Annotated in this window: 67 protein-coding genes (2 of these 67 only partly in view); 46 read left to right on the top strand and 21 right to left on the bottom strand. The window is 43.5% G+C overall.

Annotated elements, in window-relative coordinates; genetic code table 11:
• From nrfD to R7P35_RS13990, 13 genes are all read left to right on the top strand, one after another.
• Nucleotides 1–572 carry the 3' portion of a cytochrome c nitrite reductase subunit NrfD gene (gene nrfD, locus R7P35_RS14050; protein WP_203345913.1) on the top strand. The gene continues 400 nt to the left of window position 1, outside the view, so the window shows 572 of its 972 coding nt (coding positions 401–972); the start codon falls outside the window, past its left edge; the stop codon is at nt 570–572.
• Nucleotides 573–581: 9 nt separating this feature from the next.
• Complete coding sequence (locus R7P35_RS14045) at nt 582–2489, top strand: heme lyase CcmF/NrfE family subunit (RefSeq protein WP_172563563.1); 1908 nt, start codon at nt 582–584, stop codon at nt 2487–2489.
• Nucleotides 2467–3000, top strand: a complete 534-nt coding sequence (locus R7P35_RS14040) for a DsbE family thiol:disulfide interchange protein (protein ID WP_172563564.1) — start codon at nt 2467–2469, stop codon at nt 2998–3000. Before R7P35_RS14045 ends, R7P35_RS14040 begins: the two co-directional genes overlap by 23 nt.
• Nucleotides 2987–3397, top strand: coding sequence for a heme lyase NrfEFG subunit NrfF (nrfF, locus tag R7P35_RS14035; protein WP_025767282.1), 411 nt, complete (start codon nt 2987–2989; stop codon nt 3395–3397). The genes R7P35_RS14040 and nrfF overlap by 14 nt, the downstream gene beginning before the upstream one ends.
• Before the next feature lie 146 nt (nt 3398–3543).
• Nucleotides 3544–3720, top strand: coding sequence for a hypothetical protein (locus R7P35_RS14030; protein WP_020480909.1), 177 nt, complete (start codon nt 3544–3546; stop codon nt 3718–3720).
• Between the two features lie 271 nt (nt 3721–3991).
• Nucleotides 3992–4588 carry a GTP cyclohydrolase II gene (locus tag R7P35_RS14025; RefSeq protein WP_025767283.1) on the top strand — a complete coding sequence of 199 codons (597 nt, stop codon included), beginning with the start codon at nt 3992–3994 and terminating at the stop codon, nt 4586–4588.
• A 174-nt stretch (nt 4589–4762) separates the two neighbouring features.
• Nucleotides 4763–6025: an imelysin family protein gene (locus tag R7P35_RS14020; protein ID WP_172563565.1), complete on the top strand. Its 1263-nt coding sequence runs from the start codon at nt 4763–4765 to the stop codon at nt 6023–6025.
• A gap of 92 nt (nt 6026–6117) precedes the next feature.
• On the top strand, nt 6118–7500 hold the full coding sequence (locus R7P35_RS14015) for a di-heme oxidoredictase family protein (RefSeq protein WP_213904848.1): 1383 nt from the start codon (nt 6118–6120) through the stop codon (nt 7498–7500).
• Between the two features lie 10 nt (nt 7501–7510).
• Nucleotides 7511–8548 carry an imelysin family protein gene (locus R7P35_RS14010; RefSeq protein ID WP_054574736.1) on the top strand — a complete coding sequence of 346 codons (1038 nt, stop codon included), beginning with the start codon at nt 7511–7513 and terminating at the stop codon, nt 8546–8548.
• On the top strand, nt 8529–9611 hold the full coding sequence (locus tag R7P35_RS14005) for a DUF1513 domain-containing protein (RefSeq protein ID WP_017820460.1): 1083 nt from the start codon (nt 8529–8531) through the stop codon (nt 9609–9611). The genes R7P35_RS14010 and R7P35_RS14005 overlap by 20 nt, the downstream gene beginning before the upstream one ends.
• A 153-nt stretch (nt 9612–9764) precedes the next feature.
• Nucleotides 9765–11306: a L,D-transpeptidase family protein gene (locus tag R7P35_RS14000; protein ID WP_005376852.1), complete on the top strand. Its 1542-nt coding sequence runs from the start codon at nt 9765–9767 to the stop codon at nt 11304–11306.
• Nucleotides 11307–11472: 166 nt separating this feature from the next.
• On the top strand, nt 11473–12021 hold the full coding sequence (locus tag R7P35_RS13995; protein WP_031778936.1) for a DUF882 domain-containing protein: 549 nt from the start codon (nt 11473–11475) through the stop codon (nt 12019–12021).
• Between the two features lie 129 nt (nt 12022–12150).
• A complete protein-coding gene (locus R7P35_RS13990) occupies nt 12151–12807 on the top strand; it encodes an MBL fold metallo-hydrolase (protein ID WP_005386824.1) in 657 nt (218 codons plus the stop codon).
• Between the two features lie 18 nt (nt 12808–12825).
• Here R7P35_RS13990 and R7P35_RS13985 read toward each other — a convergent pair whose 3' ends face one another.
• The gene (locus tag R7P35_RS13985; RefSeq protein WP_005386825.1) at nt 12826–13491 is read right to left on the bottom strand and encodes a DUF2982 domain-containing protein; all 666 of its coding nucleotides are present in this window, start codon (nt 13489–13491) and stop codon (nt 12826–12828) included.
• A gap of 273 nt (nt 13492–13764) precedes the next feature.
• Here R7P35_RS13985 and R7P35_RS13980 point away from each other — a divergent pair, with 273 nt between their 5' ends.
• The 6 genes from R7P35_RS13980 (at nt 13765) to R7P35_RS13955 (ending at nt 19766) form a co-directional block, all read left to right on the top strand.
• Nucleotides 13765–14169 carry a hypothetical protein gene (locus tag R7P35_RS13980; protein WP_005376863.1) on the top strand — a complete coding sequence of 135 codons (405 nt, stop codon included), beginning with the start codon at nt 13765–13767 and terminating at the stop codon, nt 14167–14169.
• Between the two features lie 413 nt (nt 14170–14582).
• The gene (locus R7P35_RS13975) at nt 14583–15674 is read left to right on the top strand and encodes a TRAP transporter substrate-binding protein (protein WP_017636112.1); all 1092 of its coding nucleotides are present in this window, start codon (nt 14583–14585) and stop codon (nt 15672–15674) included.
• A 115-nt stretch (nt 15675–15789) separates the two neighbouring features.
• Nucleotides 15790–16329, top strand: a complete 540-nt coding sequence (locus R7P35_RS13970; RefSeq protein WP_053306570.1) for a TRAP transporter small permease subunit — start codon at nt 15790–15792, stop codon at nt 16327–16329.
• A 12-nt stretch (nt 16330–16341) separates the two neighbouring features.
• On the top strand, nt 16342–17628 hold the full coding sequence (locus R7P35_RS13965; protein ID WP_005376871.1) for a TRAP transporter large permease: 1287 nt from the start codon (nt 16342–16344) through the stop codon (nt 17626–17628).
• A gap of 151 nt (nt 17629–17779) precedes the next feature.
• A complete protein-coding gene (locus R7P35_RS13960; RefSeq protein WP_053306569.1) occupies nt 17780–19135 on the top strand; it encodes a cache domain-containing protein in 1356 nt (451 codons plus the stop codon).
• Complete coding sequence (locus R7P35_RS13955) at nt 19128–19766, top strand: response regulator (RefSeq protein ID WP_005376875.1); 639 nt, start codon at nt 19128–19130, stop codon at nt 19764–19766. The genes R7P35_RS13960 and R7P35_RS13955 overlap by 8 nt, the downstream gene beginning before the upstream one ends.
• A gap of 40 nt (nt 19767–19806) precedes the next feature.
• On the opposite strand, the gene R7P35_RS13950 is transcribed toward R7P35_RS13955, so the two are convergent.
• Nucleotides 19807–20283, bottom strand: coding sequence for a MarR family winged helix-turn-helix transcriptional regulator (locus R7P35_RS13950; protein ID WP_005376877.1), 477 nt, complete (start codon nt 20281–20283; stop codon nt 19807–19809).
• Nucleotides 20284–20670: 387 nt separating this feature from the next.
• On the opposite strand from R7P35_RS13950, the gene R7P35_RS13945 reads away from it, so the two are divergent.
• Together R7P35_RS13945 and R7P35_RS13940 are read left to right on the top strand one after the other, a co-directional pair.
• Nucleotides 20671–22242, top strand: a complete 1572-nt coding sequence (locus R7P35_RS13945; protein WP_005376879.1) for a BCCT family transporter — start codon at nt 20671–20673, stop codon at nt 22240–22242.
• Between the two features lie 231 nt (nt 22243–22473).
• A complete protein-coding gene (locus R7P35_RS13940; RefSeq protein ID WP_005376880.1) occupies nt 22474–24357 on the top strand; it encodes a methyl-accepting chemotaxis protein in 1884 nt (627 codons plus the stop codon).
• 72 nt (nt 24358–24429) lie between these two features.
• On the opposite strand, the gene R7P35_RS13935 is transcribed toward R7P35_RS13940, so the two are convergent.
• Entirely contained in the window at nt 24430–25149 is a 720-nt protein-coding gene (locus tag R7P35_RS13935) for a 3'-5' exonuclease (protein WP_005376881.1), read from the bottom strand.
• 8 nt (nt 25150–25157) lie between these two features.
• On the bottom strand, nt 25158–27047 hold the full coding sequence (locus R7P35_RS13930) for a DUF294 nucleotidyltransferase-like domain-containing protein (RefSeq protein ID WP_053306567.1): 1890 nt from the start codon (nt 27045–27047) through the stop codon (nt 25158–25160).
• Between the two features lie 314 nt (nt 27048–27361).
• Here R7P35_RS13930 and R7P35_RS13925 point away from each other — a divergent pair, with 314 nt between their 5' ends.
• Nucleotides 27362–28003: an outer membrane beta-barrel protein gene (locus R7P35_RS13925; protein WP_053306566.1), complete on the top strand. Its 642-nt coding sequence runs from the start codon at nt 27362–27364 to the stop codon at nt 28001–28003.
• Nucleotides 28004–28095: 92 nt separating this feature from the next.
• On the opposite strand, the gene R7P35_RS13920 is transcribed toward R7P35_RS13925, so the two are convergent.
• The 3 genes from R7P35_RS13920 to R7P35_RS13910 all read right to left on the bottom strand — a co-directional run bounded on the left by R7P35_RS13920 (nt 28096) and on the right by R7P35_RS13910 (nt 30394).
• Nucleotides 28096–29286: an amino acid aminotransferase gene (locus tag R7P35_RS13920; protein WP_017636105.1), complete on the bottom strand. Its 1191-nt coding sequence runs from the start codon at nt 29284–29286 to the stop codon at nt 28096–28098.
• A gap of 332 nt (nt 29287–29618) precedes the next feature.
• Nucleotides 29619–29918, bottom strand: a complete 300-nt coding sequence (locus tag R7P35_RS13915) for a hypothetical protein (RefSeq protein WP_005376885.1) — start codon at nt 29916–29918, stop codon at nt 29619–29621.
• 245 nt (nt 29919–30163) lie between these two features.
• A complete protein-coding gene (locus tag R7P35_RS13910; protein WP_053306565.1) occupies nt 30164–30394 on the bottom strand; it encodes a hypothetical protein in 231 nt (76 codons plus the stop codon).
• A 258-nt stretch (nt 30395–30652) separates the two neighbouring features.
• On the opposite strand from R7P35_RS13910, the gene R7P35_RS13905 reads away from it, so the two are divergent.
• On the top strand, nt 30653–32044 hold the full coding sequence (locus R7P35_RS13905) for a PLP-dependent aminotransferase family protein (RefSeq protein WP_042522779.1): 1392 nt from the start codon (nt 30653–30655) through the stop codon (nt 32042–32044).
• 98 nt (nt 32045–32142) lie between these two features.
• The gene (locus tag R7P35_RS13900) at nt 32143–32367 is read left to right on the top strand and encodes a hypothetical protein (RefSeq protein ID WP_033905633.1); all 225 of its coding nucleotides are present in this window, start codon (nt 32143–32145) and stop codon (nt 32365–32367) included.
• Nucleotides 32368–32458: 91 nt separating this feature from the next.
• Here the strand turns inward: R7P35_RS13900 and asnS are convergent, their stop codons facing one another.
• Both asnS and R7P35_RS13890 read right to left on the bottom strand, forming a co-directional pair.
• Entirely contained in the window at nt 32459–33859 is a 1401-nt protein-coding gene (gene asnS, locus R7P35_RS13895) for an asparagine--tRNA ligase (RefSeq protein ID WP_017636101.1), read from the bottom strand.
• 189 nt (nt 33860–34048) lie between these two features.
• Nucleotides 34049–35674, bottom strand: coding sequence for a methyl-accepting chemotaxis protein (locus R7P35_RS13890; protein WP_042522778.1), 1626 nt, complete (start codon nt 35672–35674; stop codon nt 34049–34051).
• Between the two features lie 490 nt (nt 35675–36164).
• Between R7P35_RS13890 and R7P35_RS13885 the strand changes: the two genes are divergently transcribed.
• Nucleotides 36165–37325 (top strand): tyrosine-type recombinase/integrase, encoded by a 1161-nt coding sequence (locus R7P35_RS13885; RefSeq protein WP_033908285.1) that lies wholly within the window; start codon nt 36165–36167, stop codon nt 37323–37325.
• Between the two features lie 394 nt (nt 37326–37719).
• Entirely contained in the window at nt 37720–37932 is a 213-nt protein-coding gene (locus tag R7P35_RS13880; RefSeq protein WP_021822123.1) for a cold-shock protein, read from the top strand.
• Nucleotides 37933–38355: 423 nt separating this feature from the next.
• Here R7P35_RS13880 and R7P35_RS13875 read toward each other — a convergent pair whose 3' ends face one another.
• The 6 genes from R7P35_RS13875 to R7P35_RS13850 all read right to left on the bottom strand — a co-directional run bounded on the left by R7P35_RS13875 (nt 38356) and on the right by R7P35_RS13850 (nt 42582).
• Nucleotides 38356–38565 carry a hypothetical protein gene (locus tag R7P35_RS13875; protein ID WP_025630572.1) on the bottom strand — a complete coding sequence of 70 codons (210 nt, stop codon included), beginning with the start codon at nt 38563–38565 and terminating at the stop codon, nt 38356–38358.
• The gene (locus R7P35_RS13870) at nt 38550–39176 is read right to left on the bottom strand and encodes an MT-A70 family methyltransferase (RefSeq protein ID WP_258651747.1); all 627 of its coding nucleotides are present in this window, start codon (nt 39174–39176) and stop codon (nt 38550–38552) included. The genes R7P35_RS13875 and R7P35_RS13870 overlap by 16 nt, the downstream gene beginning before the upstream one ends.
• Complete coding sequence (locus tag R7P35_RS13865) at nt 39173–40297, bottom strand: hypothetical protein (protein ID WP_029809449.1); 1125 nt, start codon at nt 40295–40297, stop codon at nt 39173–39175. Before R7P35_RS13865 ends, R7P35_RS13870 begins: the two co-directional genes overlap by 4 nt.
• 65 nt (nt 40298–40362) lie before the next feature.
• Nucleotides 40363–41187 (bottom strand): DUF2303 family protein, encoded by an 825-nt coding sequence (locus R7P35_RS13860; protein ID WP_031791841.1) that lies wholly within the window; start codon nt 41185–41187, stop codon nt 40363–40365.
• A gap of 13 nt (nt 41188–41200) precedes the next feature.
• Complete coding sequence (locus R7P35_RS13855; RefSeq protein WP_226420879.1) at nt 41201–41629, bottom strand: hypothetical protein; 429 nt, start codon at nt 41627–41629, stop codon at nt 41201–41203.
• A gap of 323 nt (nt 41630–41952) precedes the next feature.
• Nucleotides 41953–42582 carry a helix-turn-helix transcriptional regulator gene (locus tag R7P35_RS13850; RefSeq protein ID WP_318092246.1) on the bottom strand — a complete coding sequence of 210 codons (630 nt, stop codon included), beginning with the start codon at nt 42580–42582 and terminating at the stop codon, nt 41953–41955.
• 297 nt (nt 42583–42879) lie between these two features.
• Here R7P35_RS13850 and R7P35_RS13845 point away from each other — a divergent pair, with 297 nt between their 5' ends.
• The 17 genes from R7P35_RS13845 to R7P35_RS13765 all read left to right on the top strand — a co-directional run bounded on the left by R7P35_RS13845 (nt 42880) and on the right by R7P35_RS13765 (nt 50342).
• Complete coding sequence (locus tag R7P35_RS13845; RefSeq protein WP_020840932.1) at nt 42880–43194, top strand: hypothetical protein; 315 nt, start codon at nt 42880–42882, stop codon at nt 43192–43194.
• Nucleotides 43195–43268: 74 nt separating this feature from the next.
• Entirely contained in the window at nt 43269–44228 is a 960-nt protein-coding gene (locus R7P35_RS13840) for a hypothetical protein (RefSeq protein WP_021453565.1), read from the top strand.
• On the top strand, nt 44185–44658 hold the full coding sequence (locus R7P35_RS13835) for a hypothetical protein (protein WP_169601442.1): 474 nt from the start codon (nt 44185–44187) through the stop codon (nt 44656–44658). Before R7P35_RS13840 ends, R7P35_RS13835 begins: the two co-directional genes overlap by 44 nt.
• Nucleotides 44655–45020, top strand: coding sequence for a hypothetical protein (locus R7P35_RS13830; protein WP_021454725.1), 366 nt, complete (start codon nt 44655–44657; stop codon nt 45018–45020). The genes R7P35_RS13835 and R7P35_RS13830 overlap by 4 nt, the downstream gene beginning before the upstream one ends.
• A 62-nt stretch (nt 45021–45082) precedes the next feature.
• Complete coding sequence (locus tag R7P35_RS13825) at nt 45083–45484, top strand: hypothetical protein (RefSeq protein WP_065969368.1); 402 nt, start codon at nt 45083–45085, stop codon at nt 45482–45484.
• A complete protein-coding gene (locus R7P35_RS13820; protein ID WP_020840927.1) occupies nt 45481–45786 on the top strand; it encodes a DUF4406 domain-containing protein in 306 nt (101 codons plus the stop codon). The genes R7P35_RS13825 and R7P35_RS13820 overlap by 4 nt, the downstream gene beginning before the upstream one ends.
• A gap of 7 nt (nt 45787–45793) precedes the next feature.
• The gene (locus tag R7P35_RS13815; RefSeq protein WP_021454738.1) at nt 45794–45943 is read left to right on the top strand and encodes a hypothetical protein; all 150 of its coding nucleotides are present in this window, start codon (nt 45794–45796) and stop codon (nt 45941–45943) included.
• Between the two features lie 2 nt (nt 45944–45945).
• The gene (locus tag R7P35_RS13810) at nt 45946–46137 is read left to right on the top strand and encodes a hypothetical protein (RefSeq protein WP_020840925.1); all 192 of its coding nucleotides are present in this window, start codon (nt 45946–45948) and stop codon (nt 46135–46137) included.
• A 43-nt stretch (nt 46138–46180) separates the two neighbouring features.
• Complete coding sequence (locus R7P35_RS13805) at nt 46181–46990, top strand: Bro-N domain-containing protein (protein ID WP_020840924.1); 810 nt, start codon at nt 46181–46183, stop codon at nt 46988–46990.
• A 13-nt stretch (nt 46991–47003) separates the two neighbouring features.
• Nucleotides 47004–47276, top strand: coding sequence for a hypothetical protein (locus R7P35_RS13800; RefSeq protein ID WP_020840923.1), 273 nt, complete (start codon nt 47004–47006; stop codon nt 47274–47276).
• Nucleotides 47277–47353: 77 nt separating this feature from the next.
• Entirely contained in the window at nt 47354–47812 is a 459-nt protein-coding gene (locus R7P35_RS13795) for a Ref family recombination enhancement nuclease (RefSeq protein WP_020840922.1), read from the top strand.
• Nucleotides 47813–47881: 69 nt separating this feature from the next.
• Nucleotides 47882–48178, top strand: a complete 297-nt coding sequence (locus R7P35_RS13790) for a hypothetical protein (protein ID WP_020840921.1) — start codon at nt 47882–47884, stop codon at nt 48176–48178.
• A 242-nt stretch (nt 48179–48420) separates the two neighbouring features.
• Entirely contained in the window at nt 48421–48849 is a 429-nt protein-coding gene (locus tag R7P35_RS13785; RefSeq protein WP_065969360.1) for a hypothetical protein, read from the top strand.
• 104 nt (nt 48850–48953) lie between these two features.
• Nucleotides 48954–49346, top strand: coding sequence for a hypothetical protein (locus R7P35_RS13780; RefSeq protein WP_020840918.1), 393 nt, complete (start codon nt 48954–48956; stop codon nt 49344–49346).
• Between the two features lie 10 nt (nt 49347–49356).
• Nucleotides 49357–49857, top strand: a complete 501-nt coding sequence (locus R7P35_RS13775) for a hypothetical protein (protein ID WP_025630641.1) — start codon at nt 49357–49359, stop codon at nt 49855–49857.
• Nucleotides 49844–50128, top strand: coding sequence for a hypothetical protein (locus tag R7P35_RS13770; protein ID WP_020840916.1), 285 nt, complete (start codon nt 49844–49846; stop codon nt 50126–50128). The genes R7P35_RS13775 and R7P35_RS13770 overlap by 14 nt, the downstream gene beginning before the upstream one ends.
• Before the next feature lie 4 nt (nt 50129–50132).
• The gene (locus R7P35_RS13765) at nt 50133–50342 is read left to right on the top strand and encodes a hypothetical protein (RefSeq protein WP_025562239.1); all 210 of its coding nucleotides are present in this window, start codon (nt 50133–50135) and stop codon (nt 50340–50342) included.
• A gap of 364 nt (nt 50343–50706) precedes the next feature.
• Here the strand turns inward: R7P35_RS13765 and R7P35_RS13760 are convergent, their stop codons facing one another.
• From R7P35_RS13760 to R7P35_RS13735, 6 genes are all read right to left on the bottom strand, one after another.
• Nucleotides 50707–51120: a hypothetical protein gene (locus R7P35_RS13760; RefSeq protein WP_139046877.1), complete on the bottom strand. Its 414-nt coding sequence runs from the start codon at nt 51118–51120 to the stop codon at nt 50707–50709.
• Between the two features lie 134 nt (nt 51121–51254).
• Nucleotides 51255–51890 carry an MltR family transcriptional regulator gene (locus R7P35_RS13755; protein WP_065969358.1) on the bottom strand — a complete coding sequence of 212 codons (636 nt, stop codon included), beginning with the start codon at nt 51888–51890 and terminating at the stop codon, nt 51255–51257.
• 159 nt (nt 51891–52049) lie between these two features.
• Nucleotides 52050–52529, bottom strand: coding sequence for a hypothetical protein (locus tag R7P35_RS13750; protein WP_025562236.1), 480 nt, complete (start codon nt 52527–52529; stop codon nt 52050–52052).
• 134 nt (nt 52530–52663) lie between these two features.
• A complete protein-coding gene (locus R7P35_RS13745) occupies nt 52664–53239 on the bottom strand; it encodes a hypothetical protein (protein WP_065969355.1) in 576 nt (191 codons plus the stop codon).
• Nucleotides 53240–53388: 149 nt separating this feature from the next.
• A complete protein-coding gene (locus R7P35_RS13740; protein WP_065969353.1) occupies nt 53389–54135 on the bottom strand; it encodes a hypothetical protein in 747 nt (248 codons plus the stop codon).
• Between the two features lie 134 nt (nt 54136–54269).
• Nucleotides 54270–54590: a YbjQ family protein gene (locus tag R7P35_RS13735; RefSeq protein ID WP_025562235.1), complete on the bottom strand. Its 321-nt coding sequence runs from the start codon at nt 54588–54590 to the stop codon at nt 54270–54272.
• A gap of 443 nt (nt 54591–55033) precedes the next feature.
• Between R7P35_RS13735 and R7P35_RS13730 the strand changes: the two genes are divergently transcribed.
• The 3 genes from R7P35_RS13730 to R7P35_RS13720 form a co-directional block, all read left to right on the top strand.
• Entirely contained in the window at nt 55034–55276 is a 243-nt protein-coding gene (locus R7P35_RS13730) for a type II toxin-antitoxin system Phd/YefM family antitoxin (RefSeq protein WP_020840902.1), read from the top strand.
• A 12-nt stretch (nt 55277–55288) separates the two neighbouring features.
• Nucleotides 55289–55624 (top strand): type II toxin-antitoxin system RelE/ParE family toxin, encoded by a 336-nt coding sequence (locus R7P35_RS13725; protein WP_029796471.1) that lies wholly within the window; start codon nt 55289–55291, stop codon nt 55622–55624.
• A 185-nt stretch (nt 55625–55809) separates the two neighbouring features.
• Nucleotides 55810–56215, top strand: the 5' portion of a protein-coding gene (locus R7P35_RS13720; protein ID WP_020840900.1) for a hypothetical protein. It continues 176 nt past the right edge of the window; 406 of the gene's 582 nt are visible here — the first part of the coding sequence; the start codon lies at nt 55810–55812; its stop codon lies beyond the right edge, outside the window.

Genomic DNA, 56215 nt, shown 5'->3' with positions numbered 1-56215 from the left:
TGGATTTTGCCGATGGCATTTTGATTAAGGCGGGGAAAGCCAACAACGCCATTGAATTGTTCTTGGGCTTCTTAGCCATCGTACTTGCAGCGTACACTGGCTTTCTATTGTCTGCGTTGAAGACTTATCCAATGCTAAACAATCCAGTACTGCCAATCTTGTTCCTGTTCTCTAGTTTGTCCTCGGGCGCAGCGGCATGCTTGATGTTCGGCATCTTGGTGTTTAAAGAGTCGACCAGCAGCCCAAGTGTATCTTGGGTGCACGGATTTGAACGCCCAGTAGTGTTGTTTGAGTTGTTTGTCTTAGTGACCTTCTTTACTGGATTGATCTTCAGCGGTGGTCAGAACGAAGTCGCGGCTTGGAATGCAATTTCGAGTGGATTCTGGGCTCAATGGTTCTGGGTTGGGGTAGTGTTCATCGGCATGATTACGCCTTTGACTCTCAATTGGTTGACGCCTTCTGAAGTGCGCCACAAAGGCAGTTACGTTTTTGTGGTCACGACGTTGAGCTTGGTTGGCGTACTTATGCTGCGTACTTTCATTCTCTATGCCGGTCAAATGACCGTAGTGTAAGGGGGATAAATGGAAGCTGAGCTAGGGTTCTTCTTACTGATATTGGTGGCTGTAACATCGACTTGTGCATCGTTGCTGCATTGGCTACGTCGTGCTATGAGTAAGAAGGCGACATTGCCGCATCAAGTCGCGATGTCCCACATCATTAGCTTAGCTTCCTTCATTTGTTTAGCACTTCTGATCGTCTGCTTCGTGCAAGACAACTTCGCGTTGGAATATGTTGTTACGCATTCCAACAGTCAACTTCCCGTAGCATTCAAGATTGCTGCCGCTTGGGGCGGGCACCAAGGCTCCATGTTGTTTTGGGTCGTCACCTTGAGTTTATGGGCGTCGTTTATTGCATTTAAGTCACCGCTCAACGCCCAATATACTTGTGACTGTTTAGGAATCATGAACCTTCTTATTGCGACATTTGCTTGGTTCACGTTAATGACCTCTAACCCGTTCGAGTATGCCCAAGTATTGGCGTCGGAAGGACGAGATCTAAACCCAATGTTGCAAGATGTTGGGCTTATCATTCATCCACCATTGCTTTATCTCGGTTATGTCGGTTACGCAGCAATATTAGCTTTTGCATTAGCAGCGCTATTGGGTAAACAACCGATGAGCGATTGGTATGTGGTTGCTCGAAGCGCAGCGTTTTTTGCATGGGGAACGCTCACGTTGGGTATCTTGGTGGGATCATGGTGGGCGTACAATGAGCTAGGGTGGGGCGGCTGGTGGTTTTGGGACCCTGTGGAGAACGCTTCTCTACTCCCTTGGCTTACTGGTACTGCTTTGTTGCACAGCGGTGTTGTCGCAACACGTAACAGAGGCGCAATTTGGAGCACCTATGCACTGGCGTTTGCTACGTTCAGCCTAAGCACTTTAGGGACATTCGTGGTGCGCTCTGGCGTGCTGACTTCAGTGCACGCTTTTGCGGTGGACCCAACTAAAGGTTTGGTGCTGATTGGTGTATTGAGCTTGCTTGTCATTATCACTTTTGGCGTACTGATTTTGCGAGGAGAACAACTCCCTCGTTTCAAACTTCAATCTCTAGCGAGCCAAGCTTACACTGCTTATATCGCCAAAGGGCTGCTGGTTATTGCGACTGCCATCGTTTTTCTTGGCACTTTTTATCCGATGGTTTATCAACTGCTCGGCTTAGGGAACATTTCGGTTGGCGCACCTTACTTTAATAGTCTGACCTTTCCATTAAGCATACTGGCTCTGATTGCCTTAGCATTCATGCCAGTGCTGAAATGGACAAAAGGCGCAGTTCCGAGTGGAAGCACTGATATCGCGATTAGTATTGCGTTATCTATAGTCTCTGGGATCGGGTTTATGTTCTCAGTGAACGTACTGCATTTCGAAGTATTGCTAACCATAATATTGGCTACTTGGGTGATTGTGGCGCATCTCGTTATGCTGTTTCGTTGTTCCAATAAGCGCAAACTCATGCCAATCGTGATGGCACATATCGGTTTTGCGCTGGCGGTGAGTGGAGCTGTATTCAACAGTCACTACTCATATGAACACAATTTACGTGTCGAACCCGGCAGTTCTCAACAAAGGGCGGGGATCACTATCGATTATCATGGTATCGAATGGCTGGTGGGGCCAAACTACACCGCGGAACAAGGACAGATCACCTTGCACTTGGAAGATGGCCGCATGCTCAATTTCAACCCGCAAAAGCGTCATTACCCTGTGCGAGTGATGAATATGACCGAGCCTGCGATTCGTTCACTATGGCATGGCGATTATTACGTGACATTGGGTGACAAAGTCGATACTCATGCTTATGCGATTAAAGTTCAGTACCGCGCAGGTATTTGGTGGATATGGTCTGGCGGGCTACTAGCTGTGTTTGGTGCGCTATTAACCGGCCTAAAGAAAAGGAGAGAGGCTATCAATGCGATCGAGAAATACGCTTAAACTCGCAGGTCTGTTTGTGGCTGTTGCCGTGTTTGCTGTAGTAACTGCGGTGGCTTTGTCTGAGCGACCACATGTTGAATTGTCCCCACAACGAAATTTAGAGACACCTAATTTTCGCTCTACTTCTCTGATCTCTGATGACATGGTTTCTGAGCAGTTGTTCAAAAGCGACGGATATAAATTATTGAATGTTTGGGCATCTTGGTGCGGAGTATGCAAACGAGAGCATGAAGAGTTATTGCAGTTAGCAGAACTCGGTGTGCCTATTATTGGGCTGAATTATAGAGATCAAAAACAAGCCGCTCGTGAATATTTGAGCTCTAAACGAAATCCATATATTGAAGTAATTAGTGACCCTAATGGAAAGCTTGCTGTGGAGCTAGGTGTTATCGGAACGCCGGAAACTTACTTGATTGATCAAAATGGTCGTATATTGATCAAATATCGTGGGGAGCTAACGGCAGATAAATGGAACGATATATTTTCAGGATACTTGAATGTTTCGATTTAATAATCTTCTCCTCACTTTAATCCTATTTATACTATTTTCTCCTTTCACGAGAAGTGCGGATATAGAACAGAATGTTGATCTGTTTGAATTTCATTCTGTTGAAGTGCAACAGCGTGCAACCTCGTTAGCCAAGACCTTACGCTGCCCGCAGTGTCAAAACCAAAACCTTGTCGAGTCTAATGCACAAGCGGCTAAAGACCTGAGGTTGAAAGTGTATACGATGGCCAATGAAGGCAGCTCAGATCAAGAAATAAAGGACTATCTAGTTGCTCGTTATGGGAATATTGTTCTGTATCAACCACCATTAAATTATTCCACGGCGCTGTTGTGGATCTTTCCTGTGCTATTTTTGATCTTTTTTGTCTTATATTCGATCCGAATGGTGAAGCGTAATTAATGTGACCGTTATTCCACTATTAAAAATAAATTGTGCACTTAACAAGCAGAATGTTATCATTTTTCCGAATTTATGAAGTTTCCAGTATAAAGAAAATAAAAATTTTGAGCTGGATAAGTAATAAAAGAACGAAATAGGTGCACGCAGTGGATTCAGTTATATTACAACTTAAAAAAGACTTCTATTCGCAGATTCGTGCATTGCAATCACCGAACCTGCCTCAAGTTACTTCAACGCTCGCCGTGTTGACCGACGAGGAAATCCAAGAACTCGAAGCAGTTTGGATTGAACTCGCCGTTTGGAAGCGCAGTCAGACCCATTAAAAGATAGACCAAACGACCTTCTTGAAACCCCAGACAAAATTTGTCTGGGGTTTTTTATTGTAGTTTTTTTAAATTGTTATAATATAACAATTGTTCAGTTGGAGAGTGGTTCTCTTTTGCTGTCTTGAGTGGATAACTGCCCTCAATTGTGATCTCTATATTGCAAAATGCGGTATCAGTCCCCATAGTTGAAGAGCAACGAGTAAATCCCATGAATGCAATAACGAAAACGCATCAAGCGCATCAAGCAATAAATCGAGTGAGTATAGATATGGCGGAAGTACGTGCCAGAGTAGATTTTAAAGTCGGGGCAAAAAGTAACATTGATGCCGAAATTCTGTCTTTCCATGGTCTGAAGACAGACAAAGAGCATGTTGCTATTATCTTTAAACAAGCGGACCAAACTCAGGACATGCCTTTAGTTCGTATGCACTCTGAGTGTTTGACAGGCGATGTGTTCCACTCTTCACGCTGTGACTGTGGTGAGCAACTAGAAGAGACGATCAATCGCATGGGCGAGTCCGGTGGTATCATCCTGTATCTCCGTCAGGAAGGTCGTGGTATTGGTTTGTACAATAAGATCGATGCATACCGCTTACAAAGCCAGGGCATGAACACGTACGAAGCTAACAACCATTTGGGCTTTGATGATGACCTGCGTGATTTCACAGAAGCAGCACAAATGCTAGAAGCTTTAGGCGTGAATAAGATCCGCCTCGTGACGAACAACCCTAAGAAAATTCGTGAGTTATCTGAGTACGGAATTGAAATTGGCGAGGTTGTCAATACCTCTGCACATATCAAAGATGGCAACGAAAATTATCTGAAGGCAAAAGTCTCTCACGGAAAACATGACCTAAAGGTTTAATCCTAAAGATAAAACTGACAATAAAGCCTGTGAAAAACCTCATTTTTATGAGGTTTTTTTGTATCTGGAGTTGCAAATAAATTGTAAATTTGTATTATCTCGAGACTAAAGTGCAAATAAGAATAATTAGCACTACCAATACGATAATTGAAAAGCTCAACAAGGATGCTTCAGATGAATGCAAAAAAAGTTTTAGTCCAATCTATTGCTGCATCACTCCTCATTGCCTGTGGTTCTACCGTTGCTGCCACAGTAACTAAACAACAAGTAGTCGAACATTACGCGGACGTTGCCCATGCTGTGTTTGCTGATTCAGTAACAACAGCGAAGGCGCTTGACGTAAAAATCGACGAATTTCTAAAATCACCATCAGCGAAAAAGCTTGAAGAAGTAAAACAAGCTTGGCTAGATTCTCGCGTGCCTTACCAACAGTCTGAAGTTTTCCGTTTTGGTAACGCGATTGTTGATGATTGGGAAGGTCAGCTGAACGCATGGCCACTTGATGAAGGTCTGATTGACTACGTAGCAGCTGATTACCAATACGAATTGGGTAACGAAGGTGCGGCTGCCAACATCATCGCGAACACTAGCCTACAGATCGGTGCTTCTAAACTGGACGTTTCAAAAATTACGCCAGAATTACTAGCAGATTTAAACGAAGTAGGTGGTTCTGAGGCAAACGTTGCATCAGGTTACCACGCGATTGAATTCTTACTTTGGGGTCAAGACCTAAACGGTACTAACGCGGGTGCAGGTCAACGCGCTTACACTGATTTCGTTGTGGGTTCTGAGTGTACGAATGGCCATTGTGACCGTCGTGGTGAGTACCTAAAAGCGGCCGCTGATCTACTGGTTCAAGACCTTGAGTGGATGGAAAAGCAGTGGTCTGCTGAAGTGAAAGGCAACTACCGTGAAGAGCTACTAAACGAATCTGCTGACAATGGTCTACGCAAGATGCTATTCGGCATGGGCTCTCTTTCTCTAGGTGAGCTAGCGGGTGAGCGCATGAAGGTGGCACTAGAAGCGAACTCAACTGAAGACGAGCACGATTGTTTCTCAGACAACACGCACAACTCTCACTACTACAATGAGCAAGGCATCTACAACGTTTACACAGGCACATACAAAGGTGTAAACGGCAAAGAGCTATCTGGTCCAAGTATCGCTGACCTTGTTGCTCAAAAAGATAAGAAAGCCGCGACCGACATTCAAAAGCAGTTTGATACAACACGTAGCCAAGTTGGTGAGCTAGTGACTTCTGCAGAGAAGAACAACCAGCACTTTGACCAACTTATTGCAGCGGGTAACGCACAAGGCAACGCGCTAGTAAACGACACCATCATGTCGTTGGTAGCACAAACCGGTGCGATTGAGCGCGCGGCAAGCATTGTCGGCATCGACAGCCTAAGCCCTGATACTGCTGACCACGAGTTTTAATAAGAAAACCATAATAAATAAGGGCTCTTTGTGAGCCCTTTTGACGTTTGAGCTCGTTGTTATCACCCTTGTTGTCTATGTAGAGCAATGATATGAAGCCATACCTAATTTCTGCGCTAGCCGCGATCCTTTCTTCTTCTGCCATGGCTTATGATGTTAAGTCTGGTGGCAAAACCAGTGTTAAAAAAGACGGCGCGAATGCCTATTCTCTTCCTGCTGCTAACTTGCCAATGAGCAAACGCCTCGATTTTAGCGTTGGTAACAGCTTTTTCCGCAACCCTTGGGTACAAGCGCCAGCGTCAACAGACGCTCGTGATGGCTTAGGCCCGCTTTTTAACACCAATGGTTGTCAGAATTGTCACATCAAAGACGGTCGTGGTCATCCGCCAGAGAAAGATGATTTACATGCCGTGTCTATGTTAGTGCGCTTAAGCATTCCTGCGATGACGCCAGAACAAAAGAAAGCTTACATCAAAGATGGCGGCATACCTGAGCCGACTTATGGTGACCAGCTTCAAGATTTCGCCCTGCAAGATCAAACGCCAGAAGGCAAAATCGAAATCACTTACACCGATGTCCCAGTGAAATTTAAAGACGGTACGACGGTGACACTAAGAAAACCTCATTTGAACATTACCGAACTGGGTTACGGCGATATGCACCCAGATACCGAGTTCTCAGCACGCGTGGCACCGCCAATGATCGGCCTTGGTTTGTTAGAGAGTATTCCCGACGAAACGCTACTTGCTTGGGCTGATGAACAAGATGCCGACAAAGACGGTATCTCAGGCAAAGTAAATAAGGTGTGGGATATTGAGAAGGACGACTTCTCGATTGGTCGCTTTGGCTGGAAAGCAGGACAACCGACGCTAATGCAGCAAAATGCAGCAGCATTTAATGGTGATGTGGGTCTTACGAGCCATTTATTCCCAAATGAAAACTGTACCTCGAAACAAAGCATTTGTGACGACATGCCAAATGGCGGCAAACCTGAAGTGAGTGAAAATATTCTCGACTTCGTAGAGTTTTACAGCCAACACTTAGCCGTACCTATTCGCCGTAACGTCAATGATCCTAACGTGAAACTTGGTCAGCAAATCTTTGCTGCGTCTGGCTGTGAAAGCTGCCACAAGACCAGTGTTAAAACGGCGAAACGACCAGAGTTACCAGCGCTTTCTGAGCAGCTTATCCACCCATACACAGACATGCTTTTGCATGACATGGGTAAAGGCTTAGCCGATAACCGTCCGGAATACTTAGCAAACGGCCGTGAATGGCGAACGGCACCGCTATGGGGCATTGGTTATACCGAAGAAGTAAACGGACATACTTACTTTCTACATGATGGCCGCGCTCGTAACCTGATGGAAGCGGTGCTGTGGCACGGCGGCGAAGCGGAGACAGCGAAACAAAACGTCTTAGCACTGAACAAAAAAGAACGTGACGCATTGATTGCGTTTCTGAATTCTCTATAAGGAGGCAACCATGAAAAAAACACTATTAGTGAGTGCGATTGCCGCAACGTTAAGTTTGGTTGGTTGCCAATCGACTGTCGGTTCGAGCTCAACCAAGCCTGAGAGTACAAGTCATATTTCTCAAAGCGTGTACGAGGTTGAGTTTCAATCAGCTCAGACGTTTTTAGCGCAAACCACAGAACTTGAACAACGCTTCGCAGATTACTGCGCATCAGAGTCGAAAGATGATGCACAAGTAAAACAGCAATGGCATCAAACTATGCTTGCGTGGATGGCATTACAAGGTCAAGAACGTGGCCCTGCTACGGCGTTGGAGCAAAGCTGGAATGTTCAGTTTTGGCCAGATAAAAAGAACACCACTGGTCGTAAAATGTCTGTACTGACGAAATCTGATCAAGCTTGGAGTGCAGAAGATATCTCCACCCAAAGTGTCACCGTGCAAGGTTTAGGTGCATTGGAATGGCTGCTTTACGATAAAGCGTCGACCTTATCTAGCAACAGCAATACCTGTGCGACAGGCGTTTCGATTGCAGAAAACCTCGATAACAAAGCGCAGATCATTGCGGATTCTTGGGCAGAGAACCCTTGGAAATCGCTAGAGATGACGGAATGGGAGTCTGAGTACATTTCACTGCTCTCGAATCAGCTTGAATACAGCATGAAGAAGTTGAGCCGACCGCTAGCGAAGATTGGCAAGCCTCGCCCGTATTTCTCAGAATCGTGGCGTTCAGAGACCTCGCTTTCAAACTTAAAAGCCAACCTTCAAGGGATGGAAGCGTTGTACTTTGCTAACGGGAATGGTCTAGATGCGCTACTAAGAGAGCAAGGCCATGAAGATCTCGCAGACCGTGTTGTTCATCAGTTTGAAATGGCGTTAGAAACTTGGCCAGAAGATAAGAGCTTGTTTGCTGCACTACAAACAAAAGAAGGCTATCGCATGGTGCTCGCTCAGTACAATAAGCTAGAGCAATTGAAGTACCTGATTCACGAAGAAGTGGCGATCGAGCTTGGCGTGGTTATAGGATTTAATGCAACCGATGGTGACTGATCAAACCCGCCGAAACTTACTGAAAGCCGCTCTATTCGGGGCGGCTACACCTATGATGCCATTTGGTTGTGCTTCAACAAGCTCACGTGAGCCTGCGTTGATCGGCTGCTCTATCATTGGCCGAGATAAATATGCAGCGGTGGTAGCGGATGAGCATGGTATGCCGCTATCTTCATTGCCGATTCCTGAGCGTGGTCACGGTGTAGCAACCAACCAACAAGGCCACGCCGTAGTTTTTGGTCGTCGACCAGGTACTTTCTTCATGGTATTTGATTATCGCTCAGGGCAGATGATCAAACTGCAACTAGCAAAGCCAAATCGCCATTTCTATGGGCATGGCGTTTACTCCCATGACGGCACATTGCTATTTGCCACAGAAGGGGAGAGGGGGACAAGTCGCGGGATCATTGGTGTTTATGATGTGCAGAAGCAATATCAAAAAATCGATGAGTTAACAGGTTTTGGCCTTGGCCCGCATGAAGTGATCATGATGCCTGACGGCGCACTAGCGATTGGCGTCGGTGGCGTACACACCAACGGCCGTGAACCACTGAACCTTGAAACGATGAAACCGAGCTTAAGTTATCTTTCACAAGATGGTGCGTTGCTGGATCAGGTTTCTTTACCGGATCACAAGTTGAGTATTCGCCACTTAGCCCATGATGGTGCGGAAACCGTGCTTTGTGGGCAGCAATATCGTGGTGAGCCGGATGAGTATCCAGCCTTGATCGCCATGCACACGCGTGGTGGTGAAATGCAAGATCTTCAAGCTGAGCCTGAAGAGTGGGCGCGTTTCAATCACTACGTTGCGAGTATTGCAGCAACCGATGAATGGATCTTAGCCACTTCGCCTCCGGGCAGTTGTTATGGTATATGGTCTAAATCTACGGGCAAATTGGTCGAGCTAAGTGCGTTACCAGATGCCTCCGGTGTTGTGGTCTATGGCGATGAGTTCCGAGTCAGCTCTGGGGCGGGAAAAGTGGTAGAGCAAAGGCCTGAAGAGTCAAAAAGTACCTTCGCAAGCGGAGTGCAATGGGACAACCATTGGTCGAGAATTATCTAGAAAGATCATTGAGTAATTACTTATAGAGAGTTTTGTTGTCGTTTTCGGCATCAGATTCTTAATTTTAAACCTGCAAGCTGTGAGATATTTGCCATACTTTTTATTATGGCAAGTAGCGCAAGGATCATTTCAGTGTTTGCTAGGGTTTTAATCATGACGGCACTTCTGGTGCCGTTTTGCAGCTTTTCCACCGTCGTTTCTCTCGAAGCTTCAGCGCAAGTCGAGCAAGAGGGAGCGGTACAAAAGCTGTCTGTAGAAAAAATGATCCATTATCCAGAGGTGATTGATCAACTGTATCAAAGCACCAATTACCGTTTGAACTGGGAAAATGAAAGTGATATTGAGCAGTTTCTTTTTCAAGTAAACCTGGTTGCACTTGCGGATGTCACCGATGAATTCGAAAATCAACTTCACCGGATAAACCAAGTAAGGTGGCAGGGAGATAATCTCGACTTCGATTTAGTGATGACAGATTCACTCTTGATGTACCTTAGTTATCTTGAGCAACTCCCCGAAGAAGGGATTAATTGGCTATTTACAGACAAAGCCCATGTTACGTTACCCGCTCCTAGCATCGATACTTTATCGGTTCTGAGTAATGAGATTACGGTTGGCAAACTTGGTCAGTTTTTGGCAAGTCTCCGGTCTCCATTACAAACAGATGATGCTTTCTACTCCGCCTATTCTTCGCTATCGGAACATTCTCAGTACCAATATCCTGCCTATCAACAAACTGGGCTAGCACGTGTTGGCGATATATTAGAAAACAGACCCCTATTGATTGAGCGAATGGAGATCGTAGGCGTAGATGTTTCTTACTTGGATTTAGTCACTGAAGAATATGACGAACAATTAGAGCTTGCGATAAAAGAGTTCCAGCGTATTCATGGTTTGAAAGAAGATGGCGTTATCGGCCCGAATACCATTCGGTGGATCAACTTTTCTCCTCAAGAGCGATTGCATCTGCTGGCGTTGAATTCTGAGCGTTCAAGAATTTGGTCGAAAGAAAGGGATAATGTTGTCTTTGTTAACGTGCCTGGATACGAAGTCACGTATTGGCATGATGGTCAACCCTTGTTTGAGTCTAAAGTTGTGGTAGGGAGAGCATCAAGAAAAACACCCATCATGTCGGTGGCATTGGATTCAGTTATTCTCAACCCAACTTGGAACGTGCCTTGGACTATCATGGTTAAAGACATTATTCCTAAAGTAAAACGTAATCCGATGTATTTGATTAACCATAACATTCAAATCATTCGGTCTTGGACTTCGAACGAAATTATTGACCCTACAACCATCAATTGGGCAACGGTGAATCCGAGAACATTTCCTTATCGTATGCGACAGGCGTCGGGCTTACAAAATGCACTGGGATTGTACAAGTTCAATATGCCTAACCCACAAGCTATTTATTTGCATGACACGCCAAGTAAGAACTTGTTTGAACAGGACAGACGCGCATTCAGCTCAGGATGTGTTCGTGTAGAACATGCAGACCAGTTAGCAGAACTTCTGTTCAAAACTCAGGGGCTGGAAGAACGTTTAGCGAAAAAGCGAGAAAGTTCTCGTCGGTCTAACACGTCAGTTCCTTTGGGAGAGCGCATTCAAGTACACATCATTTATCAAACAGCATGGTTGGAAGAGGGAACGCTTTACTACCGTGATGATATCTATAAGTACGATCACCGCAGTTGAAATCTTTAAGGAAAATTTACAAAACGAAGAATTCTCTTTTCGTTCAATAATTAATCAATAATTACTGCATCTGAAAATCAAGATGGAGCATTTTATGCATTTGACGTGACAAATGTGTTTGGTTAATGTCCACGACTTGTCTAGTTGTTGAGCACTGTATTTTGAAATGGTAAGTCGTAACTTTTCCCGCCGAGATTTCCTTAAAATGACCGCTGGTGGTGTGGTGTTGGCGTCTGCCCTGCCATCATTTTCTTGGGCTTCACTCCCTGACGAGCCACGTGCGCTGGCGATGAACAACCTTAATACTGGAGAGATCCTCGAAACATGCTATTTCGATGGAAAACGATACATTAATGATGAACTGCAAAGGCTGAATGAGTTTTGTCGAGACCATCGACGAAATGAGGTTCATCCCATGGATAGACGCTTGTTCGATCAAATAAGTCAAATTCAAAAGTTAATTGGTACAGAAGCAGAGGTGATCGTCATTTCAGGTTACCGTTCTCCTGCCACTAACGCCTCGCTGCGCAACGGGTCTTCTCGTGTAGCGAAAAAGAGCATGCACATGGAAGGAAAGGCCATTGATTTCCGTTTAGACGGCGTGAAGCTTTCAACGGTTCGTGATGCTGCATTAAGCCTAAAAGCCGGTGGCGTGGGTTATTATCCAGGCAGTAACTTTGTTCATATCGATACGGGTGCTGTTCGTTCCTGGTAGTGCCAGTTGAGACAAGGTTTCTAGTCTCAGAACGTCGTCGATTACCCACAGTTCAAAGCTTGAAGTCGCTAGGCCTTAGTGTCATAGTTGCGGCAGTTTTCACGCAAATTTATTCGGTATAGGTTATCTATGGCTCTGAAATACCAAGTTGTTCCAGTAACATCTTTCTCTCAAAACTGTTCTATTGTCTGGTGTGACGAAACCATGAAAGGCATTGTGGTTGACCCAGGCGGCGATGAAAAGCAGCTCGCTATGCTTATCAAAGAGCTGGGTGTTGACGTGGTAAACCTAGTGCTAACACACGGTCACTTGGACCACGTAGGTGGCACGGAGCCGCTGTCTGCACTGCTTGGCGGTACAGAGATTGTTGGTCCTCACAAGGCAGATAACTTCTGGTTGCAAGGTTTGGAAGGTCAGAGCCAAATGTTTGGTTTCCCACTGACAGAAGCGTTTGAACCGCACCAATGGCTAAGTGAGGGTGACACTGTCACTTTCGGTAATCAAGTGCTGAACGTATTCCACACACCTGGTCATACACCTGGTCACGTTGTGCTTTACAGTGAAGAAGCGCGTTTAGCGTTTGTGGGTGACGTTTTGTTTAACGGTAGCATTGGTCGAACTGACTTCCCACAAGGTGATTTCAATACGTTGATTAGTTCTATCAAAGAGAAATTGTGGCCTTTAGGCAGTGATGTCACGTTTGTCCCTGGTCACGGCCCTCAATCGACTTTCGGTCATGAGCGTAAAACTAACCCGTTCGTTGCTGACGAGATGCCGCTTTACTAAAAGTGCGTGTACTAAGCATTATTCTGGCTCGGCGGCAGCTAAGTATCGCCGAGTCAGTCCCACAAAATCCTCAGCCTCACGATCTAGATCACTTGCTGATATAAATAGATCGTAGCCATAAAAGCCTCTCTGATACTTCATCCGGTTGGCGAGCATCGCTAACAAACCTTTGTACTCAATCCCATCTCTGTTTATATACGGTTTAGGGTCAAGCACTATATCCTCAAACTTATCTTCACACTGATTTTGTTTCGCGCCTAAGTAAAGCAGTGCTCGCTGGCTGAGGAGAATTTCTGTCGCTATACGAGGGCAGATTGAATTTAAGTAGGGTGAGTAGTGTTTTAGACGAATACCGATCCAAGGTAGCGGTTGGTGCCACCCTTCCTGTTGGTAGCTACAAATACCGATTGACTCAATATTTCGCCATCGGACGACCCAACCTCCTTTAAAAAGGTGTTGCTGAAAGTGAGAAGCTGTCAGCGTAAAAGTGACTTGGCTTTTCTTAATCATCAAGATGGCGAAACCAACGATTGCAGACATCAAAATGACCGACAACATGGCTTGCTTCCATCCCGGAGAAATGGCAACCAAAAACAAAGTGATGAGTGCAACGAGCAACAAAAGTATTCTGTTGATAGGGGAGTCGGGTTTGAAATGTGAATTTGTTAGGTGCAGCGTTTCCATGCTTATAACCTCATCGAATACTTGTCCAAAAATAAGTGGGTAGCTTTATGTGCATTGATTTGCATTTAAAATAAAACAAACCTCTGTTTTTATACCCAGTATTCAATAAATCCGTTCATAAAATATCTGATTAAATAGTAGACGTTCTATGCTTTGAGCGCATTTTTCATCGCGTTTCGCCGCTAAAACCTACAAATTGCTTGTGAATTTTGGTATAAAACGCGCTTCAAATTTTCATCCCTGCTGAGATGCAGTGAACTGGAGAAATATTCAATGAGACTTGCTCATAAGCGTAAAGTGCAGATGAAACTGCAAAAACGCATTAAAGCGACAGTAGCAAACTTAGCTGCAGCACCTAAAGCAGTGAAGCCTGTTGCGGAAAAAGCAGTAGCACCTTCTGTTGCTGAAAAAGCTGTTGCGGAGAAAGTAGTAGCTGATAAAAAAGTAGCTGCAGTGAAAACAGTTGATGTTGCCCTTACTCCTAAGCAACAACAAGTATTAGACATCGTTATGGCGAATGCTGAAGGTATTAACCCTAAAGGCATCGGTCTAGCTGCAGGTCAAGAAGATACTAAAGCGGCATCATGGGCTACTGGCGCACTAAAGAAGCTTCTTGAAGAAAACCTAGTTCAAAAAGAGCAGTTAGCAGGTAACAAAGTTATCTACAAAGCAGTTTAATTACCGCTACCGTTCTAGATTGAATACCTCGGCCGATGCCGAGGTATTTTTTATCTTGGTATTGGAAATAATGCATTAAGTACTGACTTTAACACTGCCAATAAGTGGTTTGTCACATTTTCTTAAATACTATGTAAATTTTTTGGCAGAAAAATACGTACGTATTGTCTTTTATTTTTATTTATAGATAAAAATATAATTTATTGATTTTGCTATTAACAGTCTTTTGTCATGACGGTTGTCCTACGTACTTGTACGTAATACCTTAGGCTAATGCCTTATTGATGAATTACTCGCTTCCGTGTTCATGCCCATTTCGCATTAGACAACATTGTTACATCTTTTATACCGAATACAGCCAATCCTAATGAAATGGATGACAACAATAACCTTGGTGATAAAGGACGTGAACGATGAGTCTAATCCAAAAATCTTTAAAACGAGTGCTCAAAACAACCGCTGTCGCTGCCGCGATGGCACTCGCAGCGACTTCTGTAAACGCTGCTGAAAAAGTCTATCGTTTAAAGCTTGCTGAAACTTGGGGGCCTAATTTCCCAATTTTTGGTGATACCACAAAAAACATGGCCAAAATGGCGGAAGAGATGTCCAACGGACGTTTGCAAATCCGCATTGATTCCGCAAACAAGCATAAAGCGCCTTTTGGGGTGTTTGATATGGTTAAGTCGGGTCAGTATGACATGGGTCACTCAGCGTCTTATTACTGGAAGGGTAAGGTTCCAAACACACTTTACTTCACTTCTATGCCCTTCGGTATGTTGCCAACTGAGCAGTATGCATGGTTTTACTACGGCGGTGGTATGGAGCTGATGGAAAAAGTGTACTCTCCACATAACTTGATGTCTTTCCCTGGCGGTAATACCGATACTCAGATGGGCGGGTGGTTCCAAAAAGAGATCAAGTCCGTCGAGGACTTACAGGGTTTGAAAATGCGTATCCCAGGGTTTGCTGGTGAGATTTTGGCTGAGTTAGGTGCCAAGCCAACGAATATCGCCCCTGGTGAGCTATATACTTCTCTAGAGCGTCGCACAATTGATGCCTTGGAATGGGTTGGTCCATCGCTGGATCTACGTATGGGCTTCCACAAAATCGCGCCTTACTACTACACAGGTTGGCATGAGCCAGCGACTGAGCTTCAGTTCCTCGTTAACAAGCGTACCTGGAATCGTCTACCTGATGACCTAAAAGCGATTTTGCAAGTAGCCATGAAAACGGCCGCTTACGATATGTACACGCAATCGAAACACGAAAGTGGCAAAAACTGGGCATCTATTAAGTCTGAATACCCAAATGTTGAAGTAAAAGATTTCCCACCTGAAGTAGTAGCTGCGTTGCGAGAAGCAAACGATCGTTTGTTGAAAGAACATGCAGAAAAAGATGCTTTGGCGAAAGAGATTCAAGAGTCGCAAGCGAACTATATGAATCAAGTTCGACCATGGTCAGATATTTCGCACCGAGCGTACTTAAACAGTCAAGCTCAACAATAACGTTATGAAGCAGGCGATGCCGAGAGGTTTAGCCTGCTATCGAAGCCCAAGAAAACTTCATAATGAATGCTCCGCACCATAGCGGAGCGCATCTAAACGTTCCACGGAGTTCGGAATGAGAAGTCTTATTTATATTGAGCGATTATTTAACCGCTTTAGCGATTTCCTCGGATGGTTATCCAGCATCCTGTTTATTTTGTTGTTAGCAAACGTTGTGTACGACGTTGTCATGCGTTACGTGTTTAATGATGTGTCTATCGCATTCCAAGAAATGGAATGGCATCTATTCTCTGCCGTGTTCTTGCTTGGTGTGCCTTACGCAATTAAGTCCGGTGGCCATGTTCGCGTCGACATTTTTTATGAACGCTTATCTTACAAAGCACAATCCATCATCGACATCATAGGCACACTATTTTTCTTATTCCCTTTTTGCCTACTGGTAGCTTGGTTTGGTGTTGATTTCGCTAAGGAAAGTTACGCGTTAGGCGAGACGTCTGGTGACCCAGGTGGCTTACCATATCGTTGGATTATCAAAGCGATGATTCCGCTGTCATTTTTCTTTATGGCGGTGAGTGGTATTGGATTGTTACTTCATTCAATCAACAAAATTGTCAACCCTCATCTCATCTATGCCGGTAATAACGGTAAGTCGTAAAAGGAAGTCATTATGATCGGTATAGTGATGTTTTTTGTTGCGCTCTTTGCGCTTCTATTGGGATTTCCCGTTGCCTTTACTTTTGGTGGTATCGCGCTGATTTTTGGTGTTTGGGCTGAAGGCATCGAGATGTTTGCTTTTATGCCATATCGAATTCAGTCCATTATGGAAAATACGGTGCTAATGGCCGTACCGCTGTTCGTTTTTATGGGGCTAGTGCTACAGAAAACGAAGCTTGCTGAACAGCTACTAGAATCAATGGGGCGTTTGTTCGGTGGCGTTCGCGGTGGTATCGCTATTTCTACCGTGTTAGTTGGCGCATTGCTTGCGGCTTCAACGGGTGTGGTAGGCGCATCAGTTGTTGCGATGGGCTTAATATCTCTTCCTGTGATGCTCAAGTACAATTACGACAAAGGTTTAGCGTGTGGGACTATTTGTGCGTCTGGCACGTTGGGCCAAATTATCCCACCTTCTATCGTGTTGATCTTGTTGGGTGATGTACTTGGCGTACCGGTAGGGGACCTATTTCAAGCTGCGATCTGGCCCGGTATTACACTTGTTGGCGCCTATGTGATCTATATTCTCATCTACGCGAAGTTGAACCCTCAAGCCGCACAGGCGATAGAGCGCGATGAGTCGATCAGTCGTAAACAAGAAGTGCTCACCGCACTGAAAGCTGTATTGCCACCTTTAGCATTGATCATCGTGGTATTGGGCTCCATCTTTGCAGGGATTGCAACACCAACAGAGTCAGCGGCACTGGGCGGTGCAGGTGCGATAATTTTATCACTATTGTATAAACAGTTTAGTTGGTCGATGATTTATGATGCATCAAAAGAGACAGTTAAAGTAACCGCAATGGTCTTTGCGATCTTACTTGGTGCGACCGCCTTTTCAATGGCATTTACCTACACTGGTGGTGATTATTTAGTTGAAGAGTGGATGTTAGAACTGCCGGGTGAAAAGTGGGGATTCCTTATTATTACCATGGTGGTGATTCTGATTTTAGGTTTCTTTATCGACTTCGTTGAAATCTGTTTTATCATCGTGCCAATTATTGCGCCAGTCGCTGAATTGATGGGCATTAATATGACGTGGTTTGCGATTCTTATTGCGATGAACTTACAGACGTCGTTCCTCACACCGCCATTTGGCTTTAGTTTGTTCTATCTAAAAGGTGTCGCTCCAGCAGGGGTTACTACGCGAGATATCTACAAAGGTGTGATGCCATTCATCGCGATTCAGATTGTTGTGTTGGCGTCTTTGCTGTTTTTCCCAGGTTTTTACGGTATGAGTTAATCACTCGATAATAAAGAGATTTTGTGAACTGAGAGTTTTTACCTTTTGAGACAAGTTGTTAAGCTGTTAATTATGTCTATGCAGACACAATCGATTCGTTTGTACTGCTAAGATAGTAAGCTGTAAAGGCAGCGTTTCATGGAGGGAAGGGATGCCTCTCAAAGCAAAGTTAATTCTGCTGACACTGATACCCGTGGTATTGGTGTCAGCGAGTATCAGCTGGATCTCTATCTATCAAACCAAGACCCTTGGCAAAAGGGAGGTAGAGATCTTTCATCAAAACCTGATCCAATCAAAAGAAGCGGCGCTGAAAGATACGGTCGACGTCGCTTTTGACTCCATTTCTTACATCTACAACGATCCGACTTTAGAAGAGAGTGTTGCCAAAACGCGTGTGAAAGCGATTTTAAATCGTTTGAGTTATGGGTCGGACGGCTATTTTTTTGCTTATGATAAATATGGTACCAACCTTGTACACCCAGTTCTTCCGGAGCTTGTCGGGGAAAACTTACTCTATCTTGAAGACGAAAATGGCGATCGCTTAATCGAAGCTTTATTGTATCAAGCGCAATCTGGTGGTGGATTTCATCAGTACCTGTGGCAAAAGCCATCTACGGGTGAAGTTGTCCCTAAGCTTAGTTACGCTGCATGGCTCGATAAGTGGGAATGGATGATAGGGACTGGGCTGTATATTGAGGATGTAAGCCGAGAAGTCGCCAATATGCGCGCGGCGGTGAACAAAAATATCGAAACGACATTTTTCTCAGTCGTCGTGATCTTAGCGGTGACCGTTGCTGTAATCATTGTTCTCACTTTGGCGATCAATCTGCACGAGCATCGCCTCGCTGATAAGAACCTGAAAGAACTGGCACATAAAACCGTGATGTTCCAAGAAGATGAGAAAAAGCATTTAGCGCGAGAACTGCACGATGGAATCAATCAGTTGTTAGTCTCCAGTAAATGTCATTTAGACTTAATGAGTCATAGACTGGAAGACGAAAAACTCAAATCCCACTTAGATAAATCACAACGATCGCTCGTTACCGCGATAAACGAGGTGCGGCATATTTCTCATCAGCTCCGTCCAAGCGCCCTCGATGATATCGGTTTAGAAGCAGCACTGACGACCTTGCTACAGGACTTTCATTCCCATTCCGGGATTGATATCGAGAGCAATTTCGATACTCAGCAGCATAAACTGACTTCGGAAGTCGCAACGACACTATATCGCGTCGCTCAGGAGTCTTTGAATAACATTGAAAAACATGCGCGAGCGAAAAAAGTAACGGTTACTTTGCAAAAAATGGGCAATATGCTGCAATTACTCATACGTGACGATGGGCTTGGATTTGTGGTTAACCATGCAGTGCACCAACAAGGGATTGGGTTAAGGAACATGCAAGAGCGTGTAGAGTTCATCGGTGGTGAATTTGAGCTAATGAGTGAGCTTGGCTTGGGAACAGAGATTACCGTGCTGCTTAATTTGGATGAAATAGTTTATGGATAAACCGATTAGTGTAGTGATTGTCGATGATCATCAAGTGGTATTGGATGGCTTCATGGCTCGTTTGGAGTTAGAGCCTGACATCGAAGTGGTGGGTACAGCAAGTAATGGTTTGGAAGCGATAGAGGTCGCAAAGCACTTGCAACCGGACGTCATATTGATGGATATCAGCATGCCAATAATGAACGGTATTGAAGCGACTGGTGTGATTAAAGAAGCTCGCCCAGAGAGCAAAATACTTATGTTGACCATGCACGATAATCGCGAGTACATCATGAAGGTCATGCAAGCTGGTGCCGTAGGATATATGCTCAAGGAAATCTCGGCCGAGAAAATGGTGCAAGCAATAAAAACGGTGAACCAAGGCTCGACGTATTTCTGTGAATCCGTCACACAAACACTCTTTACCCAAGAAGTGGTGCCTGCCACGCAAAAAACGAATCCTCTCAGCCGCAGGGAAGAAGCGGTACTTAAATTAGTTGCTCAAGGAAACAGCAGCAAGAAAATCGCCACTTTACTCAATATTAGTTATCGAACGGTAGAGACGCATCGCCATAACATTAAGCACAAGTTGGACTTACATTCGACGGCAGAGTTAGCAAAATATGCGTTTGAAACTGGGTTGACTGAGTAGGAGAGTAGTGCCCGCAAAAAGCGAGCACGTGGGAGCGAAACTAATCGGCTTTGGTAATGCTACCAAGCTCTAGCATTGGAGCAACATCGATGTCCTCTGCATTCATCATCGTCGAGATGCGTTGAACGGAAGATAGTAGAAGGGATTGCTCCCATTCTTCCAATTTTTGGAATCGATTAATGAAGTGCTCTTGCAGCGGCGTTGGTGCTTGTTTTAAGGCTTCTTGGCCCTTGCTCGTAAGTACAGCATGCACTTTACGCTTGTCTTGAACACTGCGCTGACGCTCAACAAACTGGCCTCGTTCTAGTCTATCTAGAATGGTCGTTGCGGTCGCTTGGCTCATGTTAGTGTGGCTAGACAACTGTTTAATCGTCACGTTATCTAAGTCATTGATAGCGCGCATCAAAATCAACTGTGGAGCAGTCAATCCAGACTCTTTGCTCAGCTTTTTAGAATGTAAATCAATAGCGCGGATGATCTGACGAATCGAGACCAATACTTCTTCGTACTTTTCCAATTTATTCATCCAGTCTGTAGGGAACATTTATCGAGGCGACACTAACTTAAATGCGCCCTTATTTAAAGGGGGGAAATCAAAAATTACCTCTACAATTTTACGCCGTGTCCTCAATACCATTTTGTCGCGCCTTTTCGACAAAATAAGAAGAGCTAAAATTATTATAGCAATAAATGTTTGTGGTCTAACTATTGTAGTAGTGATTTGTTCTATCAAAGGCCGTAACCACACAGTGAAAAGTAAGTTATTGGATTTTTTAATAGCAAAAAGATAGACAAAAACGTGTCAAATGATAGGATCTTGCGCCTTCACGGAATGCAAAACGTATCGTGTTCGAAAGATTTTTTTGTTTGGTACGTAAAAACACTACAAAAATAGAGAGGAACGATGACAAAGGGTATAGATAAGTACAGTATCGATAGTACCGACTATACGGTAGGTCAGGACAACGTTCAAAAATGGGGTTTTGATGTTCATAACCCAGTTTTTGGTATTAGTGCAGGTTTAATTGCGCTGTTTCTTGTCGCTGCATTAGTTCTAGATGCACATACCGCAAAGACGGCACTTGATGGGCTGAAGTGGAAAATTATTGGTTCATTCGATTGGTTGTTCATTATTGCAGGTAACATTTTCGTTATTTTCTGTTTGGCGCTTATCGTCTCACCAATGGGTAAGATCCGACTAGGTGGTAAAGACGCTGTTGCCGATTACTCGTTTATGTCATGGCTTGCAATGCTATTTGCAGCTGGTATGGGTATCGGTTTAATGTTCTGGAGTGTTGCAGAACCTGTCGCTTACTTCACCGGTTGGTATGAAACGCCACTTGGTGTTGAGGCAAATACACCAGAAGCCGCGAGATTGGCACTGGGTGCAACGATGTTCCACTGGGGCCTTCACCCATGGGCAATTTACGGTGTTGTAGCACTTTCTTTAGCATTCTTTGCCTACAACAAAGGTTTACCGCTATCTATGCGTTCGATCTTCTACCCACTTCTGGGTGATCGTGCATGGGGTTGGGCTGGCCACATTGTGGACATTCTGGCTGTGCTTGCGACTTTATTTGGTCTTGCTACATCCCTAGGTCTAGGTGCGCAGCAAGCAGCAAGTGGTATTCATCACGTATTTGGTGTTGAGCCAGGCCTAGGTCTGCAAATCGTCGTTATTACCGTGGTGACTTTACTTGCTGTTGTTTCAGTCGTACGCGGCATCGATGGTGGTGTTAAAGTCATTAGTAACATCAACATGGTTGTGGCGTTCTTGCTACTTCTCCTTGTTGGTCTTATCGGTTGGGCGGCGAGCCTAGGCTCGATTCCAACCACACTTATGGCATATGTAGAGAATATCATCCCACTAAGTAACCCGTTTGGTCGTACGGACGAAGCTTGGTTCCAAGGCTGGACAGTGTTCTACTGGGCTTGGTGGATTTCATGGTCGCCATTCGTAGGCATGTTCATCGCGCGTGTTTCTCGTGGCCGTACCGTTCGCGAGTTCATCACAGCAGTTCTGCTGGTTCCAACGGCGGTTACCGTTGTTTGGATGTCTGTATTTGGTGGCCTGGCGATCGAGCAAGTTGTTGATAAAGTAGGTGAGCTGGGCACAAATGGCTTGACTGACGTATCACTTGCTATGTTCCAAATGTTTGATGTTCTTCCATTTGGTAGCATGCTTTCTATCATCGCTGTTGTGCTGGTACTTGTGTTCTTCATTACGTCTTCTGACTCTGGTTCACTTGTTATCGACAGTATCACGGCAGGTGGTAAAGTCGATGCACCTGTACTTCAACGTGTCTTCTGGGCATTCATGGAAGGTGCAATTGCGGTTGCTCTGCTATGGATTGGTGGCTCCGAGGCGGTTCAAGCTCTTCAGGCTGGTGCCATTTCTACAGCACTGCCATTTACCTTCATTCTGCTTGCAATGTGTGTGAGCTTATTGATGGGTATGCGAACTGAGCGTCAGTAATTCGGCATTTTATAAAACCGTTTGACTAACAATTAATCAAAAGGCCAGCAATTTGCTGGCTTTTTTTGTGCGGTTTTTATGACGCTCGAGACAAAAAAATGACACATGAAAGTTCATATTTTACAAAGAGTTAATGTGCTATTTTGTTTTTTAAAAATTAGTGAATAGTCGTAAAAAAGTGTGTAATATTCATGCACCTTAACTGTTCTCCCAACTCAAAAAACTATAAATATGAAATTATCATTAAAACAAAAGCTTATAGGCGCAAGCCTTTCTGCTGTTGTTGTGATGGCAACAGCACTTACTTGGTTGTCGGCTGGTCAATTATTTGATCAGACTCGTTCAGGTGTCTATTCACGTGCGCAAAGTCTTAGTACTACTGCGTCAGAGGGAATTTCTGATTGGGTCAATATCCGTAAAGATATTGCCACTGCGTTCAACGACTACTCGACCGAGCAAGACGTTGTTCCTTTCCTACAACAAGCTCGCAAGGCTGGTGGCTTCGATGACATCTTCCTTGGTACACCAAACGGTGATATGTACCGCTCTCATCCGGAGCGTAACCGTGCTGATTATGACCCTCGCACACGTCCTTGGTACAAGGATGCTGATGCCGCGGGTAAGCAAATCATCACAGCCGCATATCAAGACGCAATCACGAATGCACTACTTGTGACCATTGCTGAGCCAGTAATGAAAAATGGTCAGTTTGTTGGTGTTGTTGGTGCGGACGTACTGATCGATCAGCTTATCAGCGATGTGATTAACTTAGATGCAGGTGAAAACGCGCATGCGATGCTAATCGACATGAATGAAGGCACCTTCTTAGCGCATCCAGATAAAAGCTTGACGCTTAAGCCTATCACCAGTGTTCTAAAAGATTTTTCAGAAGAGGCAATTGAGCGCGCCGCCGATGAAGGTCGTATCGAAGATACGGTAATCAAAGGAAAAGAGAAGCTTTACTACTTCAATAAAGTTCCTGGTACGCATTGGATGTTTGCGATTGAAATGGATCGCGCAACAGAAGAAGCAGGTCATGCGGTATTGCTACGAGATCTATTGTTCACTGCTGTGGCGATCACGATTGTGGTTATTCTTGCAGTTTCTTGGCTAGTTGGTTTCTTGTTCCGTGACTTGAACCGCGTATCAAATGCACTGGAAGAAATTGCATCTGGCGAAGGTGACTTAACGCAACGCCTAGAACCACGCAGTGATGATGAAGTAGGTAAACTGGCGGAAAACTTCAACCGTTTTGTTGGCAACATGCACACAATGGTTACTAAGCTTAGCCACGTATCTTCTGCGCTTTCAGAGCAAGCACGCACGACAGCACAGCAGGCTGAGGAGCGTAGTCAGCGTATCTCTTACCAGCAAGATGAAATCAACATGGTGGCGACGGCTGTGAACGAAATGGCAGCAGCGACACAAGAAATTGCAGGTAATGCTGATAGTACGGCAAGTAACTCAGAAGAAGCGGTTCAAGCTTGTTCACACGGTTCAAGCCAAGTAACTCAAACGCAAGGCTCTATTCAGAACTTAGCGCAAGAAGTTCAAGTTGCTACTGATGTGATTCAAGAGCTAGAAGCACACGGAAATAGCATCAATACGATTCTATCAACGATTCAAGGCATTGCAGAGCAAACGAACCTACTTGCACTTAACGCGGCGATCGAAGCGGCACGTGCAGGTGAGCAAGGCCGTGGTTTTGCTGTGGTTGCAGATGAAGTCCGCGTATTGAGCCAACGTACTCATGCTTCAACGCAAGAGATTCAAGAAACTATCGAGATGCTACAAGGCACAACAGCCAAAGCGGTCGGTATTATGGGTGACAGTCGTCGTCTAGCTGATACCAGTGTTGATGATGCCAATGCGGCTGCAGCGAGCTTGACGCAAATCCACACTGCTGTTGAGCGTATCAGTGATATGGCAACGCAGATTGCTTCAGCAGCAGAAGAGCAAGCATCGGTAACCACTGAGATCACTCGTAACACTGAAGGTATTCGTGACGTGTCTAACGAGTTGTCAGTCGAAGCTCATCAAGCAGCAGAACAAGCTGCTCACCTGTCTGAGCTATCACACGAACTTGAACAAGAGATTCAACGCTTTAAGCTGTAATCTTGTCTCAAGCTAAGCAAAAAAAAGGAGCCATCTGGCTCCTTTTTTGATCGCTATTAAGCGTGAAGTATATTACAGCCAGAACTCACTGATGGGTTGCTCTTCACTGTAATGATGGGCGATTTGCGCTTGCAGTAGCTCTGCGGTAGCAATTGCATCGGTTAATGCATGGTGAGGCGTATAGTCTGGCAGCCCATAACGGCGTCGAGATTGCGCTAGCCGAACCGATTCTGGTTTTTTCCCTTTTAAACGCTCCCAGAGAGAGCCTGAACGTTTCTGTTGAATCGTTTCTTCAAGGTGCAGCGTATCTAAAACAGGAAACTCAATACCTTCCCCTAAACGGCTTTTGAGCGCTTTATCCAGAAACTCTCTCTCGATACGACGGTAATGAACAACAATGATTTTCCCGCTTAAGCATGGTAGCAGCTCGCTTAAGATATCGCCTAAGTCAGGTGCATCGATCAATTCGCTGTGAGTAATACCGTGTATAATGACTGAATCTTCATCGAGTGCACGCTGTGGACGTACCTTCCAATGACGCGAGTTACGTAGGAAAATTCGCTTCAGGTTAAACGGCACCAAGCCAATAGTAATGATGTCATGTTTTTCAGGATTCAAACCCGTCGTTTCGAAATCTAACGCCACGAACTCCACCTCAGATAACGGTGTTTCTGGAGCAGGCGGCTTGTTGCTATAAAACGCAATTAAATTCTCATCCTTCGCCATCTCCAGCTTTTGTTCAAACTTCGTTGGCCACTGAATGGTTGGCTTCTGAAAGAGCTTTTTAATCATGCTAAACCTCACTTAAAGCTCTTGTTCGCTTGGTAGCGGAACTTAAGGAAATTTTGACCATTGCTTAGGATCTGGAATGCATCCTTTAGGTTGCGACGTTCAAACTCAGAGAGGTTTTCCGGTTCGATATTGTTATCAGGCTCAATGCCTAGTTCCACATCCGTCGCTTGGTGACGAATACGTACCATGGAAATAAATTCTAACGCGTCTTTTAAGTCTTGTGCTCGACCTTTTGGCAAAATGCCAGCATCAATAATGTCGTCAAGACGCTCAAACGAGTTCTGTGCACGTGAACCAACCGCCAGAGAGTGAACGCGAATTAAGTCGACCAGAGGAGCAGTACCGCGACGTTTGAGGTTGATGGAGTTGTTGTGTCTGCCATCTTTTTCCATCACGAAGTCTTTAAAGAAGCCTAGAGGTGGTGTTCTGTTTAGTGCGTTACGAGCCAAACACGCTAAGAAGCGGTTGTTCTTTCGAGCGCGACGAACAATAAAGCTAGTTAACTGTTCTGCCCATTTTAAGCGGCCATAGACGCCATCTAAGTCGAAAAAGATAGAGGCGTTGAGTAGTGCTTTCGGGTTCGGGTTATCAATCCAGTCAGCAAAACATTCTTCCCACTCTGAACGAGTCATGCGCCATAGTGGGTTGGTTGCCATAATATCGCCTGTGCAATATTTGTAGCCACAGGCATCTAACCCATCGCTGACGTATTTTGCTAGGGCTTCGAAGTATTTACCATGTTTCTCTTCTTGATAGGTCTCATCTAGAATGATGGCGTTATCTTGGTCAGTCACCAACAGTTGCTCATCTCGCCCCATTGAGCCAAGTGCAAGGAAACAATAAGGAATTGGCGGTGGGCCAAGCTCTTCTTCTGCCATTTCTAGCAGACGTTGTTTGAAGCTTCGGCCAATGACCGACATCGCGCTACCCACCATGTGAGAGTTGGCATCTTCATTGACCAGACGCACGAAGCTGCTTTTCACTTCTTCGGCAACAACGGCTAAATCTTCGATAGTCTGTTGTTGGAAAATACTACTCACCAACAACAACGAATTCTGAGATTCATAACGAACAATGTCGGTAGTTTCGATAATACCGATTGGTAATTGGTTTTTTACCACTGGTAGGTGATGTACGTTGTAACGCAGCATCGTTAACATTGCTTCATAGATGTAAGCGTTGTGGTCAAGAGACATGACCTCCGTGGTCATCACACTAGACACATCGTCCTGTGGGGACAAACCTTCAGCTAACACACGGGTACACAAGTCACGGTCAGTAATGATACCAAGTACTGGGGACTGTGGATCGTCTTCGTCACGAAGGAAATCTGGGTCGACGATAAGTAAAGCCGATACGTTGTCATTCGCCATTTGCTGCGCGGCTTGCTGGATTGTCTGACCACGATCAATCGTATGAGCATCGCCAGTTAGCAAGGTTTTCACTTTCGACGTCGTCAGGTCATTGGCGTCTTTGTTTTCTGAAATGGCTTGGCGTAAACGAGCGCTATTTTCAACTTCAACAAAATCCGCAAAGGAATCAAAGTTATCGTAAATTTCTTGGAAAATGTCACCAGGAATACAGTAGAGCAGGGTATCCTCAATGGCTTTTACCGGAAAGCGGACTTTGTTATTGGTGAGCATGCCCATCTGGCCAAATAGGTCACCTTCGTCAAGGCGGTTATACAGCTCACCTTTGCGTCGATAAACTTCAACAACACCGCTTCGCACCACGTATAAATCTTGGATATAGTCTCCAAAATGGATGATGGGGGTATCTTCTCGGTAGTACGAGATTTCGACACTCTCTGTCACCTTGTTTAGTGTTTCTTCAGGGAGTTCATTGAACGGGGGATACTTGGCGAGAAAGTTGTAAATCTCGAGAAGTTCTGCATCCATCGAAGGCGCCTTTTAGTTCGCAAATAATAAAGTAATCTTAACTTAGTTTTAAAACAGAGTCTTATCTGAACCGCGATTTTCGTGCTCAGTCATAAGATTCTGACATATCGCACGATAAGGGAGCTTCATTTTTACTACTATATGGTCACCTCAATTGAAAAAGACGTCGTCGATATGTTTTCTTCGTGATGACTGATTAGATCTTTGGCTGTTTCAGATCGTTATCACGTCTTTAGATGAAGCTATTCTTCTTGAGCCAAGTAGCTCAGGCGATGGAATACAGTGTTTAGATAATTCTCATGAAAGGAAGTCGAATGGTGAGAAATTTATTGCTTGTTTCTTTAGCTGCTTTGTCGGCGATATCAAGCGCAGCGGTCATGGACCAAGCAGAAAAATTTGGGTACGAACACATTCATTTGGATGTTGGTGCCGGAACGACAAACGAAGAATGGTTAGATAACTCTAATGCGACCACAGTTGGACTCGGTGGTAACTATTTGTTTACTGAGAACTGGTTGTTTAATGTTGATTACTCAGCGCAGTTTTTCCATCCGGATGATTTTACTCTTCGCATTGACCGCCTTTTGTTTGGTGGTGGTTACCGTTATGGAGTTACAGAGCAATTCGATATCTACGGGATATATGGAATAGGCGCAATCAAAGCGAAAGCGACGGACGACAAAACGGATAATACGTTGTCTTCCGATAGCGAATTGATTCAAGCTGTAACTGTTGGGGTGAATTACTTGCTCAGTGAAAAGCTTATAGCGACAGCTGAAGTGGAGTTGAACCGTAGTGATATCGTTGATGAGAACAATTTTAAGATCGGTCTTAACTACCAATGGCATAAAGTCATCGGCACTGGTCTTTTTTATCAGTTTAGAGATACTGATTACAGCGGTGAAAGCTCAGATTACGTCAATGAAGTAGGGCTGAGTTTGAAGTTTGTCTACTAGTAGATCGGACGGGTTCGTTTTTGGCGTTAAGCTAAAACAAAAAAGGTCAGCTTATGCTGACCTTTCCTTTTAATAAAGTATGCGACAGTCGATTATAAAACCGCTGCAATGCCTTTACACAGAGGGCCCATATTTGACTTCGTCATACCAGCAACACTGATTCGGCCAGAACCGACAATGTAAATACCGAACTCTTCTTTAAGGCGGTTAACTTGCTCTTTAGAAAGACCAGAGAAAGAGAACATACCATTTTGACGTTCGATGAAACTAAAGTCTGCGTCCACCCCCTCTGCTTTTAGTGTCGCTACAAATAGTTCACGCATTTCTTGAATACGGTCACGCATTTCTGCTACTTCAGCTTCCCATTCCGCACGCATTTCGGCGTTGCCAAGAATGTGAGTCACGACAGCGCTGCCGTGTGCAGGTGGGTTAGAGTAGATAGAGCGAATAATGGCTTTAACTTGAGAAAATGCGGTTGTTGCGACTTCTTCTGACTCAGCTACTAACGTGAAGGCACCTACGCGTTCATTGTATAGGCCAAAGTTTTTCGAGAAAGAGCTCGCGACTAGGATTTCTTTGTTGTACTTAGCAAAAGTACGAAGACCTGCAGCATCTTCTTCCACACCTTTAGCAAAGCCTTGGTAGGCGAAGTCGAACAGAGGAAGCAATTTCTTCTCTGCGACAAGTTTCGCCAATGTTTCCCATTCTTCAGCTGTAGGATCGATCCCTGTAGGGTTGTGACAGCAGCCGTGTAGAAGCACGATGTCGCCTTCAGATGCAGATTGCAGATCATTTAGCATCGCATCGAAGTCTTTGTCTTTTGTTTCAGCATTGTAGTAGCTGTATTGTGCCGTTTCGATACCAGCAGCAGTAAATACGCCGTTGTGGTTAGCCCATGTTGGGTTGCTGATCCAGATCTTTACATCGCCTAGTTGACGTTTAATGAACTCGCCGGCAACACGTAGTGCACCAGTACCACCCGGAGCTTGAGCTGTTTTAGCGCGTTTTTCGTTTACAATTTCTGCATCAGAGCCGAAAAGCAGTTTTTGCACTGCAATGCCGTACTCTGCTGTGCCTTCGATGGTTAGGTAAGATTTGGTTTTTTCAGTTTCAACAAGTGCTGCTTCAGCTTTCTTTACTGTCGCAAGAACGGGAGTTTCGCCTTGCTCGTTTTTGTAAATACCTACGCCAAGGTTAATTTTGTCTGCGCGAGCATCTTTTTTAAACTCTTCAGTAAGGCCAAGAATAGGGTCAGCCGGAGCGGCAACTACTTTTTCAAACATAATCTTCATCCATGTTAATCGAAGGGGTGTGCTAACATTTATACCTTTCAGCAATATTGGTTACAACCGTTACTGAAAAGAAAACCTAAAAAAGTTGCGATTTGAAACAGAATTCTAACATAACTAAAGTTTTTGCCATGAAAACGTTTGGTAGGCACAGAGTTTGAAGGGCATTTATGCCATGGTTGGAGAAGTTTTGCACACATCCCAATCGTTTCAATTCAGTGCTTTGCGTTAACGCGTTTATAGTTGTCTTGTGAGGATTTGTTGAGACAAAAACGCCCCACCAAAGGTGGAGCGTTTACTGTTAGAAGTATGGATATCGGTTGGGGTTATTTCTTCAGATTGATTTCCGACTCAACCGCATTGGTTTCGATGTCAGGGTTAGAAGAAAGTTTTTCAGTCGCCCAGTCGTTCATATGCTTTAAGATCGCTTTTAACGCGTGCTTTTCGGTTGGTACTTCTGTCTTTTCAACTTCAAGTTTTTGCTTCGGATGCGTACCCGTCGCATCTTCTGCAACGTGTAACCAATCTGGATGCCAGTAATAAGGTTGGCCGGAAGGAGAGCTCCAAGAATGTACGCCGTTGGATTCACCTTTGTATTTAATATCTTCTTCGTTGTATTTCGCCATTATTGTTTTCTCTCATAATCCATGAGTTGAGGTGTGCATCACCATTACTATTTAAATGTAACAGATGTAATGAAAATTAATGTGATAACAATCGACTTATTTTGCCCTTTGAACGCTATAGAAGATGCGTACTTCTCATTCAGAAGAATTTACTATTTGGCAGGTTTTAGCTTTATTTGTGTTTAAAGCATACAACGATGGATTCGCCTACCTAATGCTATTCATGAACGGTGATAGAGCCTAAACTACTCGTCATTCAAGTGTTTGAGAATCGCCGCTTTTGCATGCTCTTCTGTCGCTGTTTCTCCATCAGGGACTTCAAGGTCAGCCTTTTTGTGTTCACCCAAAGCATCTTCAGCGATATGCAGCCAATCAGGATGCCAATAATAAGGGGTGGTACTGCCAGGATGGTCCCAACTATGTACACCTTTATGTTTTCCGCGATACGAGAGATCGTCCATTGGAAAAACTTTCATCGCTTCCTCCTGATTTAAAGACAGTAGTTCGAAGTGAGTTTAACGCACTCAGTCCAACGTAAAACCTTGGCTTTTAGGTATTGCAAAGATGTGAGGCAATATGTGTGTAACGGTCAAAGTATGGGATATAAACGCTCACTTCGTGGCTGAAATATCTATTATAAGCTTGATAAATTACGTTGCTAAATTGAATACTCCCATATCAGAATGCTGGCGCGAAGTATGCTATGGTGCGGCTGTAAGTGAAATGAGGGAAACATGAACCGATACCGTCAACTGGCTGAGCTGTTCAAAACGCAGATTCAGCAAAATACTTGGAGAGCAGGGGAAAAGCTGCCATCAGTGCGTGTAACAAGCCGAAACCATTCTGTCAGCGCAGGTACGGTATTACAAGCTTATCAGCTGCTCGAAGCACAAGGTTGGGTCGCAGCGAAACCTCAGTCTGGATACTTTGTGACTGCGGAGTTGGACCGCTTCGAACCGAGTTCTCCAGCCACTTCCGTTTATCGCTCCAGCATCAACGATGAACTTTACGACTACCTCAAAAATCAGGCCTCATCGAATGCGGTGAAGTTTGGCTCCGCGTTTCCAGACCCAGCATTGTTCCCATTAGAAGCGCTAAACCGCAACCTAGCCAGCTCAGGCAGGAAGATGGGGGTAGAGACGTTATTGGATAACTTGCCGCCGGGCTGTGAGTCTCTACGCCGTTTGATTGCTCAACGGTACATCCAACAAGGTATGGTGTTTACCCATGATGATATTGTCGTTACTTCTGGCGCATTAGAAGCGTTGAATTTAAGCCTTCAGGCCGTGACCCAGCCTGGAGATACTGTTGTAGTTGAATCACCGACGTTTTATGGCGCACTTCAAGCGATTGAACGTTTAGGTCTAAAGGCGATAGAAATAACGGTGGATCCGTTAACTGGACATTCAGTGGATCAAATTGAAGCGACTTTTGCCGACAATGATGTTCGCGCATGTTGGTTAATGACTAACTTTCACAATCCAACAGGAACCTTATTAAGTGACGGGCAGAAGCAACGTATCGTCGAACTGGCTGATAAATACGATGTGTACTTGATCGAAGATGATGTGTATTCAGAGCTTTATTTTTCTGAAAAAAAGCCAAGCTCACTTAAAGCTTTTGATACACAAGAGCGCGTGTTGCATTGTGGATCATTTTCAAAAAGCCTTTGTCCTGGCTATAGGCTGGGCTGGGTGGTAAACAAACGCTTCAATGAGCAACTTCAAAAGCTGCAACTTATCTCGACGTTGTCAGGCAGTGCACCAATCCAGCAGGGTATCGCGCATTACTTGCAAAACGATAGTTATGATAGCCATCTTAGAAAACTGCGAAAGAATCTTGAGCAGCGGCAATTGGCGTTTATTGAACTGGTTGATAAGTACTTTCCCCAATCGATTCGTTACACGCAACCGGAAGGCGGCTATTTTCTTTGGATAGAACTGCCGAAAACAAAGTGCGGAAAAGCGATTTATCAAAAGTTATTGGAAGCGAACATCACTGTAGCATTTGGTCAGTTGTTTTCTGTCGCTCCAAATTATGAGAACTACCTGAGGCTTAATACATCGTTACCTGTAAATGATGAATTAGAACAAGCCGTGAAGACGGTCGGAGAATTACTTCATTAGCCAACTGTTTACCTGTTTTTTGCTCAAACTGTATCAGTGGACGATACCGAAGCTGTGTTTCAATCATGGGCAGACAACCATTTAGGTTAGGAGCCGTAATGAAAAAGCAGTTGGTAAAGCATGAACTTAGGTTGATGGGTGTTGCTATTTTTAGCGCATTTTTGTTGGTGTTTGCACATTTGATATTGGCGAAATCTTTTTCTCATATGGTTTGGACGGAATACACTGCTGCCGTTATCCCATTTGTGATGTTTGGCTTGTGTGTGGTTGGAGTAAAATACGCAGCGCGAGCAGATGAGGATGACGACGAAGATAACAACTAGAGTGCATACACCGGTTGCTAGAAAATCAATCGTACAAAATAAAAGACCTCCACATGGGAGGTCTTTTTAATTCAATATCACTAAAAAGTGATTAGAAGTTCGCAGAGCGAGGAGTACGTGGGAATGGGATCACGTCACGAACGTTGCCCATACCAGTTACGTAAGATACTAGGCGCTCGAAGCCTAGACCGAAGCCTGCGTGTGGCACTGTACCGTATTTACGTAGGTCGCGGTACCAGCTCATATGTTCAGGATCGATACCCACTTCACGCATACGTGCATCTAGAATGTCTAGGCGCTCTTCACGCTGAGAACCACCGATGATTTCGCCGATGCCCGGTGCAAGAACGTCCATCGCTGCAACTGTTTTACCGTCATCGTTAGCACGCATGTAGAATGCTTTAATATCTTTCGGGTAGTTCTTAACGATTACAGGTGCTTTGAAGTGTTCTTCAGCAAGGAAACGCTCGTGCTCAGAAGACATATCGATACCCCATTCAACTGGGAATTCGAACTCACGGCCTGAATCAAGAAGAATCTGGATTGCGTCAGTGTAGTCAACCTGTGCGAAGTCAGAAGAAACGAACTGCTCTAGACGAGTGATTGCTTCTTTGTCGATGCGTTGAGCGAAGAACTCAAGGTCATCACGACACTCTGCAAGCACCGCTTTAAACACGTACTTGAGCATGTCTTCAGCCAGTTTCGCTACATCATCCAGTTCTGCGAACGCAACTTCAGGCTCAACCATCCAGAATTCTGCTAGGTGGCGGCTTGTGTTTGAGTTTTCAGCTCGGAAAGTAGGGCCGAAAGTGTAAACTTTGCTTAGCGCACAAGCGTAAGCTTCTGCGTTTAGCTGACCAGATACGGTTAGGAACGTCTCTTTACCGAAGAAGTCTTCGTTGTAGTCCACTTTACCAGCGTCAGTGCGAGGAAGGTTTTCCATGTCTAGCGTAGATACGCGGAACATTTCACCAGCGCCTTCAGCATCTGAAGCCGTGATCAACGGCGCAGATACCCAGAAGTAACCTTGCTCGTGGTAGAAGCGGTGGATTGCTTGAGATAGGCAGTTACGTACACGTGCTACTGCACCGATTACGTTTGTGCGCGGACGTAGGTGCGCAACTTCACGTAGGTACTCGATTGAGTGACGAGTTTTTGCCATTGGGTAAGTTTCAGCATCTTCAACCCAACCAACCACTTTAACGTCAGTGGCAGCAAGTTCGAAGTCTTGACCCTTTGCAGGAGATTCAACAATCTTACCAGTTACTTCAACAGAGCAGCCAGTCGTTAGCTTTAATACTTCGTCTTCGTAATTATTAAGATTATTTGGGACCACGGCCTGAATCGGGTCGAAACAAGAGCCGTCATATATGGCAAGGAAAGAGATTCCAGCTTTGGAATCACGACGTGAACGGATCCAGCCACGAACAGTCACTTCGCTGTCTACTGCTAGCTGACCTTTCAATACGTCTGATACAGGCGCGTAAGTCATGTTTTCAATATTCTCCATTTAGGTAAAAATTCAACTCAACGCTTACTTAAAGTACTTGTCTAATAACATTTTTGTTCAAAAAACAAGCTAAGCGCTGAGTTGGGTAGCATTTTACAGATTCAACGAGACATATTACCTGTCAATTCGCTCGCATCAACCTTTATATTCGTTTTGATGGGGAGAATCTCTCTATTTATTCACTCTTTTGTGCTCTGAAAGTGTGAATTGGTTTAGTAATTGCTCTAAACGTTCGGATAGATGCTCTAAATCAACACTAATATCACGCGTGTGCGATGCTGATTGCGATGTGTCGTTAGCATGCAGTGTGATCACATCTATTTTAGATTGAATATGCTGACTTACATCAGATGTGGTTTGCGTCTGGTTTTGGATATCTTCTGCATGTCTGAGCACTTGGCGCATTTCGTCAACAACGTTATGCATTGTGGCTGATAGTGCCTCGACATCGACAGAGCGTTGATGAGCAAACTGGCAGACGGTATCAACAGAAGTTAATGACTCTTCACTTCCTTGCTGGAATTGAGAAATGATATGTTCAATATTACCAGTGGCCTCAGCCGTCCTAGAAGCCAGGTTACGCACTTCTTCCGCGACGACCGCAAAACCGCGCCCTTGCTCTCCGGCTCGGGCGGCTTCAATAGCAGCATTCAACGCGAGCAGATTGGTTTGTTCTGCAATACCCTTAATAACCACAAGAATGGACGACACTTCTTCGGTTCTTTGATTTAGAGAGCTGATTTTTTCCCGTACGGTATCAATGTTACTTACTAGTTGTTTGATGTCTTCACTTACATTGTGTGCTTGGCTTGCACTATGAGTGGCGACATCAACGGTGTGATTGACCAAAACAGTAGCGTTGTTAGTCGAGTCCTCAACCGCAGTTTGTTGCTGCAGCATATCGGTGATATTGCTTTGTACTTCGCTGGTCTCTAGCTGTTGGTTATTGGCAGCTTTATCTGTGGACTGCGCGACAGCAGTTAGTTTACTCGCGGAGTCGGCAAGTGAGTGAGAGGTGTCTTGCACACGTTCTAAGCTTTCGGAGACCGTATCCATGAATGAATTGATGGCAGTAGAAAGTTGGCCCACTTCATCCTGTTGGTGATGCATAAGTCGTTGAGATAGATCTTTGCTATGGCTCACATTCGACATGAATTTCGACGTTCTTTGAATTGGTCGTACAATGATTTTCTGAATCAAACTCATCGTTATGATGAAGCCCACAAATGCGATTACGGCCATTATTCCCATCGCAAACATTGCCTGTTTACTGATCATTGAATTGACATGATTCATGTTGTATTCCAAGCGAATCGCGCCCAACACTTCTCCTGCTGGTGCAACGTGGCAAGAAACGCAGTTGGTGCCACGGTAATTTTCGCTCGATTTCATTGGTAGCGCGACTACTAACCCTTTGCCCCAATCGGCTGAGATTGGTTCAATCACCAGTTCACCATTCAACGCTCGTTGATCAATATCATCGACAGGCTGCTGGTTTTGTTGCCCAGGTCCGTAAAGTTTGGTCACAGTATCAGCTCGCAACACGCGAACTGCTTCAATGCCTTCTTGGGCCAGGGCTTTTTGACGTAAGGTCTCTTTTTGCGACATGGTGCCCGTAAGCATCATCATATTTAGGCTATCGAAATAATTACTAGCCTTATCATGGAGTTGTTCACTAAGAACATCATTGATTAAGGTTTTTTGTTGATGGTATTGGTAAGCCGTAGAGGCAGCTAGAACGCAGCTGAAGACAGCAATTAACGCCAGTAAGAGCTTAAAAGTGATAGTTGAGCGCATAAATTTATAAGTGTAATTGGAACGAACTGCACAATATTAATGTGCACAAATGCGCACTGCGAACAACGAAATGAATGATTGTGACCCCACACATGTTGGGGATATGTAATTGTGATGTGAGTGCTGTGTAATCAAATGTTTGGCGCGTGACAGAAATACGGCGCTTTGGTGTGAGTGATAGCAAAGAGGCCGGGAACTAGCGGAAGTTTTTGCTACGCTTGTATGGGGTAACGCTTGTCTCTTGGCAGCGAATTCCTTAGTATTGCCTGTCTTTTTAAAGCCTGAGAATCAAGATGAAAACAGAATTATACAAAGGGAATATGTTTTAGTTTCATCGGCTTTCTAATAGCTTCCAAAATCTACATCGTTTATCATTTAAAGCCACTAAATACGGGGCTTTCGAGCTTCATGGTGTTTCCTCGTGTGACATGGGAAAAATGCCTGAAGAAACGTAATGTGTGTATATATTGTGTATATGACAGGGTAGACTATGACCATCACCGAACGGGCTTTAAAGTCCAAAAATAACTTTCCAACAGACAAACCACACCAAGATTTAGCCGACGGCGGCGGCCTACTTGCGCGCTTCTATAAGAGCGGAAAAATTAGCTTTTTCTATCGCTTCCGCTGGCAGGGGAAACAAGCAATCTTAACAATCGGCACTTATCCTCAAGTTTCTTTAAAAGAAGCTAGGGATATTCACCGAGAAGCTAAAAAGATGCTTGAGCAAGGTTTAGATCCGCGAAACAACAAAGCCAAAAAGAAAATCTCAACCGTTCAAGAGTGTATTGAGTTTTGGATTAATGAAGAATTGATCCCAAGACGCAAATATCCAAAGCTAATTATCAACGCGCTATATACACACATAATTAGCAAGATTGGCTCTAATGAATGGGAGCAGATGAAAACCGTTGATTGGATCAACGTGATTAAGACTATTGAAGGTAAAACTGTTCCAGTTCGCTTGCTGACAGAATTAAAGCAGTGTGCCAAATACCTAATGGCTGTAGACATTATTGAAGAGAACAAACTGATCAACATTCAAAGCCGCTTTGTTGGTACGCCGTCAAAGCCAAGGGATAGGGTTTTATCATTCAAAGAACTCAAGCAAATTTACGACTATTGCCGTTCTGGTGAATATCCTCTTGAGTTTGCGGCAGCTTGTTTGATTCTCATGTTTACCGGAGCGCGTAGCGGAGAACTGAGAACGGCCAAGAAAGTTAACATCGACCTGAAAGGTAGAACTTGGAAAGTGCCACCAGAAAACAGCAAGAACGGGCGTTTAATCGTTCGTCCAATTCCAGATTTCTTAATTGGTTACTTTGAGTTTTTATACAACCTTCATCCAAGCTCTGAGAACTTGATTATCTCGAACAGGGGTAGGGAGTTAGGAGTGCAAGGCTTTCAAAGTCGTTTTAGACCGCTGCAAGCGGCGTTAGCGTTGCCAAGCTGGTCGCCACACGTATTTAGACACACCTTAGCCACACACTTTGGTGATTTGAAAATTGAGCCTTATATCGCTGAGAAGATGCTAGGACATGAAATGGCTGGTGAAATGAAAACCTACAACAAAGGTCAGTATTTAAGTCAACAGTTAGACGCTATGAGAGTCTATCACGACGCTGTAGTTAACTATAAAGAGAGTAATTAATTTAGAGCTCTTTTGAGCGTATTAGTCTACAGATTCTACACGTAAAAATACGGGTGTTAGCACTGAACCTAGAACCTATGAATGTAAGATTGCGAGTGCTAGTTGCATAAAGTGATTGATGCTTAATGGTTTTTTGTAATTTTATGTTTATTTTTCTCTATGGTGAAAAATAAAGCTTTACATTTAACACGGAACTAGTGATACTGAATTTGCTCTGTTGTAGTTCAGAGTTATTAAATGAAAAATAAAGTTTTTAAGTTAAGCCCTCAGAATTCCTTCATTGTTATCCTCAGAGTTTCCCTCTCTAGCTTCATTATAAACATTAAATAATTCAAGATTTCAGTGCTTCTCTCGCAAGTTACGCGTAAATTATATTTAAAATAAGGGACAACATATGTCTAATAATAAAACTGGTTCTGTAAAATGGTTTAACGATAGTAAAGGTTTCGGATTTTTGACACCAGATGATGGTAGTGCTGATGTATTCGTTCACTTTAACTCTATTGTTTCAGAAGGCTTTAAAACTCTAGCCGAGGGCCAAAAGGTTAACTTTAAAGTAGAGCAAGGCCAGAAAGGTTTGCAAGCTGCAAATGTAGTTGTTGCATAAAATTATTTGTAGAGGTGTATTCACACCTCTACTACTCTCATCTCCTCTAAACCCATACAATTTATTTATTACTCAAAGAACATAAATATCTCCATTTAAATTAAAGTATTAAAATAAATTATAACTAAGACTAAGAAAAATATGCCTACATTCAATATAAAATATATAAACGAAAGTAATAGTACTTTACGCATGGAAACTGTTTTCATGCGTGGATTAAAAGGTGCAAAAATATCAGCATCCTCCTGCGCTCCATTTTGTACAAATAGAATTGAGCTTCGAGACCTTATTGGTACATTGTTAGCCCACAAAGAGGGCGGAATCTGGGTGAATGCTGTAAAAGCTTAATCCAAATTAAGTACAATACAATATCATTCGCTATAGCTTTGTCGCTCTCCTTATATAACAGCAAGTTAGAAGATGTTATAAAAAGTCGTAACCTTGATTTTTCTCCCACCTTAAGACATCTTCCGTTTTCCAAATGAGTCTCGGTGAAGAGATTACAGGTTCAGGAAATCCCTTTGTTTTACGCCAGTTGTATAGGCCACGTTTTGTGAAGTTTTCACCATCGCGCATTGCAAAAGGGCGATATCTAACAAGCAATTGTTCAATACTAATTAGTTTTTCTTCCACTTTTCTAATTCCTCATATTGAAGCTGAATTTCCGCTAAGTATGGTTTTCTGAATCCAACCTCATCTAAAATTAAACTTGGTGCCGATTGGTTGCCGAATACATCCCAACCATTTCTTGGTTCGCCTCGATGGAAAAGCTCAAGCTTTCTAGCGAACCGTCCTGCGATTTTTTCTACTTTGTCGCGGCCTTCTTGTGGCTTGGCACTATGTTCGCCAACGGGTGCCGTAAAGAACGAGCGAACGGAGCGACTTGCTGGTTTTGGCCTACCTTTAACCGCGATTAGTGCCGATTCTGTTCCAGCTCTTGTGTGGTAACCAAGACCAAAGAAAGGCAAGCCGTTAACAGTCTCTTTTCCCCAAACCAATCCATTTATGTTTTTAACGGTAAATCCCCACGCTTCAGCAAGATCACAGGCCTCTTTAGGCATGGCGTTCACGTACCACATGATCAGATAACAGTTATCAGATGCCAGTTCACCAACTGGCATTTTCTTTAAGTCGTCTATCGTCATTGTTGGATACTTTTGTGAAGCGCCGCTTTTCATTGAACCGCCAGTTCTTTTTGAGCTGAATTGCCAAGGCGGATCGGCATAAATCACATCGTATTTCACTTGCGACGAACCTCGTTTACTTGTTCTTTCGTCCAGTTCTCGCGTTCCCAAGGTTGAACGATCTTTTCGTCAATTGCTGCTCGGATTTTTGACGCACTTGTTTCGCTAACGCCCTTAACTGATTTTGCTAGTTGCTCATCAGTTGGGTGCATTACGCTGTAAACGGAGAAGTAATTTGCATCGTTCAGAAGCTTTAATTCTCGTTCGGTGATTACACCGTCGTAAACAGATTCAAGTGTGACTTCTTTGAAGTGTTCCACTCGATCAATTAGATGCTGGTGGTTAACTTCAGCAGCGTTTGTATATATCTCTTGAAGATCCACATACAGCTCTGAAGGAATACGGCCTTCAAACTCGTGTACTGTAGGGATAAGGGGGATCAGCCAATCAGACACGCTCACGATACAACAAACCGCCCAATTTGAACGCAATTCAATATGAAAATTTAAGTCGCGAATGACATTAATGTTTTTAACTAATGGCTTAAATGCCAGAGGGTAGCCATAGCGATATATAAATAGCTCTAAACCGTCTTTGCCAACGTATGGTTTTTCTACGTCACCATCAATGAAATGCAATCGAGCTTTGTACTCTTCGCATAGGTGCGTTGCTTCTAAAGCCGCTTCACTTAGTTGGGTTACTTCCTTTCTCAAACGAATATTTTCTTTGCGGTAGTCGCTTGATTCTTTCTTTAAACGGTTGATTGTGTTTAAGCGCTCGTCAGCAGTTGCGCGTGATTTAGCTAGGCGTTGCTTTAAGGCGTCTGGATTCATTTCACGGTAACGCTTAACTTCTTCTCTTAGTGCAGGAAGATCAGCCGTTCTTGCTTTTAGTAAGTTAAATTCGCTGCGTAGTTTGTTGAGCTTGTCTAGGTGGTCTAGTTCAATTGCTTCGTTCTCTTTGGTCAGCTCAATAACTTTCAGTTCAAGCGTGTCGCGTTCAGACTCGGCCTTTTCAATTCGATCAATTAGTTCGTTGTACTGATCGGTTTCGTAGTTTAGAGATTCAGAAACTAATTGTGCTTGGGTTTCAACAAGAGAAAGGACGTTACCAAGTTGGTTTTGAACCATGTTTAGAAGGTGATTAACAGCAACGTCTACAGGTTGGGTTTGGTTGGTCATTGGTCTACCTTGTGAATACAACTTATCTGATTTGGTTCCCTCACTCACGAGGGAACCATTACTCATTAGTAAGTACCGATGTAAGTCGGCATTGCTACCGATTGGTTTGCGAACTCTTCTTTAACGACTTCAAGGAACTTCTCAGCCATTTTCTCTTGAATCTCTTCCATGCGTTTAATGCGTAGGATTAAAAGTTCATTTCGAATTATTGATAGGCGCAAATCAAAGCGGAAATCACCTAAACCAGAGTATGGTTCGCAAGTGAATACAAATGCCGCAGGTAGCACAAGATCTTCACGAGTTTTAGTCGCAATACGTTCGTATTCGCTTTGTGATTGAGAGAAATCACTAACTTGTCGGTTTGAGCCGCGAGTGTGTTCAAAATCAAGTTCACGAACAGCCGCAATCGCCTTGAACATTTCAATTTGTTCGCCGTTTGAATCAAACGCAGAAATGTAGTCTTTCCAATCTTCCAAGAACTCAGCCATATCGCGTTGTTCCATGCGTTCGCCGTCGATGTTTAGCAGCGCTTTAAATGGTGCAGTGCGTTTTAGTGATACTGAAGCCTTGTGAAGTTGATGACCAGCTTTGTCGTTAGTACCAACGTCAAAGATTGTTTTAGCTTTCATTGAATCAGCATCAATAAAAGTCTTTGAGCCTTCTAGCTGGTGGTCTTTTGCATACTTCGCAAACTCAGTGATCGAGATTGTATTAAACTCGCCACGCAAGTTATTGCGGTGTTCTTGGTACTGTTCCAAATCTTTTAGGGAACAGTTGTCAGGCACTAGAATCAGTTGGGAAAGCGTGTTTTTAGCTTCAATAGCTTTAATAAACTCAGGAACGCTACCCTTATTTACAAGTTCTTGAATTGATTCTTTAGTAAATGACATTTCTCTTTACTCCTTAGTATTTGCCAACGCTTAGTTTGTTAATACCAGCCGGAAGTTCTAGCTGGTTGTGGACGCCAACGGCAGGGCGGTCATAACTCAACTTTCCACCGAAGCCAGCAAACGCCACGGTTTCATATTTGAAATCTTCGACTTTCGAGCCGTAATTTACTTTCGGTTCTTTAACTGTGATCGCCGTGGTTACATTCATAATCGACGGGTCGGTTTTAGATGCTGGTGAAAGTTTTAGCTTTAAGATGATCTCGCCAGCTTTACCGGAGTTAGAGACGGCTAGCGCCACGTTGGATGTGGCTAAACCAAGAACGTTAGCAATCGAGCCAGCTTCTACACGCTCAATAAACTCAGGGAAGTTAGTCACACGTTCCATTTGAGGGTCTTTTTTGGCAGTTCCTTCGCCAGTCATTTTTGCTTCGTCAATAGTCATGTTTACTCACTTATCTTTTGTGATACTATGACTGCGTTGTAGCGGTTTGGTCGCCGCTTCAACACGGTCATACCATTAAATGGTCTGGTCATACCTTGTGAATAAAGCCGCTCAGAAATGGGCGGTTTTATTTTTGCTTGTTTGTTTCCGAACGATGCAAAGATTAACTTAACGATGAAAACATTGGAAGTGATCGAGAACAATGAAGAATGAAATTATTGTTTTCGTTTTTGATTGATTTGGAATTTTAGACAAAAAAAACCCTCGCATAGCGAGGGAAATCCTTTTAAAAGCTGATTGTGAGTGATATCTATCACCACAAATTAGAATATCGCATACGCAGCGAAAGTGCCAATTAATTTCTGACCAGTGATTTCTACAAGACGCAATTCAAGAGGTAACTCTTCATTCATGGATTTCAAAAACTGCCTACCGTGTGCGGATTGGTATTCCATGATCTCCACGTTGTTACCAGTGTTTGCTACAACCAATTGACCAGACACTGGTGATTTATCAATGTCAAAGTACAAATAGCCACCAGCAGGATAGTTTTTGATTTGGTCATTCACTTTTACAACGAATTGACTCTTTGAGTTTCCACTAGGGCAAGGGAATCTTTGAGTGTGTTCTGCAATGCCTGTTTTTAAAAACTCATCTGGGTCAACGTCAACGAACGAGTTTAATGATACTAGGGGTGCACCTAGTTCAATGCGAGAAAGTTCTTTGTATTCGTCAGCCGTTGGCGAACCTTCACCAGTAGCTAACCACTCAAGACGGCAATCAAGGGCATCTGCTAGCCTGATAGCCGAATCAAGCATGATACTTTTTTCTGGATTCAATTTGATGTTGGTTAACACCGCTCGACTTACACCAGATCTCTTTGCCAAGTCGATGCTTTTGGTTATGTTTAAATCCCGTTTCCTCTGCTCGATGTTCCGAGCAAGCACAGACATAGACATAATGCCCCCTGTTTGATGTTTAAATATTACGCTTGTATATGTATGTGAAATTCACACACCAAGTATAAACCAATTCTTTTTTTTGGTCGATTATTGGTCTAGTTTTTTTTATTTGACAATCCGATTGTTTACGATCAATGATTGTAGTTATCGAATGTTGACGACACTCAACAATAGATAACCTAAAAGTGTGTTTTGGTGAGCGTGGGAGCTATTTCCTATCAGCCACCCACTTGTGGCGCTAATAGCTCAGTGTCGCCACGCTCAACCAAAGCACATTGAGAGGTAACCATGAACATTCCTGAAAATCGCTTTTTCGTTCTAAACAACATGGCTGTCGTTCCAACGATGATTTTTAAGCGTGGTTTGACGCTTGAAGAGTTAGGAGCTTACTGCGTTTTGAGCGCGACAAGTTTCAACTGGTGGAAAGATGTCGATGAACTCAGCAACGCATTGGGAGTGCCAGTCGAGAAACTTGAATCACTCAGACAAGCGTTAGTTGAAAAGTGTGGTTTGACTGAACCTAAAGACGAATACAACGAAGAAGAACAGGCTGAACGCGCAAGTTCTATCTACAAAGACATTCGAACAAATAGTGAATTTTAAGTAAAAAAAACCGCCGTGTGAGGCGGCGGTCTTTAAGTTTGCACCAAATGTTAGTGCTGTGACGAGGTAATTATATGGCACAACCAAATAAGAACGCAACGATCAAGCGTAAACGTGCAAGTCGCAACTTCACCATGATTTGCAACGAGGTTTATGCAGACCATTGTTTGAGTTTTCAAGCTATGGGATTGCTTAGTTACTTGTTGTCAAAACCTGATGATTGGGAAGTTAAAGTGTCCCACTTAGAGAAAGTAACCACCGGAACCATGAAGAAAACGGGGCGTGATGGTGTTTACGTAATACTAAAAGAGCTTATTGAGCGTGGCTTTTGCCTTCGCCACAAAGAGGCTGACGGTTCAACCTGGTATGAAGTGAGTGACTATCCAAAAAGCCTAATCCGTGAAAGCCGTATTACGGAAAAGCCAGATCCGGCTAATACGACACTACTAAATACTGATCTTAAACTAAATACTGATCTAAATACTTCGTCCGAATCTGACGATTCAGACCAATTGCTTTCTGATGCGTTTGCAATTTTCTGGACTGCCGGAATGAGAAAGGTTGGGAAGATTCAAGCATTCAATGAGTTTAAGCGAGCTATCAAGCGCCTAAAGGCCGAGCCTTACGAGTTTGCACGAATGCTCGCTGAAGACGTAAAGCGACGCAATGCAGCGCAGCAACAAGGTTTTGATCGCTTACATCCAGAACGTTACATCAAGTACGAACGCTGGACAGATGAATTGCTTAACGACACGAATCTAAGAGGTATCGACAATGGACAGAAATTTGAAATCAATGGAATCGGTTATGGCGAGAATGCCGATCAGTCAATCTTCCCTGAATGGTTGCGGATTTACCCAAACCAATCGCCAGCAATCAAATTTGCACGAGTACAACAACAGCGCCAATGGATTGAATCCCAAGCTAACAGCCCTATGGGACACGCTAACGGAAATGTACGGCAAGACATGGGTAACGATGAATGGCGCAGTGATTACTACGGTATGGGGAAACTTCCTTTCGACCCTGAATGATTTGCAACTTAACCGGATACTAGCGATCTGCTTTGACCGACTATCCAACGGTAACCGCTTCCCTCCATCGCTTGGTGAGTTGATGACTCAGATTAACCAGCGAACCGAAGCGGAATACCGCGAAGCCTATGACCGATTTTTGAATCGTGCGCCAATGGGGAGAGCCGAGAAATGGGTAGCACAAAATTGTGATTGGGATTTGAAACGAGCTAGAGCTGGTGGAGAGTTAGAACTTTTCATCAAGTATCTACGGGATGCAGATGCTAAAGAACGAGCTGGCCGCTTGAGACTTGCAGAGGATGAGCTAAAAGCGCTACCAGTACACAGTCGAGTTTCGGTAAGTGACAAGGTTCGAGAAGAGTATCGACGTTCAGGAGAACGACACGAGTTTTCTGATCGAATTGACCAACTAAGGGCCATGAAACGATGAACGATATCAAGCAGCAAATGAAGATTTTGATCGCCAAAATGCACGAGTACGGCTTTGAAGAAATCGCAATCAACAACGATGTGCCAGCAATGGATCAGGAGTTTGCTAAAGCGCTAGTGAATTACCTAGAAGCCACCAGCAACGCATTCTTGAGCGTATCTCGCCTTCACAAGCTAGCGAAGCAAAGAGACTTCAAAGTATTGAGTGAGAACTTAGAACAGGACTTAAAAACACTAGCTGGCATGGCTAGCATGATCGGCAATACGTGTAACTCATACGGGCGAATGGAAATTGAAGCGTTTGATGTTGCTTTAGAGGCTCTTCACCGCGCAAAAGAAGAATCTAAATTTTCGGCCTGTTAAATTTACAAGCGTAAATTTCGATCATATATTTGTTTTCGAAACAAAACGCAAGGTAACAATCAATGACCAAATTGCCAGACCAAAAAGCTTGCCAAGTATTGTTAACAATGGGGCGCAGACGCCAAGTTGAACAAGCCATTTCAGAGCTAAATGAATTGGCCGTTGCCCTGTACCACCACTTTCGACAAGGCAAAGGCTCGATCACTGAAGTGATGGAAGAAATTGCTGACGTTGAAATCATGCTAGCGCAGATCTACCAGCTCGTAGACAAAGACCAGCTAGAAGCTATCCGACATAAGAAAATCGAAAAGCTTGATTTTTATCTATGGCGAGTAGGAGAGATCCCACGCGAGATTTCGGAGCTGCAACATCAAATCACTAAAGAATCCAGTACCGAAGAAATTGAGCGTATTGAGCTAAAAACCAACGCCCTTAGACGCGAAATGGAGAGCATTAAGGGATGAAGATTTATATCGCTGGTGGCGTTACCGATGTGCCTGATAGCGAAGCGCAATTTAAACGCGCAGCCCTAAAGATTCAGTGCATCGGTCACGTTCCCGTTCACACACTGATGTTGCCAGAAGGATTAAGCGAACAAGGGTACATGGATATAGCAATGGCAATGATTCGTGAAGTTGACGCGATTTATTGCTTGCCGAACTGGAAAACTAGCGTTGGCGCATTCGCTGAAGTTGCTTACGCAAAGAAGCTTCACTTGCCAGTGTTCCACAACATTCAACAAATCAAGCATCGTTTTCGTTTCTAGGTGAGTCATGCGTTTTAGTGAAACCGTTCTAGTAGCGATACACGGCGCACTAGCGATCTACATGCTGGCTAAGTTCGGCATCGAATTTACGGTGATGATTTACTTTCTAGCTGGCGTAATCGTTGCGAGATTGAAATCACTCAAATTGGTGAGGTAGGCATGAAATTACGAGACTTGCCTTATCAGTACGATTTCAAGCTTAACGGGAAGAGATATAGCCAATTCATTAGACCTAAAAAGCCAGTAGATCCGAATGATTTCAAAGTCGTGTGTTATGAGCCGCCGCAAGGCGACTCTATTGATATTCATTGCATGACTGAAGTTAAGCCAATAGTGCGTGTTCGTGTGTAAGCAGGGTATGACCAAAAGAACCATGTTTTAAGGAATTACGTTGATGAACATAACCAAATTCAACAAACCTATTTTTGGGGATCTGACCGTCATCATTGATATGGATAACGATCCTTGGTTTATCGGGAACGAGGTCGGCGCAATGCTTGGCCTTGTGAACGCTCGTGATGCGGTTAATCGGTATGTTTCAGAACAAGATAAGAAGCCGCTAAAGCAATTAATGGCCGAATTTCCAACGTCGAGCTGCTCGACGTTAGAGTTAAATCAACGGCTTACGGTAATAAACGAGGCTGGTATGTATGACTTGATTCTTTCCAGCCAAGCGCCAAAGGGTAAACCGTTCCAGCGTTGGATCACTCACGAAGTGTTACCAAACATTCGAAAGCATGGCTCCTATTCATTGACCGAACAGCCGCGAACAAGCGCGGAATGGTTACTTGAGCAAGCAAAGGCTCTAGTTGAACAGGAGAAGCAGACCAAACAGGCCATTGAAACGGCCAACGACGCTCATCGACGAATTGACGAGTTAGAGCGCAATTTTATTCCGGCTGGATATGCGATTGTTTCCGGTTTGGGTATTCACTACGGGCTATCCAATCAAAAGGCTAAAGAGCTAGTGGAAGCTTATGACGTTCCAACTAGACCAATCACAGTGAATAGTGGGACGTTCCCCGTTCTCACTAAGATGGTGCTCATTGAGGACTTTAAAGCCGCGCTCAAGAAAGAAATTCAACTTCTCTCACTATCAGATACCGGATTATGGTTTGCTGGTGGACAGTTAGGGCGATTTGCGGCCAAAGGGCGAGTGTTAGAACTATTCAAAAAATACCAAGAGACATTAGCAGTTATTTAGGGGAACGCATTAGATGAGTAATCCGAACCAAGTATTAACCTACTACCTGATCACTTATCACTACTACAAAAAAGGCGTGTTTGCGCAAGCTGGCTATCAGCAAGTGGCTTTGAGCCAGAGAATGAAGCCTTACTCAACTAAGAAAATAATGGCCGCTATAGCCGATCACTTAGGAGTTGACGCAGATACGTTACTACCTATCAACATTCAGGAGCTTGGTTCCTATCCAAGAGCCATGATTGAAGATCTAAAAGAACAAGCCGAGGCGTTAACAGTGACGCTTTAGAGTATCGCTTTTGAGTTAGAGCGTTGCATTCAGTGAATGCAGCGCTTTTTTTGTGCCTAGAAAACAGGAGAAGAGCAATGAAAGGTCGCAAACCGACAAAGGCAGAACAGATCTATGGACAGGCCGTGATTCAACGTTGTGGCTGTATAGCTTGCGATAAGCTTGGTCACCCGAATGATTGGCCTGAACCGTTGGAATACGTTGAGTTTCATCATTCGAGTGAGAAAGGTGCGGTTAAGCCACTAGCTCACTTTTTTGGTTATGGCCTTTGTCCCGTTCACCATCGAGGCGCAACTGGCGGCAACCCAATACCAGAAGGCGAACCAGTACGACACGATCCGCTAGGTAGTCGCAAGCAATTATTCTTCAACAAGGTTGGTACAGATTTAGAGCTGGTGGAATATGCGTGGTCTAAATTGCCACTAGAAGCGCTCGATCAGATTGGAGAGCTTACCGGAATATGGAGCTTTGAAGAGTTGGTGCGAGAGGACGCGAAGCAACGCAACATTTTTGAAAACATAAATTCCAATATTTAGGTTTGTTTGTGTAATCATCGAACGGATACAATTATTTTTGTTCAATGAATATTGCAAGGTGTGACTGACATGACCAAAAACAAAATTTCACCGAGAGATGAAATCGCGGCAATAGGATTTAACGCAGCTATTCGTCTCCTTTCTATCCATAGACATTGCTCAGAACAAGATGCAGTTGAGTACCTAGCGTTCGAGCTAGGCCGAGCAATTCCACAGATTGAGCATTACCGAGTAGTAGGGCTAAGTATCCACTTAGTTCCTAAAGTCATCGAGATAATGCGACAAAACAAAATCCCATTTGGCCGCCACCAGCTAGCGCCAACAAAAGAAATTGTTGCTATGGCACAATGGCGCAACACAAAGTGACGCAAGGTATTGCCAGACAAAACACAGGGGAAAATAGGCTTGATTGTTGTTTTGTTTGGATTCGTGATCTTCTCTGTTGGTCACGCTCTTTTTATGATTTCGGTGTTGTCGTTCTATGATTCTATGAATCGAAAGCTAACAAATAAGACATCGACCATAATTTTTTTGATTGGAACGCTGCTTATGACGAGCGGCTTTCTTCTAAGCCCTTTGTGGCTAATTCAACAAATAGGTATGAACAAATGACCGACCAAAAAGTGCTAAACAGCAAAACACGACCAGAACTAAAGAACTTTCTTGAAGAGTTTGTGCAAAGGGAAGGTTTTAAAATCGCCTTAACCATTAATCCAGAGATTCAGGATGATGAAAGAGTAGGTCTAGGCATTAAACACGAACAGTTTCCTACGGTTAACAATAACCTCGCTGATCACATCGGTTGTGCTTTGAACGAGGCGATCAAAGAGCTTATGCCTCAACTTCTTCCAAAGGTAACGGCTATTGCTCTTGCAAAGATGGCAGGTGTGGATTTGAGCTGCGTGAAACTTACAGAGTGCGATTGTGAAGATTGCCAATGCAAGGATTCTGAACACCACAATGAAAGCGACGAATCAAAAGACGACGGAGCAGAAAAGATCCGAATTACTTCAAGCCCGTCAAATCGTATTCACTGATGCGAAACGCTTAAACCTTGATGAGTTTATGATCCGGCTAGCCAAGCTAGTCGGTTCGTACAAGTCTGTCACTATCTACGAGAACAACGAGGAAATATCCAGCTATGACACGCGAGATTGTACTGTCAACGCAAGAACAGCTACTAGCCGAGGGGATTCTTTCGAAATCAAGATCACTACTGAAACAGATGGAAGCCAACACACTGCAACCTGTTAGCGTTAGTGAGCTTTGTTCCTTAGCAGCGGCTAAAGCCTTGGCTCTTCTACATGACCATGAGGATGTATCGAACATCGTTATGGAAAACATTTCTTTTGGTATTGCTAACTCGAATTACTACCTACTCAGAACCAAGCAACAAGAAAGCCAAATCAAAGAACTACAAGAAGAAGTGGCCCGACTAAGCAAGTTGCTTGAAGAGTCCGGCCAGATAACTGTTATCGACGCAGTTACACCGGAAGAGGCCGAACTAGGCGAAGTTAGTAAGCAAGACAGCTAAGGAGAAAGTAGTGAATACCATTGACGCAGCGACCATTGTTTTCCAAGACGTACTTGGTTTTGATAATCCAGAATTTGCAAGCGCTTACGTCCAACTAGCCTACAGCGACCAAGCGGAACTTGATGCTCTATGGTTTGACTTAAATTGCGAATCAATGAAAACCATTCTGGCGAACGTAATTGCAGAGCGCACCGGAACGTTGCCGACTCTAGTTAAAGCGGCCATTCAAACTAAGCCGCAGTTTTGCAATTACTCAGTGATGAATCACATTGCTTGGCAATCGCTTGTTAATCATGCCGTCAGTCAAAAAAACGCAGAAATTACGTGTTTTGAACTGGCTAAAATCATTCTGATGTATCCAGATTGCCCTAAGTTCTCGGAAGCTTGCGAATACGTTATGGAGCTTGGTTGCGACGTTCCTAGTGATTTTCGTGCGGATTTTACTGTGTTCTTTAACGAGACTGTTTCGGAATATATCGAAGAAGAGGCAAAAACCGATGAGCGTGAGTGAGATTAAGCAATTAGAGCGCGATTTAGGTGCCGTGATCGGTTATTTGAGTGCGCCTAAGTTAAGCGCGGTTCAGTTAGTTATTCGCAAAGCAGAGGCAATCAAGCGCCTTACCCGAATGCTAGACGAAGCAAAGTTTCTAAAGCAGCAAACAAAGTGCATGGTATTGCATGAGTTATTTGCTGAATTTGAGGGGCGTTCGGCCAGCTCTTTAACGATAGATAAGCTGGTGGACGTTATTAAAGAGTGTAATGAGCATCTAAAGACGGTGTGAGCCTATGGGATACGATCTAGCGGAGTATTTAAAGCAGTTTGGTTTAACAGTTGCCGACCTTGAGGACGAGTCGGGGCGAGGCCGTAATACGCTTTATACTTGGTACAAAAAAGATAAGCAGATTCTTATGTGCATCATTCGATCACGGCTTTCTAGCAAGCTACAAGTCATTGCCAAGGATATCGACAACAAACTTTCCATGTTGGAACCATAGTGATATCGGCCACCGAGATTGAGTATTCAGTAAAACCATGTCTTTTTTGCGTGGGAGCGAATGATAATGTGGGCATGTAAAGCGTACATACTGTGTATATTGGTGTGTACGCTGTTCTATCCCTGTAGACTTAGTAAGGCGATGGTCTCACTGTGTAACCATTAATACTGGACATCAAGTGAGCCGACTTCCGATGCGAAATTTAAACTGATGTTCCACCACGGCCTTCAACAAATAGTATCATGCCGTTTTAAGGTGTGAGGAACACCGAAGCCCAAGCATATTACCTAAAAACTAAACCTAACGTATAGTAAAAATGCCACGCGTACCGAATCACTATTAAATTGTTTGTTAGCTTTATTAATTACACCTTGGGTTTCAGACTAAGTAATACCTTAAGATCCGGAGTCATCTTTCTGACCATGCTTTGCCATGTTTGGTAAAAATCACCGACATCACCAGTCGGTTTCCCCGAGTGGGATTTAGCATTACTGATTGCGTCGATTAGACTTCCAACAATGTTCGCTGCATTTTTATGCTTTAGATATAATAGCTCTGACATGCAATGGTGTAAGTCGTTAATTCTTGGTTCATTTATCATGACAATCTCTCCATTTGGACCTTCATTCATGAAGTCAATGTCATGAACAACTCGCTTCACCTCTGTTCTAATATCCTCAAATTTTACAAACCGTGAAACTATTAGTCCTGCATAAATTCCAGAAACTACGCTTAAAATCAAATTGAAAATGCAATCTAACACAGTATTATTTTCCACATTTAAAGCTAACGTCCTGTTAGGGTGTGAGCAACGCAATACCGAAGTTACCGCATACCACCTTAAACACTAAAAACTGAGGCTTAACAAGAGTGCCACGCGTGCCGAATCACTCTTAAATATTTTTGTTTGGTTTATAACCGCTCCGCAAAATCCGTACCTAGGACCTCATCAAGTTTTGTCGTAAAGGCTTGAGCTAGTTGGGCTGAATGTTCACCATTATAGTCTTCCTTTACGGTGCATTTTTCCAAATCGGCCCGTGTAGTTTCAATCTGTGTAACGGCTATCATCATCGAACGACAAAAGCGTGAGCGAGGTGGGATTTCTTTGGGGTGAGGGTACAACTTCAGTTCATGGCACCTAGATTTGATAGGATTTTCGTCAAAGCTAATTGGCTTAGATACATGAGCAAAGTCATTTCTAATTCGTCTTAATAGAGTCAGATCTGAGCGTACATTTTTTGAAATAAGGCCTAAGGCGTAAGCTAGTGCTATTTTGGACGAGAATGTCCCACAAGCACCATTGAATTCGAACAATTTACTGACTTCTTTTAAATCATCGACAAAATATGAACGTAACAACTCACCTAAACGTTCATCTATATACGCCGCTGCCATTAAAGCGCAACCACGATCAGACTCAGAGGTAATGGTCTGTCTGAAATCTGTTATGCGCCTAAACATTTTGGCGGCTTCACTTTCTGCGTCTCCTAAAAGATCTGCACCTAAATCTTGGACAATTTTCGTAAGATTTACCTTATCAATTTCCAAGCTTACCTCCTATTGATCATTTAGATTGTGCTTTAAAACCTAACGCGGTGCTAAGTGGTGAGCTATGTAGACCACTGCTCTTAAAGTATAGTGCCGTAAACACTAAATTAAAAACAAACCGAAAAGGCCAAGCGGTGGTAATTTGTCTTAAACGCTTTGTTATGTGTTATCCCGATTGCAACGAATAAATCTAGCCAATTGAAACAAGTACAACCTCTGTAAATTCCAAATCCAACCAATAAACAATAAAAATAGAAATGAGTTTGCTAGCTTGGAAAACTTCTCGGCTGATGATTCCAGAAACAGCGTTTCCATAAAACCACCACCAACGATAACAACCAAAAAGCCCAGCATGAAAACAGCTAGAATCTGCAATGGTAAGATGATTTTATACAACAGTAGACGCCAATTTAGTGGTAATAGAAGAATCAAATCACTTTCTTGCAAATCACCATTTGCTTCTTCGCTAGTTCGACGGATAAGCGTTTGCACTGGTGTAACACGAGCAATTAAAAGCCCAAAACACCACATGCCCAAAAAACCTATGATTATAGGAGTATTGTCAGCAAAGTATTTCCCTGCAATTGGCAGCGAACTTAGGTATTGATACATTTTGTTCGCTATTTCTAAAGTTTCCATTTTGCTCCTTGCACATAACGCATTGTTAAGGTGTGAGGGTCGTGCTTACGTATATAGGCGTAAGCACTAAAACTAACGCAGATTAAAAAGCCTTGTGTGCCGAATAATTCTTGAGCAGTTTGTTATATTTTTAACTACGGTGCCCAAAATGTAGCAATATACTGATAATTCATAGCAATGACTAAAAGTGGAGCAATAATCATAAAGAGCCCGAACCACTTCATAAATTGATATGTTTTTTCACCGGCTTTAACGCGCGTCCACTCTTTCTTTAACATATCTTGTGTTAGAGAAATGAGTTCATTTTCTTTTTTTGTAACATCTTCGACCTTGAAGTCGATTTCACCTTTTGCTGCGAACTCATACAAATCGCCTAAAATATCGACTATTTCTTTATCGTCGACTTTGTTCAAATGAAGTCTAAGCGAGTTGTAGCTACGAGTTATTTCACCAGTTAATTTTATGTTGTCATCATAGAATTTATCTAATGCATCAGGATCTTCCTTTTTAGCTACAAGGTGGGAGGTATAGTCAGCCACCGAAGACGTAAACAAAGAAACTTCACCTCTTACGCGGTCGATCCAGTCTTGTCTGAACTCTGACGTTTTTTGATCCTTTGATATCAGTATATTCGTGAACGTAATTAACCCCGTTATTAAAGAAGCTATAATTGCTCCCCCGGCTACAAATACCGTGGCTGGTAACTCCATCAGATTCTCCATTAAATATAACGCCGCATTAAGGTGTGAGCAACGCTACCACGAAACTAAACCATGCAACCGTAAACACAAAACCCAACGATATCACCAAAAATACTAAGCGTTGGGAATCACTCTTAAATGCTTTGTTATGTGCGTTTTCAAAATAACGCATCACTTAGACAATATAAACTGTATATACCGATTGAAGCAGGTAAAACAACATCGAGAATTAGCCACCTAGCGCTCTGGCTACGAACTAAAAAATGATACCAATTATCAAATCTATGTAGTGAAGCAGAAATACGAATGTTCGTAAGGTGTTGCTCCAAACCTTTAATAGTATTATCTATATCATTCAATTTTTTTAACAAGTCATTAAGCTTTGATTGTTCGGAGGAATCTGATTTTATGTTTTGACAAAGACTTTCAACTTCCAACCAGTGTTTATTGAGTTGTTCAATAGCTGAATTCGAAGCAGAGTTATTTTCTAACATCCAAACATAGAGATTAGAATTTTCGCTTTTACCCGTAAAATCAAGCCGCTCATATGTACTTCCCATTGAGCCTCTGTTCCCTCGAAACTCAGTATGTTTGGTTCCTGTCAGTCTAATTCTCCAATATGAAAACTTGTTTATTAGTAGCCATGAATAATGGACAAGCTCATATGCAACAATAACGAACAGAATCGTATAGATTGTATCAGGGGTTAAATTGTCAAACTTCATTCCCCCTAAAAACCTTGAATCAGCAGCGGGCATAAGCCCAAGTTTGAGCATCACTAAGGTAATGCTTGAAGCGATTATCAAGTTTCGCCTTATTTTTTCTTCATAATCAGTAGGTTCAACAGCCATTGGCTCTTTCATTACTGATTCAACTTGTTCTTTGAATTTTTCGTTATTCTTCATTATTACCCTAAAGCACATAACGTCGCGTTAAGGGGCGTAGGCACGCAATACAAAAGTAACCGCATAACACCTTAACCACTAAACTTGCCGCAAACTGAAATGCCACGCGTGCCAAATCCTTCTTGAACGCTTTGTTATGCAACTTGCTCGACCGTTACAGCCGTACCATATGCAACTACCTCAACTCTGCCTTCTTGTGCTGAAACCGAGTCGTAGCTCATACCTATAATTGCGTTAGCACCTAACCGTTTTGCGTCTTCTATCATCAAGCCATAAGCTTGTTCTCTGGCTTCTTCTGATACGTTCGTCAAGGCGTCGTCGTTATTGCCTGCGAAAGTCATCCCACTCTTCCAAACTTGCTTTAAATTAGGTTTCTTAGTAACGACCCCTTTTGCAACACCATGATAAGCACAAATCTCTTTTTTATGTATTTCATTAGTGGTAACTACAATCACTACTTTCTCCATTATTAATTACTGTTGCATAACGCTTTCTATATACGGATTTTAGCCGTCTTCCATACTCCTATAATGCAATCTTTCCAATTACAGTTCAATTGATAATCAATAGGTTAATGAGAGGTAATGGGTATTGGATTACAAAATGACGGATAGTTTAAAAAAGCTTACTTGGACTACCTGGGATAACTGTCGGTAAGGAAAACTTTTATCCAAATGAAGTTAATAAGCATAAAAAGCACTTAATCGGTCAATCCGTGATGGGGTTGATCTAAATTTAGTTTAAATTTGGACTAATCTCGTTTTTGGTGTATAGTTAGTTGCGTAGGTGAGTTGAATCCTGAACAATTAGGTTCTCATATACGTTTAAACAATAACAATTGAATAACAGTAATAGAGCAATAACAATAAAAATAACAATAGCAAAATAGGATGAAATCATGCGAACTGAGACGGTAAGCTACTTAAAGAAAAATGCAGCCGATCTCCCACTGGATGAAGCGATGACGATCACACAAAACGGTAAACCGATTTATGTGGTGGAATCATACGAAGAACGACTAAAGCGCGATCAAGCAGTAGCCTTGATGAAGCTTGTTACTATCAGTAGCAAGGATGTAGCTCAAGGTCGCACAATGTCATCGAGTTCATTTAAGGAGAGATTGGCCGCCAAGAAATCATAAGGTGACCATAAGATGGCCAATATTGTTTATACGGAAACGTTCTTTAATACAGTAGAAGAACGTATTGACTACTACTCACAATGGAATGATTCCATTAGCGTAGTAGAGAGAATTGAAAATTTGATTGAGACGTTCGAGCAGAACGTTGAGAGCAATCCGGCCATATATCCGGCTTGTTATGAGCTAACTCAGCTTGGAGTGTATCACTTTCGTCAGTTTAGTTTTGATGGGTTCAAACTTATCTATCAATACGACGATGCGACAGATACGGTTTACGCCATGGTTTTGATTAGTGATAAGCAAGATTTGCAGAAAACCCTAGTGGACTACTGCATCCGGTTCTTATAAAACTGATGATTAAAAGCCGCCTTTCGAGGCGGTTTTTTTATGCCTAAAGGTCGCAATAGCGGCCTTTTTTGATCATCCTCAAAAATATTTTGTTTTCGTTCGTGTCTTTTTGTTTACAAATGAAAATAGGAGGCTATATTTTACATGCAAACAAAATTGCACCTTTCGACACGATGATGACCAAAATGACCAACTTAAAAGAAAAACAAATCAAACTTGCTACTGCTGCTATTGCTGATCTTAAAGAGCTGGTGGCGCAAACAGGCAATCTACTAATGAATCTTTCTAAATCTGGCGTTGAGGCAACTGCAAAGGCCGTTTGTAACTTCTACAACGAAGCGTCACCAATCCAACAAGATTGCTTAGACATTGCTTACTGCTGGTGTGGTTCTTGGGATTCAGAGAACGAAGCGCGTGAAGCATTGGAAGCCGTTAAGGGTAACGCAATCAAAGCCCTTGCTTGGAAGCAAAACCGCCTAGAAGTGTTTGAGTGTGAGCGTCCAGAATACCGCCAAGGCATTACTATCTATGAAGTGGTGCGCGTTTCTACTAAGCGAGGTGAGCCGCTATCAACGCATACTAATTACTTCT

Origin of the sequence: Vibrio sp. Vb0304, from assembly GCF_033338995.1 — a bacterium.
Lineage (GTDB): Bacteria > Pseudomonadota > Gammaproteobacteria > Enterobacterales > Vibrionaceae > Vibrio > Vibrio alginolyticus.
This window is presented reverse-complemented; position numbering and strand designations above follow the sequence as displayed.

Coding starts and splice junctions, on each gene's coding strand:
- R7P35_RS14045 (WP_172563563.1), top strand. CDS start 582: ATGGAAGCTGAGCTAGGGTTCTTCTTACTGATATTGGTGGCTGTAACA.
- R7P35_RS14040 (WP_172563564.1), top strand. CDS start 2,467: ATGCGATCGAGAAATACGCTTAAACTCGCAGGTCTGTTTGTGGCTGTT.
- nrfF (WP_025767282.1), top strand. CDS start 2,987: ATGTTTCGATTTAATAATCTTCTCCTCACTTTAATCCTATTTATACTA.
- R7P35_RS14025 (WP_025767283.1), top strand. CDS start 3,992: ATGGCGGAAGTACGTGCCAGAGTAGATTTTAAAGTCGGGGCAAAAAGT.
- R7P35_RS14020 (WP_172563565.1), top strand. CDS start 4,763: ATGAATGCAAAAAAAGTTTTAGTCCAATCTATTGCTGCATCACTCCTC.
- R7P35_RS14015 (WP_213904848.1), top strand. CDS start 6,118: ATGAAGCCATACCTAATTTCTGCGCTAGCCGCGATCCTTTCTTCTTCT.
- R7P35_RS14010 (WP_054574736.1), top strand. CDS start 7,511: ATGAAAAAAACACTATTAGTGAGTGCGATTGCCGCAACGTTAAGTTTG.
- R7P35_RS14005 (WP_017820460.1), top strand. CDS start 8,529: ATGCAACCGATGGTGACTGATCAAACCCGCCGAAACTTACTGAAAGCC.
- R7P35_RS14000 (WP_005376852.1), top strand. CDS start 9,765: ATGACGGCACTTCTGGTGCCGTTTTGCAGCTTTTCCACCGTCGTTTCT.
- R7P35_RS13995 (WP_031778936.1), top strand. CDS start 11,473: ATGGTAAGTCGTAACTTTTCCCGCCGAGATTTCCTTAAAATGACCGCT.
- R7P35_RS13990 (WP_005386824.1), top strand. CDS start 12,151: ATGGCTCTGAAATACCAAGTTGTTCCAGTAACATCTTTCTCTCAAAAC.
- R7P35_RS13985 (WP_005386825.1), bottom strand. CDS start 13,491: ATGGAAACGCTGCACCTAACAAATTCACATTTCAAACCCGACTCCCCT.
- R7P35_RS13980 (WP_005376863.1), top strand. CDS start 13,765: ATGAGACTTGCTCATAAGCGTAAAGTGCAGATGAAACTGCAAAAACGC.
- R7P35_RS13975 (WP_017636112.1), top strand. CDS start 14,583: ATGAGTCTAATCCAAAAATCTTTAAAACGAGTGCTCAAAACAACCGCT.
- R7P35_RS13970 (WP_053306570.1), top strand. CDS start 15,790: ATGAGAAGTCTTATTTATATTGAGCGATTATTTAACCGCTTTAGCGAT.
- R7P35_RS13965 (WP_005376871.1), top strand. CDS start 16,342: ATGATCGGTATAGTGATGTTTTTTGTTGCGCTCTTTGCGCTTCTATTG.
- R7P35_RS13960 (WP_053306569.1), top strand. CDS start 17,780: ATGCCTCTCAAAGCAAAGTTAATTCTGCTGACACTGATACCCGTGGTA.
- R7P35_RS13955 (WP_005376875.1), top strand. CDS start 19,128: ATGGATAAACCGATTAGTGTAGTGATTGTCGATGATCATCAAGTGGTA.
- R7P35_RS13945 (WP_005376879.1), top strand. CDS start 20,671: ATGACAAAGGGTATAGATAAGTACAGTATCGATAGTACCGACTATACG.
- R7P35_RS13940 (WP_005376880.1), top strand. CDS start 22,474: ATGAAATTATCATTAAAACAAAAGCTTATAGGCGCAAGCCTTTCTGCT.
- R7P35_RS13935 (WP_005376881.1), bottom strand. CDS start 25,149: ATGATTAAAAAGCTCTTTCAGAAGCCAACCATTCAGTGGCCAACGAAG.
- R7P35_RS13930 (WP_053306567.1), bottom strand. CDS start 27,047: ATGGATGCAGAACTTCTCGAGATTTACAACTTTCTCGCCAAGTATCCC.
- R7P35_RS13925 (WP_053306566.1), top strand. CDS start 27,362: ATGGTGAGAAATTTATTGCTTGTTTCTTTAGCTGCTTTGTCGGCGATA.
- R7P35_RS13920 (WP_017636105.1), bottom strand. CDS start 29,286: ATGTTTGAAAAAGTAGTTGCCGCTCCGGCTGACCCTATTCTTGGCCTT.
- R7P35_RS13915 (WP_005376885.1), bottom strand. CDS start 29,918: ATGGCGAAATACAACGAAGAAGATATTAAATACAAAGGTGAATCCAAC.
- R7P35_RS13910 (WP_053306565.1), bottom strand. CDS start 30,394: ATGAAAGTTTTTCCAATGGACGATCTCTCGTATCGCGGAAAACATAAA.
- R7P35_RS13905 (WP_042522779.1), top strand. CDS start 30,653: ATGAACCGATACCGTCAACTGGCTGAGCTGTTCAAAACGCAGATTCAG.
- R7P35_RS13900 (WP_033905633.1), top strand. CDS start 32,143: ATGAAAAAGCAGTTGGTAAAGCATGAACTTAGGTTGATGGGTGTTGCT.
- asnS (WP_017636101.1), bottom strand. CDS start 33,859: ATGACTTACGCGCCTGTATCAGACGTATTGAAAGGTCAGCTAGCAGTA.
- R7P35_RS13890 (WP_042522778.1), bottom strand. CDS start 35,674: ATGCGCTCAACTATCACTTTTAAGCTCTTACTGGCGTTAATTGCTGTC.
- R7P35_RS13885 (WP_033908285.1), top strand. CDS start 36,165: ATGACCATCACCGAACGGGCTTTAAAGTCCAAAAATAACTTTCCAACA.
- R7P35_RS13880 (WP_021822123.1), top strand. CDS start 37,720: ATGTCTAATAATAAAACTGGTTCTGTAAAATGGTTTAACGATAGTAAA.
- R7P35_RS13865 (WP_029809449.1), bottom strand. CDS start 40,297: ATGACCAACCAAACCCAACCTGTAGACGTTGCTGTTAATCACCTTCTA.
- R7P35_RS13860 (WP_031791841.1), bottom strand. CDS start 41,187: ATGTCATTTACTAAAGAATCAATTCAAGAACTTGTAAATAAGGGTAGC.
- R7P35_RS13855 (WP_226420879.1), bottom strand. CDS start 41,629: ATGACTATTGACGAAGCAAAAATGACTGGCGAAGGAACTGCCAAAAAA.
- R7P35_RS13850 (WP_318092246.1), bottom strand. CDS start 42,582: ATGTCTGTGCTTGCTCGGAACATCGAGCAGAGGAAACGGGATTTAAAC.
- R7P35_RS13845 (WP_020840932.1), top strand. CDS start 42,880: ATGAACATTCCTGAAAATCGCTTTTTCGTTCTAAACAACATGGCTGTC.
- R7P35_RS13840 (WP_021453565.1), top strand. CDS start 43,269: ATGGCACAACCAAATAAGAACGCAACGATCAAGCGTAAACGTGCAAGT.
- R7P35_RS13830 (WP_021454725.1), top strand. CDS start 44,655: ATGAACGATATCAAGCAGCAAATGAAGATTTTGATCGCCAAAATGCAC.
- R7P35_RS13825 (WP_065969368.1), top strand. CDS start 45,083: ATGACCAAATTGCCAGACCAAAAAGCTTGCCAAGTATTGTTAACAATG.
- R7P35_RS13820 (WP_020840927.1), top strand. CDS start 45,481: ATGAAGATTTATATCGCTGGTGGCGTTACCGATGTGCCTGATAGCGAA.
- R7P35_RS13815 (WP_021454738.1), top strand. CDS start 45,794: ATGCGTTTTAGTGAAACCGTTCTAGTAGCGATACACGGCGCACTAGCG.
- R7P35_RS13810 (WP_020840925.1), top strand. CDS start 45,946: ATGAAATTACGAGACTTGCCTTATCAGTACGATTTCAAGCTTAACGGG.
- R7P35_RS13805 (WP_020840924.1), top strand. CDS start 46,181: ATGAACATAACCAAATTCAACAAACCTATTTTTGGGGATCTGACCGTC.
- R7P35_RS13800 (WP_020840923.1), top strand. CDS start 47,004: ATGAGTAATCCGAACCAAGTATTAACCTACTACCTGATCACTTATCAC.
- R7P35_RS13795 (WP_020840922.1), top strand. CDS start 47,354: ATGAAAGGTCGCAAACCGACAAAGGCAGAACAGATCTATGGACAGGCC.
- R7P35_RS13790 (WP_020840921.1), top strand. CDS start 47,882: ATGACCAAAAACAAAATTTCACCGAGAGATGAAATCGCGGCAATAGGA.
- R7P35_RS13785 (WP_065969360.1), top strand. CDS start 48,421: ATGACCGACCAAAAAGTGCTAAACAGCAAAACACGACCAGAACTAAAG.
- R7P35_RS13780 (WP_020840918.1), top strand. CDS start 48,954: ATGACACGCGAGATTGTACTGTCAACGCAAGAACAGCTACTAGCCGAG.
- R7P35_RS13770 (WP_020840916.1), top strand. CDS start 49,844: ATGAGCGTGAGTGAGATTAAGCAATTAGAGCGCGATTTAGGTGCCGTG.
- R7P35_RS13765 (WP_025562239.1), top strand. CDS start 50,133: ATGGGATACGATCTAGCGGAGTATTTAAAGCAGTTTGGTTTAACAGTT.
- R7P35_RS13750 (WP_025562236.1), bottom strand. CDS start 52,529: ATGGAAACTTTAGAAATAGCGAACAAAATGTATCAATACCTAAGTTCG.
- R7P35_RS13745 (WP_065969355.1), bottom strand. CDS start 53,239: ATGGAGTTACCAGCCACGGTATTTGTAGCCGGGGGAGCAATTATAGCT.
- R7P35_RS13740 (WP_065969353.1), bottom strand. CDS start 54,135: ATGAAGAATAACGAAAAATTCAAAGAACAAGTTGAATCAGTAATGAAA.
- R7P35_RS13730 (WP_020840902.1), top strand. CDS start 55,034: ATGCGAACTGAGACGGTAAGCTACTTAAAGAAAAATGCAGCCGATCTC.
- R7P35_RS13725 (WP_029796471.1), top strand. CDS start 55,289: ATGGCCAATATTGTTTATACGGAAACGTTCTTTAATACAGTAGAAGAA.